General features: G+C 59.7%; 52 protein-coding genes, 2 tRNA genes, 3 rRNA genes and 1 riboswitch (2 of these 58 only partly in view). Of the genes, 24 read left to right on the top strand and 33 right to left on the bottom strand.

The annotated features are described in order from the left end of the window. The 3 genes in view from bluB to cobO are tightly spaced (each overlapping or abutting the next) and all read right to left on the bottom strand, a layout consistent with a single transcriptional unit that may run on beyond the window. Positions 1-333 carry the 5' portion of a 5,6-dimethylbenzimidazole synthase gene (bluB, locus tag CX511_RS06930; protein ID WP_045187373.1) on the bottom strand. It extends 315 nt beyond the left edge of the window, so 333 of the gene's 648 nt are visible here — the first part of the coding sequence; its start codon is at positions 331-333; its stop codon lies beyond the left edge, outside the window. Next, entirely contained in the window at positions 330-1625 is a 1296-nt protein-coding gene (locus CX511_RS06925; RefSeq protein ID WP_101292236.1) for a cobyrinic acid a,c-diamide synthase CobB, read from the bottom strand. Before CX511_RS06925 ends, bluB begins: the two co-directional genes overlap by 4 nt. Next, positions 1622-2233 (bottom strand): cob(I)yrinic acid a,c-diamide adenosyltransferase, encoded by a 612-nt coding sequence (gene cobO, locus CX511_RS06920; protein WP_045187377.1) that lies wholly within the window; start codon positions 2231-2233, stop codon positions 1622-1624. Before cobO ends, CX511_RS06925 begins: the two co-directional genes overlap by 4 nt. Before the next feature lie 166 nt (positions 2234-2399). Next, a riboswitch (cobalamin riboswitch) is annotated at positions 2400-2625 on the bottom strand. Between the two features lie 148 nt (positions 2626-2773). On the opposite strand from cobO, the gene CX511_RS06915 reads away from it, so the two are divergent. Further along, a complete protein-coding gene (locus CX511_RS06915; RefSeq protein ID WP_045187379.1) occupies positions 2774-3352 on the top strand; it encodes a hypothetical protein in 579 nt (192 codons plus the stop codon). 69 nt (positions 3353-3421) lie between these two features. Then, positions 3422-4738: a PQQ-dependent sugar dehydrogenase gene (locus CX511_RS06910; RefSeq protein ID WP_101292235.1), complete on the top strand. Its 1317-nt coding sequence runs from the start codon at positions 3422-3424 to the stop codon at positions 4736-4738. 22 nt (positions 4739-4760) lie between these two features. On the opposite strand, the gene CX511_RS06905 is transcribed toward CX511_RS06910, so the two are convergent. The 6 genes from CX511_RS06905 to CX511_RS06880 all read right to left on the bottom strand — a co-directional run bounded on the left by CX511_RS06905 (position 4761) and on the right by CX511_RS06880 (position 9847). Then, the gene (locus tag CX511_RS06905) at positions 4761-5408 is read right to left on the bottom strand and encodes an O-methyltransferase (protein WP_101292234.1); all 648 of its coding nucleotides are present in this window, start codon (positions 5406-5408) and stop codon (positions 4761-4763) included. A gap of 16 nt (positions 5409-5424) precedes the next feature. Further along, entirely contained in the window at positions 5425-5955 is a 531-nt protein-coding gene (locus tag CX511_RS06900) for a C40 family peptidase (protein WP_045187385.1), read from the bottom strand. Between the two features lie 133 nt (positions 5956-6088). Next, the gene (locus tag CX511_RS06895) at positions 6089-6721 is read right to left on the bottom strand and encodes a C40 family peptidase (RefSeq protein ID WP_045187387.1); all 633 of its coding nucleotides are present in this window, start codon (positions 6719-6721) and stop codon (positions 6089-6091) included. A 115-nt stretch (positions 6722-6836) separates the two neighbouring features. Then, a complete protein-coding gene (hda, locus tag CX511_RS06890) occupies positions 6837-7541 on the bottom strand; it encodes a DnaA regulatory inactivator Hda (protein WP_010220358.1) in 705 nt (234 codons plus the stop codon). Between the two features lie 157 nt (positions 7542-7698). Further along, positions 7699-8772: an AI-2E family transporter gene (locus CX511_RS06885; protein ID WP_045187389.1), complete on the bottom strand. Its 1074-nt coding sequence runs from the start codon at positions 8770-8772 to the stop codon at positions 7699-7701. A gap of 25 nt (positions 8773-8797) precedes the next feature. After that, on the bottom strand, positions 8798-9847 hold the full coding sequence (locus tag CX511_RS06880) for a DUF2066 domain-containing protein (RefSeq protein ID WP_045187390.1): 1050 nt from the start codon (positions 9845-9847) through the stop codon (positions 8798-8800). Positions 9848-10191: 344 nt separating this feature from the next. Between CX511_RS06880 and purM the strand changes: the two genes are divergently transcribed. The 4 genes from purM to CX511_RS06860 all read left to right on the top strand — a co-directional run bounded on the left by purM (position 10192) and on the right by CX511_RS06860 (position 12997). Next, on the top strand, positions 10192-11250 hold the full coding sequence (purM, locus tag CX511_RS06875; protein WP_101292233.1) for a phosphoribosylformylglycinamidine cyclo-ligase: 1059 nt from the start codon (positions 10192-10194) through the stop codon (positions 11248-11250). Then, positions 11250-11903: a phosphoribosylglycinamide formyltransferase gene (gene purN, locus CX511_RS06870; RefSeq protein WP_045187394.1), complete on the top strand. Its 654-nt coding sequence runs from the start codon at positions 11250-11252 to the stop codon at positions 11901-11903. The genes purM and purN overlap by 1 nt, the downstream gene beginning before the upstream one ends. Before the next feature lie 8 nt (positions 11904-11911). Continuing rightward, the gene (locus CX511_RS06865; RefSeq protein WP_045187396.1) at positions 11912-12622 is read left to right on the top strand and encodes a DUF3108 domain-containing protein; all 711 of its coding nucleotides are present in this window, start codon (positions 11912-11914) and stop codon (positions 12620-12622) included. 192 nt (positions 12623-12814) lie between these two features. Then, entirely contained in the window at positions 12815-12997 is a 183-nt protein-coding gene (locus tag CX511_RS06860; protein WP_045187398.1) for a hypothetical protein, read from the top strand. Between the two features lie 48 nt (positions 12998-13045). On the opposite strand, the gene CX511_RS06855 is transcribed toward CX511_RS06860, so the two are convergent. The 7 genes from CX511_RS06855 to CX511_RS06825 form a co-directional block, all read right to left on the bottom strand. Continuing rightward, complete coding sequence (locus tag CX511_RS06855) at positions 13046-13585, bottom strand: DUF2058 domain-containing protein (protein WP_045187399.1); 540 nt, start codon at positions 13583-13585, stop codon at positions 13046-13048. A gap of 25 nt (positions 13586-13610) precedes the next feature. After that, complete coding sequence (gene mazG / locus CX511_RS06850) at positions 13611-14441, bottom strand: nucleoside triphosphate pyrophosphohydrolase (protein ID WP_101292232.1); 831 nt, start codon at positions 14439-14441, stop codon at positions 13611-13613. A gap of 83 nt (positions 14442-14524) precedes the next feature. Continuing rightward, positions 14525-16765 (bottom strand): GTP diphosphokinase, encoded by a 2241-nt coding sequence (gene relA, locus CX511_RS06845; protein WP_045187403.1) that lies wholly within the window; start codon positions 16763-16765, stop codon positions 14525-14527. 99 nt (positions 16766-16864) lie between these two features. Further along, positions 16865-18223 carry a 23S rRNA (uracil(1939)-C(5))-methyltransferase RlmD gene (gene rlmD / locus CX511_RS06840; protein WP_101292231.1) on the bottom strand — a complete coding sequence of 453 codons (1359 nt, stop codon included), beginning with the start codon at positions 18221-18223 and terminating at the stop codon, positions 16865-16867. After that, a complete protein-coding gene (gene cysM / locus CX511_RS06835; RefSeq protein ID WP_177409677.1) occupies positions 18223-19125 on the bottom strand; it encodes a cysteine synthase CysM in 903 nt (300 codons plus the stop codon). Before cysM ends, rlmD begins: the two co-directional genes overlap by 1 nt. A gap of 134 nt (positions 19126-19259) precedes the next feature. Then, positions 19260-20624, bottom strand: a complete 1365-nt coding sequence (locus tag CX511_RS06830; RefSeq protein WP_220639106.1) for a sensor histidine kinase — start codon at positions 20622-20624, stop codon at positions 19260-19262. A gap of 1 nt (position 20625) precedes the next feature. Further along, positions 20626-21342, bottom strand: coding sequence for a response regulator transcription factor (locus CX511_RS06825; protein WP_045187410.1), 717 nt, complete (start codon positions 21340-21342; stop codon positions 20626-20628). Between the two features lie 217 nt (positions 21343-21559). Between CX511_RS06825 and CX511_RS06820 the strand changes: the two genes are divergently transcribed. The 4 genes from CX511_RS06820 to CX511_RS06805 all read left to right on the top strand — a co-directional run bounded on the left by CX511_RS06820 (position 21560) and on the right by CX511_RS06805 (position 26237). Beyond that, positions 21560-24313, top strand: coding sequence for a response regulator (locus tag CX511_RS06820; protein ID WP_045187483.1), 2754 nt, complete (start codon positions 21560-21562; stop codon positions 24311-24313). Positions 24314-24377: 64 nt separating this feature from the next. Next, on the top strand, positions 24378-25367 hold the full coding sequence (locus CX511_RS06815; protein ID WP_045187413.1) for a 2-hydroxyacid dehydrogenase: 990 nt from the start codon (positions 24378-24380) through the stop codon (positions 25365-25367). A gap of 31 nt (positions 25368-25398) precedes the next feature. Continuing rightward, on the top strand, positions 25399-25836 hold the full coding sequence (locus tag CX511_RS06810) for a hypothetical protein (protein WP_045187415.1): 438 nt from the start codon (positions 25399-25401) through the stop codon (positions 25834-25836). Continuing rightward, positions 25833-26237: an META domain-containing protein gene (locus CX511_RS06805; protein ID WP_373432775.1), complete on the top strand. Its 405-nt coding sequence runs from the start codon at positions 25833-25835 to the stop codon at positions 26235-26237. The genes CX511_RS06810 and CX511_RS06805 overlap by 4 nt, the downstream gene beginning before the upstream one ends. A 106-nt stretch (positions 26238-26343) precedes the next feature. On the opposite strand, the gene CX511_RS06800 is transcribed toward CX511_RS06805, so the two are convergent. Then, positions 26344-26808: a peroxiredoxin family protein gene (locus tag CX511_RS06800; protein ID WP_101292228.1), complete on the bottom strand. Its 465-nt coding sequence runs from the start codon at positions 26806-26808 to the stop codon at positions 26344-26346. 86 nt (positions 26809-26894) lie between these two features. Between CX511_RS06800 and arsC the strand changes: the two genes are divergently transcribed. The 3 genes from arsC to CX511_RS06785 are packed head-to-tail and all read left to right on the top strand — an operon-like array spanning position 26895 to position 28259. Then, positions 26895-27248 (top strand): arsenate reductase (glutaredoxin), encoded by a 354-nt coding sequence (arsC, locus tag CX511_RS06795; RefSeq protein WP_045187423.1) that lies wholly within the window; start codon positions 26895-26897, stop codon positions 27246-27248. Then, entirely contained in the window at positions 27245-27850 is a 606-nt protein-coding gene (wrbA, locus tag CX511_RS06790; RefSeq protein WP_045187425.1) for an NAD(P)H:quinone oxidoreductase, read from the top strand. Before arsC ends, wrbA begins: the two co-directional genes overlap by 4 nt. Next, positions 27843-28259 (top strand): DUF2069 domain-containing protein, encoded by a 417-nt coding sequence (locus tag CX511_RS06785; RefSeq protein ID WP_101292227.1) that lies wholly within the window; start codon positions 27843-27845, stop codon positions 28257-28259. Before wrbA ends, CX511_RS06785 begins: the two co-directional genes overlap by 8 nt. Positions 28260-28354: 95 nt before the next feature. Here the strand turns inward: CX511_RS06785 and CX511_RS06780 are convergent, their stop codons facing one another. Both CX511_RS06780 and ttcA read right to left on the bottom strand, forming a co-directional pair. Next, positions 28355-29026 carry a DNA-3-methyladenine glycosylase I gene (locus CX511_RS06780; RefSeq protein WP_045187429.1) on the bottom strand — a complete coding sequence of 224 codons (672 nt, stop codon included), beginning with the start codon at positions 29024-29026 and terminating at the stop codon, positions 28355-28357. A 5-nt stretch (positions 29027-29031) separates the two neighbouring features. Then, positions 29032-29856 (bottom strand): tRNA 2-thiocytidine(32) synthetase TtcA, encoded by an 825-nt coding sequence (gene ttcA, locus CX511_RS06775; protein WP_045187431.1) that lies wholly within the window; start codon positions 29854-29856, stop codon positions 29032-29034. Positions 29857-30127: 271 nt separating this feature from the next. On the opposite strand from ttcA, the gene CX511_RS06770 reads away from it, so the two are divergent. Next, the gene (locus CX511_RS06770; protein WP_045187434.1) at positions 30128-30727 is read left to right on the top strand and encodes a Yip1 family protein; all 600 of its coding nucleotides are present in this window, start codon (positions 30128-30130) and stop codon (positions 30725-30727) included. Positions 30728-30867: 140 nt separating this feature from the next. Next, positions 30868-31362: a SprT family zinc-dependent metalloprotease gene (locus tag CX511_RS06765; RefSeq protein WP_045187437.1), complete on the top strand. Its 495-nt coding sequence runs from the start codon at positions 30868-30870 to the stop codon at positions 31360-31362. A gap of 78 nt (positions 31363-31440) precedes the next feature. On the opposite strand, the gene CX511_RS06760 is transcribed toward CX511_RS06765, so the two are convergent. The 4 genes from CX511_RS06760 to CX511_RS06745 all read right to left on the bottom strand — a co-directional run bounded on the left by CX511_RS06760 (position 31441) and on the right by CX511_RS06745 (position 35793). Further along, positions 31441-32763, bottom strand: coding sequence for a dicarboxylate/amino acid:cation symporter (locus CX511_RS06760; RefSeq protein WP_045187439.1), 1323 nt, complete (start codon positions 32761-32763; stop codon positions 31441-31443). Positions 32764-33053: 290 nt separating this feature from the next. Continuing rightward, complete coding sequence (locus tag CX511_RS06755) at positions 33054-34400, bottom strand: ATP-binding protein (RefSeq protein ID WP_045187442.1); 1347 nt, start codon at positions 34398-34400, stop codon at positions 33054-33056. Then, positions 34397-35074: a response regulator gene (locus CX511_RS06750; protein WP_045187444.1), complete on the bottom strand. Its 678-nt coding sequence runs from the start codon at positions 35072-35074 to the stop codon at positions 34397-34399. Before CX511_RS06750 ends, CX511_RS06755 begins: the two co-directional genes overlap by 4 nt. Before the next feature lie 116 nt (positions 35075-35190). After that, positions 35191-35793 carry a putative outer membrane beta-barrel protein gene (locus CX511_RS06745; protein ID WP_045187446.1) on the bottom strand — a complete coding sequence of 201 codons (603 nt, stop codon included), beginning with the start codon at positions 35791-35793 and terminating at the stop codon, positions 35191-35193. Positions 35794-35935: 142 nt separating this feature from the next. On the opposite strand from CX511_RS06745, the gene CX511_RS06740 reads away from it, so the two are divergent. Together CX511_RS06740 and CX511_RS06735 are read left to right on the top strand one after the other, a co-directional pair. Next, positions 35936-36733: a dienelactone hydrolase family protein gene (locus tag CX511_RS06740; RefSeq protein ID WP_101292226.1), complete on the top strand. Its 798-nt coding sequence runs from the start codon at positions 35936-35938 to the stop codon at positions 36731-36733. A gap of 143 nt (positions 36734-36876) precedes the next feature. Beyond that, positions 36877-37578: a 4'-phosphopantetheinyl transferase family protein gene (locus CX511_RS06735; RefSeq protein ID WP_045187451.1), complete on the top strand. Its 702-nt coding sequence runs from the start codon at positions 36877-36879 to the stop codon at positions 37576-37578. Between the two features lie 3 nt (positions 37579-37581). Here the strand turns inward: CX511_RS06735 and fhuF are convergent, their stop codons facing one another. Genes fhuF through CX511_RS06720 form a run of 3 tightly spaced genes read right to left on the bottom strand, consistent with a single transcriptional unit; the run spans position 37582 to position 40444 of the window. Then, complete coding sequence (fhuF, locus tag CX511_RS06730; RefSeq protein ID WP_052675627.1) at positions 37582-38124, bottom strand: siderophore-iron reductase FhuF; 543 nt, start codon at positions 38122-38124, stop codon at positions 37582-37584. Further along, the gene (locus CX511_RS06725; RefSeq protein WP_045187455.1) at positions 38121-39722 is read right to left on the bottom strand and encodes an ATP-binding protein; all 1602 of its coding nucleotides are present in this window, start codon (positions 39720-39722) and stop codon (positions 38121-38123) included. Before CX511_RS06725 ends, fhuF begins: the two co-directional genes overlap by 4 nt. Next, the gene (locus CX511_RS06720) at positions 39719-40444 is read right to left on the bottom strand and encodes a response regulator (RefSeq protein ID WP_045187457.1); all 726 of its coding nucleotides are present in this window, start codon (positions 40442-40444) and stop codon (positions 39719-39721) included. Before CX511_RS06720 ends, CX511_RS06725 begins: the two co-directional genes overlap by 4 nt. A gap of 777 nt (positions 40445-41221) precedes the next feature. On the opposite strand from CX511_RS06720, the gene CX511_RS06715 reads away from it, so the two are divergent. Both CX511_RS06715 and CX511_RS06710 read left to right on the top strand, forming a co-directional pair. Then, positions 41222-44104 carry a ribonucleoside-diphosphate reductase subunit alpha gene (locus CX511_RS06715; RefSeq protein ID WP_045187460.1) on the top strand — a complete coding sequence of 961 codons (2883 nt, stop codon included), beginning with the start codon at positions 41222-41224 and terminating at the stop codon, positions 44102-44104. Positions 44105-44362: 258 nt separating this feature from the next. Continuing rightward, complete coding sequence (locus tag CX511_RS06710; RefSeq protein ID WP_045187463.1) at positions 44363-45610, top strand: ribonucleotide-diphosphate reductase subunit beta; 1248 nt, start codon at positions 44363-44365, stop codon at positions 45608-45610. 212 nt (positions 45611-45822) lie between these two features. On the opposite strand, the gene CX511_RS06705 is transcribed toward CX511_RS06710, so the two are convergent. Both CX511_RS06705 and CX511_RS06700 read right to left on the bottom strand, forming a co-directional pair. Further along, a complete protein-coding gene (locus tag CX511_RS06705; RefSeq protein WP_045187465.1) occupies positions 45823-46260 on the bottom strand; it encodes a bleomycin resistance protein in 438 nt (145 codons plus the stop codon). Positions 46261-46534: 274 nt separating this feature from the next. Further along, positions 46535-46987 (bottom strand): hypothetical protein, encoded by a 453-nt coding sequence (locus tag CX511_RS06700; RefSeq protein ID WP_101292225.1) that lies wholly within the window; start codon positions 46985-46987, stop codon positions 46535-46537. Positions 46988-47919: 932 nt separating this feature from the next. Between CX511_RS06700 and CX511_RS06695 the strand changes: the two genes are divergently transcribed. The 5 genes from CX511_RS06695 to CX511_RS06675 all read left to right on the top strand — a co-directional run bounded on the left by CX511_RS06695 (position 47920) and on the right by CX511_RS06675 (position 51999). Further along, on the top strand, positions 47920-48459 hold the full coding sequence (locus CX511_RS06695) for a BRO-N domain-containing protein (RefSeq protein ID WP_101292224.1): 540 nt from the start codon (positions 47920-47922) through the stop codon (positions 48457-48459). A 109-nt stretch (positions 48460-48568) separates the two neighbouring features. Further along, positions 48569-49171: an Xre family toxin-antitoxin system antitoxin gene (locus tag CX511_RS06690; protein WP_231353376.1), complete on the top strand. Its 603-nt coding sequence runs from the start codon at positions 48569-48571 to the stop codon at positions 49169-49171. Beyond that, positions 49171-49668 (top strand): RES family NAD+ phosphorylase, encoded by a 498-nt coding sequence (locus tag CX511_RS06685; RefSeq protein ID WP_045187473.1) that lies wholly within the window; start codon positions 49171-49173, stop codon positions 49666-49668. Before CX511_RS06690 ends, CX511_RS06685 begins: the two co-directional genes overlap by 1 nt. A 186-nt stretch (positions 49669-49854) precedes the next feature. After that, positions 49855-51588 carry a SulP family inorganic anion transporter gene (locus tag CX511_RS06680; protein ID WP_101292223.1) on the top strand — a complete coding sequence of 578 codons (1734 nt, stop codon included), beginning with the start codon at positions 49855-49857 and terminating at the stop codon, positions 51586-51588. A 96-nt stretch (positions 51589-51684) separates the two neighbouring features. Then, the gene (locus CX511_RS06675; protein WP_101292243.1) at positions 51685-51999 is read left to right on the top strand and encodes a hypothetical protein; all 315 of its coding nucleotides are present in this window, start codon (positions 51685-51687) and stop codon (positions 51997-51999) included. Positions 52000-52225: 226 nt separating this feature from the next. On the opposite strand, the gene rrf is transcribed toward CX511_RS06675, so the two are convergent. From rrf to CX511_RS06650, 5 genes are all read right to left on the bottom strand, one after another. Further along, positions 52226-52341 (bottom strand): 5S ribosomal RNA (gene rrf / locus CX511_RS06670). Positions 52342-52472: 131 nt separating this feature from the next. Further along, a 23S ribosomal RNA gene (locus CX511_RS06665) occupies positions 52473-55363 on the bottom strand. A 223-nt stretch (positions 55364-55586) separates the two neighbouring features. Next, positions 55587-55662, bottom strand: a tRNA-Ala gene (locus CX511_RS06660). Between the two features lie 10 nt (positions 55663-55672). Continuing rightward, positions 55673-55749 (bottom strand) — tRNA-Ile (locus CX511_RS06655). Positions 55750-55833: 84 nt separating this feature from the next. Further along, positions 55834-56086, bottom strand: a 16S ribosomal RNA gene (locus CX511_RS06650) (it continues 1284 nt past the right edge of the window). Together the 16S, 23S and 5S rRNA genes with 2 tRNA genes alongside form the textbook arrangement of a ribosomal RNA operon.

Here is a 56086-nt window from a genome sequence, read left to right as displayed (position 1 = left end):
CAAGGCCGCCACCAGCACTTCGGCACAGTCGCTGATGCCTTCAACCTTAAGTTTCATGAACTCATCAGAGCGCTCACCGAGCGCCTCTGCGGTGCGCACCCGCTCAGCTTCCACCAAGCCCTGGATGCGTTGACGCAGATCGCCATCGGTGATGCGGATAAAGCGCCACGGCTGCATCAGGCCGACACTGGGCCCCTGATGCGCCGCTTCCAGCAGACGCGCCAACTGTTCGGGCGCCACCTCACCCTTGACGAAGTGACGCATGTCGCGACGCTCGGCGATAGCCCGGTATACCGCCGCGCGTTCGGCGTCCGTGAAAGCCTGGTCGCTCATGGGGCTAACAGCGCCGCCGCCGCCTGGGGGTTGGAGGCAAAGTAGAAATGCACATAGGAGGCGGTCAGGCGCCCGCAACGATAGACCGCTTCAGCGCCACGTCCACCGTTGGGACTATGGCCACGGGCAATCGGCTCACGTGCAGTGGTGGTCAGCGAATGGTGGTAGGTGTGCCCGTGCAAGGTGCCCTCAGGCAGTTCCACGGCTTGCAAGGCCAAGGCTGCCAAACGTTTTTGCATCACGGCCTCACCTTCGAGCAAGCCCAGCAATTCGGCGCGCTCGCCGGCGACATCCGTCAGGGCTTCGAGCAAGTAGAGCATGCCGCCACATTCGGCGAGCAGGGGTTTGCCGACATGGTGATGAGCGCGGATAGCGCTGAGCATCGAGGTGTTAGCGGCCAGTGCCTGGTGATGCAGTTCCGGGTAGCCGCCCGGCAGGTACAAGCTGTCCGCTGGCGGCAAGGTACGGTCATGCAACGGCGAGAAAAACTTCAGCTCAGCACCCATGGCCTGCAACAAGTCGAGGTTGGCACCATAGGTGAAGGCGAAGGCTTCATCCCGAGCCACTGCGATCGTAACCCCACTAAGTAAAGGTTCGATGACCTCGACACACGGCGCAGCGAACGCTACGGGTGGCGGCAAGGACGACTCACAACTGGCCCCCAGGGCTGCCGCTGCGGCATCCAGGCGAACATCCAGGTCATTGAGTTCACTGGCCTGAACCAGTCCCAAGTGGCGACTCGGTAGCTCAATACCGGTTTCTCGCGACAGACCGCCGTACCAGCGCAGCCCTTGCGTCAGGCTGCCTTCGAGCAATTGGGCGTGACGCAGGGTACCGACGCGGTTCGCCAGTACCCCGGCAAACGGCAGGTCCGCTTGATAACGCGCCAGCCCCAAGGCCAGAGCACCGAACGTCTGAGCCATGGCGGTGCCGTCGATCACCGCCAGCACCGGCACATTAAAATGCCGGGCCAGATCGGCACTCGACGGTGTACCGTCGAACAACCCCATGACCCCTTCGATCAGGATCAGATCGGCTTCGCCCGCCGCTTCCCACAACAAACGTCGGCTTTCCTGCTCCCCCACCATCCACAGGTCGAGCTGGTACACCGGCGCACCACTGGCTCGTTCAAGGATCATCGGATCAAGAAAATCCGGGCCGCACTTGAACACCCGCACCTTACGCCCGAGGTTGCGGTGCAGCCGCGCCAGCGCCGCCGTCACCGTGGTCTTGCCCTGGCCCGAGGCCGGGGCGGCAATCAGCACCGCCGGGCAGTGGCGCGTGTCACTCATAGTTCAACGCCCTTCTGGGCGCGGATGCCAGCCTGGAAGGCATGTTTGATCATGCCCATCTCAGTGACGGTATCGGCCAGTTCGATCATTTCATCCTTGGCACCGCGACCGGTGACAATCACATGCTGCATCGGCGGACGCGCCTGCAGGTCGCTGAGCACCTGGTCCAGGTCGAGGTAGCCGTGCTTGAGGGCGATGTTCAGTTCATCAAGGACGACGAAGGTGATGCTGGGGTCCTGCAGCAACTGGCGCGATACCGCCCAGGCTGCTTCGGCAGCAGCGATGTCGCGCTGGCGGTCCTGGGTTTCCCAGGTGAAGCCCTCGCCCATCACGTGATAGCGCACCTGCTCGGGAAAGCGTCGGAAGAACAATTCTTCACCGGTGCTGTTACGGCCTTTGATGAACTGCACCACGCCACATTGCATGCCATGGCCCATGGCCCGGGCCAGCATGCCGAAAGCAGAGCTGCTCTTGCCTTTGCCGTTACCGCTGAGTACCAGCAACAAGCCGCATTCGCTCGGAGCGTTGGCAATGCGCTCGTCGATTATCGCCTTCTTGCGCTGCATACGAGCCAGGTGGCGCTGGTCACGCTCGGTGGATTCAGTCATCGCAGACTCCGCAAACCACTGTCAGCCGATCCCGCAACGAGCCTGACAACACAGGGCTGCACAGGATTCGAGATAAGGATATGGCTGCAGATCAATGGATAAGGCAGACGGAGAAACGCGCAGGACTGCGGCACGAGCCGAAAGAACCGCGCATCACCCTCCGTGATGCCGTTGGCTGTTACAGGCCGGTCTCCGGGCTTGTGAGCGGGGTCATGAACACCCAGGGTCGCGCGCCTTCCCGGGCCTGATCACCCAGTGGCCATGCGCGGCCTTGACTCACCTACCGTTGCGGGGGCAGCGCCGGACTCGCACGCGATTGACGTGCCCACCGGCTTCCCTGTTTCACCCTGCCAGGCCAAAGCCCACAGAGCACCTGAAACAAGTCGCGAAGGTTAGAGGGTTGCACCCGGAGCGTCAATGAAAGGCACTGCACTGGCCTGGATCAATGGCGCTTTTGTCATCTTGTGCCAGCCTGATAGCAGTGATATCAAATAGCCACAACTGGCTGTACTCGAATACAACGACAACGGAGAGAACGGCATGCAAGGACTGATCATCAACAACCCGCGCCTGGAATTTCTGCGCCCGGCCCTGGAGCGCTGGTTCGACTGCATCGACCGCCTCAACCAGACCCTGGGCGACAACGAAGCCGCTTATTGGCATGGCACCCAAGCCAACCTAAGCCTGCTCTCGGCGGCTGCCTGGCAAGCAGAACTGGTGACCCTGCAGCATCACCAGAGTAAGAAACAACGCGATGAAGGTGAGCGTGAAGGTCGCTGCGACCTGTACATCGCCAACCGCGAAGAAGCCGCCTACCTGCAAACCAGCCAGCGCTGGCCGCGAATCGCCCGCCTCGACCTGAACAATGCCCTGCAGGAAACCGTTTATGCCGCCCGCCAGGTCGCGGCCCCTAGTCAGCTCAAGGTGGCGGCGTTGTTCGCCAGCCCCTTCAAAGCCGGCCAGCATGCCAGCCCCGAAGAACTCCAGGATCTGGTCGACGACCTGCAAAAGCATACCGCCTGCGCGATTGCCTGGTACTTCCCTTATGCCTACCGCAAGTTGCATAACGAGGCCGGGCAGTATCACCCCGGGGTTGCCCTGCTGCTCAAGCAGGCCTGATGTCGAGGGAACCTCCCGCGCCTAGCTGCCTCTACTAGCATAGAGGCCAACTTCGCGAGGGACACCGACATGGGCAAGGCACCGACTGTACTGCTGCTGGCAATAAGTGCGGGACTGAGCGGCTGCGGCGAAAGTGCCCGCCTGCAAGTGAGCGATGGCTTTGGCCCGTCACCGCAACTGCCGGAACCGAACAAGACCTTGATCCCGACCGTCAACATCGCCCCCGCCGTCGGCTGGCCACAAGGCCGCACGCCGGTCGCGGCGCCTGGCACGCAGGTCGCCGCGTTCGCCGACGGCCTGGACCATCCGCGCTGGCTCTATGTGCTGCCCAATGGCGACGTACTGGTCGCCGAAACCAATGCGCCGCCCAAGCCTGAAGACGGCAAAGGCATTCGTGGCTGGGTCATGGGCAAGGTGATGAAACGTGCTGGTGCCGGGGTCCCCAGCCCTAATCGCATCAGCCTGTTGCGCGACAGTGATCACGACGGTGTGGCCGAAACCCGCACAACCTTTATCGAAAACCTCAATTCACCGTTTGGCATGACCCTGGTCGGCAATGACTTCTACGTAGCCGATACCGACCGCCTGCTGCGCTTTCGCTATGAACCCGGGGCCACCTCGATCACCACACCTGCGGCGGTGGTCGCCGAGTTGCCTGGCGGCCCGTTGAATCATCACTGGACCAAGAACGTCATTGCCAGCCGTGACGGCAAGAAGCTTTACGTCACCGTCGGCTCTAACAGCAATGTCGGCGAAAACGGCATGGACCAGGAAAAAGGCCGCGCCGCGATCTGGGAAGTCGACCCCGCCAGTGGCCAGCAGCGCCTGTTTGCCTCGGGCCTGCGCAACCCCAACGGTATGGCCTGGGAGCCGCATACCGGGCAACTGTGGACGGCGGTGAATGAGCGCGACGAGATCGGCAGTGATCTGGTGCCTGACTACATTACCTCGGTCAAGGACGGCGGCTTTTACGGCTGGCCCTACAGCTATTACGGCCAGCACGTCGATCAACGAGTCAGCCCGCAGGATCCGCAGTTGGTCGCCAAGGCCATTACCCCCGACTACGCGGTGGGACCGCATACTGCCTCGCTGGGTCTTACCTTTGCTGAGCCCGGCGTACTGCCGCCGCCGTTCGAGCTGGGTGCATTCATTGGCCAGCACGGCTCCTGGAACCGCAAGCCACACAGCGGCTACAAGGTCATTTTTGTGCCGTTCAGTACGGCGGGTAAACCGGCGGGCAAGCCGATCGACGTGCTCACCGGGTTTCTCACTGAAGAAGGCAAGGCCATGGGGCGCCCCGTCGGAGTGATCAATGATCAGCGCGGGGGGGTATTGGTGGCGGACGATGTCGGTAACACGATCTGGCGGGTGAGCAAGGCCAGGTAACGTATCGTGGCAACGTGACGCCTCAACGCTTACGACACAAGGTCAAACCATCCCCTATCGGCAACATCGACAGGTCCACCCGTGGGTCATCCTTGAGCCCCAGGTTCAATGCCTGGATCGCTCGGGTATCGTCACTGTCCGGCTGCTCCTGAAGCACCCGCCCGCTCCACAGGGTGTTATCGAACAGCACCAGCCCTCCCGTGCGCAGCAAGCGCAGGGCCTCTTCCAGGTAGTGTGGGTAGTTGGCCTTGTCGGCGTCGATGAAGATCAGGTCATAACGCGCTGCCGGCAACGTCGCCAGTGTCTGCAAGGCAGGCGCCAAACGCAGGTCGATACGCTGGGCCACGCCCGCCTCGTGCCAATAGCGCCAGGCAATGGCGTTGTAGCTACCTTCAAGGTCGCAGCACAACAATTGCCCCTGCTCCATGGCCTGGGCCATACACAGCGCGCTGTAGCCAGTGAATGTGCCAACTTCGATCACTCGCTGGGCGCCAATCAATCGCACCAACAACGCCAACAACTGTCCCTGCTCCGGCGCCACCTGCCAGCGCGCTTCGGGCAATACCTGGGTTTCGGCGCGCAAGCGGGCCAGCAACGGTGTCTCGCGAATCGACACCGACTGCAGGTAGTGGTAGAGAGCATCGTCGAGGTAGAGCGTTTGCGCCGTCATCGCCTACCTCGCAAAGTCAGGGATTACGCGCCAGGGCAGGCGGCAGGACGCGCTTGGCATTGAGGTAGGCTTTGTTCCAGTAGCTGTTGGACAGGTAGTCCAGACGCACGGTGCCGCCTGCCGAAGGGGCATGAACAAAGCGGCCTTCACCGACATAGATGCCGGCATGACTGACCTGCGAGCCACCGTTGGTAGCAAAGAACACCAGGTCACCCGACTGCAAGGCACCACGATCGATGCTGGGCGCACGGATACCGATCATTTCGCGGGTGGTACGTGGCAAGGCAACGCCGGCGGCGTCACGATAGACGTAACCGATCAAGCCGCTGCAATCAAAACCCGAGTCGGGTGTGTTGCCACCCCACTGATACGGCGTACCGACCAGGCCCAAGGCACGGAACAGCACATCTTCGGCAACGGGGGAGAAATACACTTGAGGTGCCATGACGGCTGGCTCGACCACCTTGGGCGGGGTCGGGGCATGGCTTGAGCAGGCACCGAGCAGTGCCAGCAGGGAAAATAGAGCGAAGCGCGCCTTCATCGCCATGGTCAGAACATCCTGTCTGAAGCCGTCCGGCGGTGGGCCGGAAATAGTTGAGAATTTAGATTAGACGCTTTCTGTAAATACGCACGGCGACGCGCTTTTCAGCAACGTCGCCGTGATACCGCCAGGCTTATGATCAGTTACGCGAGATGGTGGTTGCGGTAGGTGCCATGGCCAATGCGCGTTTAGCTTCGATAAAGGTCTTGCTCCAGTAGCGGTCACCGAGCTTGTCGATGCGCACACCACCACTGCGGCGGCTGCTGGAGTGGATGAACTGGTCATCCCCCAGGTAGATCCCGGCGTGGCTGACGCGACCGCGGCCATTGGTGCTGAAAAACAGCAAGTCACCTGGCTTGAGGTTATTGCGTGCAACCAGCGGCGCTTTAACGTTGATCATTTCGCGAGTGGAACGCGGCAGGTTCAGGCCAGCCTCTTCACGGAACAGGTAGCCGATGAAGCCGCTGCAATCAAAGCCGGTGTTCTCGGAGGTACCACCGAAACGGTAGCGGGTACCGATCAGCGACATACCACGTTCGAGAATGTTGTCAGCCAAGGCTGGCAGCTGGTAAGGCTTGCTGCTGGCGAAATTCTTCAGTTCTTCTTCGGCTGCCAGCTCTTCCTCAAACGTTGCAGCGAGGGAGGACTTGGTCGAAACCTGAGCGGTAACCGGCTGTTGAGCCTGCTGCTGCGAAACAGGGCTATGAGCCGCGCAGCCAAAAAGCAGGGTCACGAGTGCGAGGGGCACGAGGGGTGCGAAGCGCTTTAGCATGGGCACGACCGTGTCTGGAATTTAAAGAGGGTGAAACTATGCCTTCTATCGGGTCGATTTGCAAATTCAATCGAAAAAAATGTGACTTTTATGTGCCGAGGCTCTATTCCCTGCGTTACCAGCCCAAAGTTTCTTTCAAAAACGGGATGGTCAGCTTGCGCTGAGCCTGCAAAGAGGCCTGATCGAGGCGTTCGAGCAAGTCGAACAAGGCACTCATGCTGCGCGTGCCACGGGTGAGAATGAAATGCCCGACCTCGTCGGTCAGGTGCAGGCCACGGCGCGAGGCACGCAGCTGCAGGGCACGCAGCTTGTCTTCATCCGACAGTGCGCGCATCTGGAAAATCAGCGCCAGGGTCAGGCGCGATTTGAGGTCAGCCAGTTTGATCGGCAGTTCCCGCGGCGAACTGGAAGCCGCCAGCAACAAGCGTCGACCGCTGTCACGCAGGCGGTTGAATAGGTGGAACATGGCCTCTTCCCACTCCGGCTTGCCAGCAATGACATGCAGGTCGTCCAGGCACACCAGTTCGTACTGCTCCAGGTTATCCAGCAGTTCGACACCACGATCGAGCAGTTGCGCCAACGGCAGGTAGACAGCAGGTTCGCCCAACTGCTCGAAACGCAGGCAGGCCGCTTGCAGCAAATGAGTACGCCCGACGCCCTGCTTGCCCCAAAGGTAGATCAAGCTTTCGGTCCAGCCGGCGTCGGCTTCGCAGAGTCGCTCGACGTAGCCCAATGCGGCGGCGTTGGCACCCGGGTAGTAGTTGATGAAGGTGGCGTCGTCACGCAGACGCACACCCAAGGGCAACTGGATCGGTTTCATGCTGGCTGGGCAGTTCCGAAGAACCACAAGGGGCCTTTTGTGAAAAGTCTGCAAAGTTTATACCCGTGGCGCCGGTCGCACAATCGGCGTGGACCACAAGTAAAATCAAAGGCTTGCATCGGCACCTGAGAATCGATGCAGGCCTTTGGCTATTAAGCTAGAGATCCGGATCAATCTCCCCGCCATACATACCCGACTCTTTATAGAGATCGTGGACGTGACGCAACAGCACCATGATCACCGCGGCCACTGGTAGAGCCAGGAGAACACCGGTGAAACCGAACAACTCACCCCCGGCGAGAATGGCGAAAATCACCGCCACCGGGTGCAGACCAATACGGTCTCCGACCAGCAAGGGCGTCAGGACCATGCCTTCCAGGGCTTGGCCGACCATGAACACCGCGGCAATCGCCAGCAGCGGATAAGGATCACCGCCAAACTGGAACAGCCCGGCCACCATTGCGGCGCCAATACCGATAATGAAGCCCATGTACGGCACGATGGCTGCCAGCCCCGCGAGCAAGCCAATCAACAGACCCAGTTCAAGGCCGACCAGCATCAAGCCGGACGCATAGATCACCCCCAGCGCCAGCATCACCAGCAACTGGCCACGGACGAAAGCACCGAGCACTTCGTGGCACTCTCCCGCCAGCGCCACCAGCCGCTCCTCGCGTTGGCGTGGCAGCAGGCCGCGGATCTTGGCCATCATCAGGTCCCAGTCGCGCAACAGATAGAAGCTCACCACCGGGATCAGCACCAGGTTGGCCAACCAACCGAGCAGCGCCAGCCCCGACGCTGTAGCCCGCGACAGAATGACACCGACGATGTCGCTGGTCTGCCCCATGTGACCACTGATGGCCGCTTTGATCTTGTCGAACTTCCAGAAGCCTTCGGCCAGCCCAAGACGGGTCTGCACCCAGGGCAAGGCGCCATGCTGCAACCAGTCGAGCATTTGCGGTGCCAGCTCGTAGAGACGCACCAGCTGCTTGGCCAGCATCGGCACCAGCACCAGCAACAACAAGGTAAACAGCAGGGTAAACAAGGTGAACACCAACACCACGCCCCAGGTGCGGGACAGCCCGGCACGCTCCAGACGATCTACCAGGGGATCGGCCAGGTAGGCCAGGAGGATGCCCACTAGAAACGGTGAAAGAATCGGGTGCAGCCAGTACAGCAAGGCGGCGCACAGTAACGCTACGCCAAGCCACACCCAGCGACGCATATCAGTCATGAACGGCTCCAGGCCAGGTCAGGGATTACCAACGAAAACGCAGGCCATTGAAGGGGGTCGGCGCAGCGGCCTGGGTTGCCCCAGGATTCGCCGGGTCGGCAGCTGGCGGTGCAACTGGCGCTTCGGCGGGCAACTCCTGCAGCTTGGCCAGGCCCAACTGGGCACGCAACTGATCGCTGTTGCCGGTCACGTGATAGGTCAAGGTATCGCCTTGCACTTGATTCAAGCGCGCCCCATAAGGCTCCAGCACTCTGCCGAGCTCGGCATAGCGTGCCAGGTTCATGCCCTGAACCTGCACCTGCATGTCGCTGCTGGCGCCAGGACGGGTGACAAAACGGGGTGCCAGGCGGTTGCTGACCGCCAGCATCACGGCATCCGCCAGTGCAGCCTGGTCGGTGCCTTCAACTTTGCCCTGCTCACGCTGCTCACCCAGCCATAGACGCCAGGTGCCCTGCCACTTGCCCTCCGCTTCGCTGGCATGCACCGCCAGCAAGGCATCAGCACCATAACGCTCGGAAGCCTCACGCAGTGGCGCAGGGTCAGCCCCTTCCAGATTTTTTGCGGTGGCCACCAATTGCTCACTGAGGTCGGCCAGCGGCAGACGCAACGGCAAGCCACGGTGCTGAGCCGCGCGACGCAGGGCTTCGGCACTGCTTTGACCGTCGCCGATCAGGCTCGAGCCTTCAACGCTGTCGTTCAACCACCAGCCCAGAATCGAAGGCCGGTTGTTACCCCACAGTGCCAGGCCCGCCTGGCGCAAGGTGCGCTCGGTGCTGCCCGGATCGAAATCCACCAGCACGGTCTCGGGCGGCCCGGCCTCGAAGCCGAACTGGCTGATGATCTGTTGTGGATCCTTACGCAGCCCTGCCAGGGCTGGGCTTTGTGCCGCCTTGGGGTCGCCGGTCAGGCGCAGCACGAGGGTTTCAAGGGCTTTGCCTGTCGCCTGGGTGCGGGCTTCGGCGCCTTGGCCGTCGACCGGTTCACGGACCTGATAAAGGCCGGAGACAGTTTCGGCCTGAGCCGACAGACCAAACACGGCAAGACAGCCAACGGCCAGGTAATTACGCAAACGCATGGAGGATTCCTGTCCTGGTAATAAAGAAGCGATGTTTATCAAAGAATGTCGGTATGACCGCAGCAGTTGGCAAAACATTCGGCCTGCACGGTCAATTTCACCTCATCGCCTTGCTATACCTTATACAGCCTGCGCCCTGGCAACCAGTCAGACACGGTTAAAGGCTATTTTTTTCGCAGATCAGGACCCTGCCCGTCGGCCTGAGGATGGCCGCTACCGGGCAACCCTGATAAAATCGCGCGCCTTCGCAGACCGGCGACGGTCAGGCAGCCGGATTACCCTCCGCCTTGCCTGGCAGGTCACGGTCGATTCCCCTGAATCCCTCCCCCCTAAAGGCCTGGATCATGAGCAAGCAACCCTCCCTGAGCTACAAGGACGCCGGTGTAGACATCGACGCCGGTGAAGCATTGGTCGAACGCATCAAAGGCGTTGCCAAGCGCACGGCGCGCCCGGAAGTCATGGGCGGCCTGGGCGGTTTTGGCGCCCTCTGTGAAATCCCGGCCGGCTACAAACAACCAGTTCTGGTCTCTGGTACCGACGGTGTCGGCACCAAGCTGCGTCTGGCGCTGAACCTGAACAAGCACGACAGCATCGGCCAGGACCTGGTCGCCATGTGCGTCAACGACCTGGTGGTCTGTGGCGCCGAGCCCCTGTTCTTCCTCGACTACTACGCCACCGGCAAGCTCAACGTCGACGTGGCGGCCACCGTGGTCACCGGCATTGGCGCTGGCTGCGAACTGGCTGGCTGCTCCCTGGTCGGCGGTGAAACCGCTGAAATGCCGGGCATGTACGAAGGCGACGACTACGACCTGGCCGGTTTCTGCGTAGGCGTAGTGGAAAAAGCCGAGATCATCGACGGTTCCAAGGTTGCCACTGGCGACGCGCTGATCGCCCTGCCGTCTTCCGGCCCACACTCCAACGGTTACTCGCTGATCCGCAAGATCATCGAAGTCGCCGGTGCTGACATCGAAAACATCCAGCTCGACGGCGCGCCGCTGACCGAACTGCTGATGGCCCCGACCCGTATCTACGTCAAGCCGTTGCTCAAGCTGATCAAGGACACCGGCGCGGTCAAGGCCATGGCCCACATCACCGGTGGTGGCCTGCTCGACAACATCCCACGCGTTCTGCCAAAAGGCGCTCAGGCTGTTGTTGACGTCGCCAGCTGGCAGCGTCCAGTGGTATTTGACTGGCTGCAGGAACAAGGCAACGTCGACGAGCACGAAATGCACCGCGTCCTGAACTGCGGCGTCGGTATGGTCATCTGCGTAGCACAGGAGCACGTCGACATCGCCCTGAAGAACCTGCGCGACTCCGGCGAGCAGCCATGGGTCATCGGCCAGATCGGCGTTGCCGCCGAAGGCGCTGCCCAGGTCGAGCTGAAGAACGTCAAGGCGCACTGATGCCAAGCAAGTCTTGTGATGTTGTGGTGCTGTTGTCCGGCACCGGCAGTAACCTGCAAGCCTTGATCGACAGTTTCCGCACCGGCGACAGCCCGGTGCGGATCCGCGCGGTCATCTCCAACCGCGCCGATGCCTATGGCCTGCAACGCGCCCGCGATGCAGGCATCGACACGGCTGTGCTCGACCACAAGGCCTTCGACGGCCGCGAGGCGTTCGACACAGCACTGGTCGAGTTGATCGACGGCTATCAGCCACACCTGGTGGTACTGGCGGGTTTCATGCGCATTCTCAGTGCCGGCTTCGTGCGCCACTATCAAGGCCGCCTGCTCAACATCCACCCGTCCCTGTTGCCCAAGTACAAGGGCCTGCACACCCATCAGCGCGCTCTAGAGGCCGGTGATCGTGAGCACGGTTGCAGCGTGCATTTCGTCACCGAGGAACTCGATGGCGGCCCGCTGGTCGTACAGGCAGTAATACCGGTAGAGTTGGATGACACGCCAGAACGTTTGGCGCAAAGGGTTCACAGCCAGGAACACCAGATTTACCCGCTGGCAGTGCGCTGGTTCGCCGAAGGTCGTTTGCGCCTGGGTGAACACGGTGCTCTACTGGATGACCAGCCTCTGGCGGCCAGCGGCCACTTGATTCGACCCTAGGAGAAATTATGCGTCGCGCCCTGCTCTTCGCTCTTGCCGTGCTCGCACTGCCGCTTCAGGCAGCGGATCTCAAGCCTTTCTCGGCCAGCTACACCGCCGACTGGAAGCAGCTGCCCATGAGTGGCACCGCCGAGCGCAGCCTGGAAAAGAACGCCAACGGTACCTGGAGCCTGAACTTCAAGGCATCGATGATGATCGCCAGCCTGACCGAGCAAAGTACCCTGCGCCTGGACAAGGACACGCTGCTGCCACTGACCTACCACTTCGAACGTGGCGGTTTGGGCAAGGCCAAAAAAGTCGATCTCGACTTTGACTGGACCAGCAAGAAGATCACCGGCAGCGACCGTGGAGACCCGGTCAACCTGCCCCTCAACCGTGGCGTGCTGGACAAGTCCACCTACCAACTGGCCCTGCAGCATGATGTCGCGGCGGGTAAAAAAAGCGTGAGCTACCAGGTGGTGGATGGCGACGAAATCGACACCTATGACTTCCGCGTCCTGGGCAGCGAAAAAGTCACCACCAAGACCGGTCAGGTCGATGCCATCAAGGTCGAGCGTGTACGCGACCCGAGCCAGAGCAAACGCATCACCGAGCTGTGGTTCGCCAAGGATTGGGATTACCTGCTGGTACAACTGCGTCAGGTCGAAACTGACGGCAAGGAATACGTGATCGTGCTGCAAGACGGCTCGGTTGACGGCAAGTCGGTCAAGGGCAACTGATCGCCTGACTGCTGGTTACACCTGAAACCCCGCCCAGTGCGGGGTTTCTTTTTTTGTGAGAGCGGATTGACCCACTCCTACAGGCAGCATGAAAGATGTTTCATGGGCCAAGCATTTACTTAGCCAGCTAACAAATTCTATAAAAGAGACCTGCGACACGGTGCCGCAGTTAACTGAAAGTGGAGTTTGCAGATGACTGTCAAAGTAACTGAGCGCGACGAAAGCAAAATGACGTATGAAAGCCTGGCTTCAGGCCTGCGCATCTGGGATGTGCATCAGCAGGACGAACTGGTCGGTATGTTCCACCAGGAACATGAAGCCCACAATTACCGTATCGAACTGGAATTCCTCGAAGCCAGACAGCAACAGGAATAGCCTCCCCTCCAGAAAACACAAACCCCGCCGAAGCGGGGTTTGTCGTTGTTACCACATCAGATCATCAGGGATCACGTAGGCGGCGTAGGGATCATCAGCATCCGGCGCTTCAACCTGAGTATTGAGCAAGACAATCCGCTTGGGATCGCGCTCCTGGATCTTCAGTGCCGCTTCACGCGGGATCACTTCATAACCGCCGCCATGAGCAACGATGGCCAACGACCCACTGCTCAATTTGCTGCGCATCAGGGCGTTGACCGACAGGCGCTTGACCTTCTTGTCGTCGACGAAGTTGTAGTAGTCCTCAGTGGTCAGCTTGGGCAGGCGCGAGACCTCGATCAATTGCTTGACCTGGGCGGCACGGGCCTTCTGCTCGGCCTTTTCCTGCTGCTGGCGGTTGAGCTCCTGGTCGCGCTTGGCTTTTTCCGCCATGGCTTCCTTGGCCAGCCGCTGCTGGGTGTCGTCGACTTCGACTTGGCCTTTATGCTCCAGGCGCTTCTGTTTCTTCTGTTCTTTACTGACCTGCTTGACCTGCTTCTGGTTGACCAGACCGGCTTTGAGCAATTGGTCGCGAAGGGAAAGGCTCATCGTTCACTCACTTATGTGCGTCTACTCAGCCGCAGCTGGGCAGGTTCTTTTCCTGACGTTTGGCTTCGCCCCACAGCGCATCCATGTCTTCTAGGGTGCAATCTTCAATCGGACGACCGCTCTCGCGCAATGCCTGCTCGATAAAACGGAAACGTCGTTCAAATTTCTGGTTGGCGCTGCGCAGGGCGTTTTCCGGATCAACCTTAAGATGCCGGGCCAAATTGACGGTGGCAAATAGCAAATCGCCCAGCTCGTCGGCCAGCGCTGCGCTGTCATTGTCGGCCATGGCCTCAAGCACTTCGTCGAGCTCTTCGCGCACCTTGTCCAGCACGGGCAAGGCATCGGGCCAATCAAAGCCAACCTTGGCCGTGCGCTTTTGCAGCTTGGCGGCTCGAGACAGTGCTGGCAAGGCAGCCGGGACGTCATCGAGCAACGACAGTTGTTCGGGGATACCCTTCTCTGCCCGCTCCTGGGCTTTGATTTCTTCCCAGCGCTGCTTGACCTGAGCCTCGTCGAGCTTGGGCGCGTCCAACGGGGCATAGAGCTCACCGGTCGGGAACACGTGAGGATGGCGACGGATCAACTTGCGGGTGATGCTGTCGATGACCCCGGCAAACTCGAAGCGACCCTCTTCACGGGCCAGCTGGCTGTAGTAGACCACCTGGAACAGCAGATCGCCCAACTCACCCTGCAGGTGCTCGAAATCGCTGCGCTCGATGGCGTCGGCCACTTCATAGGCTTCTTCGAGGGTGTAGGGGATGATGCTTGCGTAGGTCTGCTTGAGGTCCCACGGGCAACCGTACTGCGGGTCACGCAGGCGGGCCATGAGGTGGAGCAGGTCGTCTAGGGTGTACATCGTGTGATCTCTGTGCATGTCATCACTGGCAATACCAGCCCCATCAAATTTCTGTGGGAGCCGGCATTGCCAGCAACGTGACCTCAAGGCGTTCGATTACGCCGCGTCTCGATGATATTCGGCAACTGCGAAATCCGCCCCAGCAACCGCCCAAGGGCGTCCAGGCCAGGAATCTCGATGGTCAACGACATCAGCGCGGTGTTGTCTTCCTTGTTCGAGCGAGTATTGACCGCCAGAACGTTGATGCGCTCGTTGAGCAGCACCTGGGAGACGTCACGCAGCAAACCCGGACGATCGTAGGCACGAATGATGATATCCACCGGGTAGGTTTGTACCGGCACCGGCCCCCAACTGACCTGGATGATCCGCTCTGGCTCACGGCCGGCCAGTTGCAGCACCGAAGCGCAATCCTGACGGTGAATGGTCACCCCGCGACCGACCGTGATGTAGCCGACGATCGCATCGCCCGGCAACGGCTGGCAGCAGCCGGCCATTTGCGTGAGCAGGTTGCCGACCCCTTGAATCTGGATATCGCCGCGCTTGCCCGGCTTGTAACCCGTGGCTTTGCGCGGTACCAACTCAACGTGCCCGCTGCGCTCCGGTTCGACCAGTTGCTGGGCGGCGTTGACCAGGTGCGCCAGGCGCAGGTCGCCAGCCCCCAGGGAGGCGAACATGTCCTCGGCAGCCTTGAGGTTGGCCTTTTCCGCCAGGCGTTCGAAGTCCACTTGGGGCAAGCCCAGGCGGTTGAGCTCACGTTCGAGCAGGGTCTTGCCGGCAGCGACGTTCTGATCGCGTGCCTGCAGCTTGAACCAGTGAACGATCTTGGCCCGCGCCCGTGAGGTGGTGACATAGCCCAGGTTCGAGTTCAGCCAGTCGCGGCTCGGATTGCCGTGCTTGCTGGTGATGATCTCGACCTGTTCGCCTGTCTGCAGGCTGTAGTTGAGCGGCACGATCCGCCCATTGATCTTCGCACCGCGGCAGTTGTGGCCGATCTCGGTATGCACCCGATAGGCGAAGTCCAGCGGCGTCGCGCCTTTGGGCAGGTCGATGGCGTGCCCGTCCGGAGTGAAGACATAGACCCGGTCCGGCTCGATATCAACGCGCAGCTGTTCAGCCAGGCCACCGATGTCACCCAGCTCTTCATGCCACTCCAGCACCTGACGCAACCAGGAGATTTTCTCTTCGTAGTGGTTGGAGCTGGATTTGACGTCAGTGCCCTTGTAACGCCAGTGCGCACAGACGCCAAGCTCGGCTTCTTCGTGCATGGCATGGGTACGGATCTGCACCTCAAGCACCTTGCCCTCGGGGCCGATCACCGCGGTGTGCAGGGAGCGGTAGCCGTTTTCCTTGGGGTTGGCGATGTAGTCGTCGAACTCTTTGGGGATGTGCCGCCAGAGTGTGTGGACGATCCCCAGCGCGGTGTAGCAGTCGCGCATTTCCGGGACCAGCACACGCACCGCACGCACGTCATAGATCTGGCTGAACTCCAGGCCTTTGCGCTGCATTTTGCGCCAGATCGAATAGATGTGTTTGGCCCGGCCACTGATGTCTGCCTTGACCCCGGTGGCCAGCAATTCGTTCTGCAGCTGGTTCATCACATCGCTGATGAAGCGTTCACGGTCCAGGCGCCGCTCATGCAGAAGCTTGGCGATCTGCTTGTACTGATCCGGCTCAAGGTAACGGAAGGACAGGTCTTCCAGTTCCCACTTGATGTGACCGATACCCAGGCGATGCGCCAGCGGTGCGTAAATGTCGAACACTTCGCGAGCAACGCGGTGACGCTTCTCGTCGTCGGCGCCTTTGACCGCACGGATCGCACAGGTTCGCTCGGCTAGCTTGATCAGCGCCACGCGCACGTCATCAACCATGGCCACGAGCATCTTACGCAGGTTTTCGACCTGCGCCTGAGAGCCCAGCACCAGCGACTGGCGGGGGCTGAGGCTGGCGCTGATGGCGGCCATGCGCAGCACACCGTCAATCAACTTGGAGACCACCGGGCCAAAGCGCTGGCCGACTTCAGCCAGGGTCACTTTGCCTTCGCGCACGGCGCGGTAGATCACCGCCGCCACCAGCGAATCCTGGTCGAGCTTGAGGTCGGCGAGGATTTCGGCGATTTCCAGGCCGGCCTGGAAACTGGAGGTGCCATCGGCCCAGGAATGCTTGGCCGGGTTACCCTTTTTCTCGATTTCCTGGGCGAACTCGCAAGCCTCTTTTAGGGCTTCGCGGTCCAGCGCCAGGTCGACGCTCACCACATGATCCAGCCATGCTTCGAGATTGATACTGCCGTCGGTGTTGACCGGCTGGTGCACTCTCACCTGTACCATCTTTGTTTACCTTTCCCTACAGCGCATTCGCGATGCGCTTGAAATCACTGGTGCTGCCCCTGCCGGACCCAAGGTGCAGCGCCCAACGCGCCAGTACCGCTAGCCCGCTTCGAATAACGCCATGGCTTCGACATGCGCCGTCTGAGGAAACATGTCGAGAATCCCGGCACATTTTAACCGGTAACCCTGCCTGACCAGCTCGAGCGTGTCACGGGCCAAGGTTGCCGGGTTGCACGATACATACACCAGACGTTTTGCTCCGAGGTCTGCAATTTTTCGCACCACCTCGTAAGCACCGTCTCGCGGTGGATCCAAGAGTACCGCAGAAAAGCCTCCAACGGCCCAGCCGGAGGCTGACAATGGCTGCGATAAATCGGCCTGAAAAAACTGCGTGTTATGCAAATTGTTGCTTCGAGCATTGGCCGCTGCTCGCTCGACCATTGCCTGTACACCTTCCACCGCGACGACTTCACGCGCCTGCCGGGCCAGCGGCAGAGCAAAATTGCCCAGGCCGCAGAACAGGTCAAGCACGCGTTCATCGGCTTGCGGGGCCAACCAGGCCAGTGCCTGCTCGATCATCGCCGTGTTGACCTCGGCGTTGACCTGAACGAAATCTCCCGGCCGGTACGCCAGCTCCAGGCCCCAGGGGGCCAGAGCAAATCCGAGGGTCTGACCCGCATCCACTGCATAAGGTTCACCCTCGCCTTGCAACCACAGCTGCACACCAGCTTCAGTGCAGAACGCCTGCAAGCGCGCCTGGTCGCCCTCCGCCAACGGCGCGGTGTGACGCAGCAACAACGCCAGCGCCGTGCCGCTGAACAACTCGACATGGCCCACCACCTGCGGCTTGCTCAAGCTCTGCAAGAGTAATGGCAGATGACGCATGATCGACTGCAAGGGTTGTACCAGTACGGGGCACTCTTCGATGGCGACGATGTCCTGGCTGGCTTCGGCGCGGAAACCGACTTCAAGTTGCTTGGCTTTGTTATCCCAACGCACCGCCACCCGGGCACGGCGCCGATAACCAAATTCCGGTCCAGTCAGCGGAGCAGCCCAGCGCTCAGGCACCACTCCGGCGACCCGTTGCAGCTGTTCGGCCAGCAGGCGCTGCTTGAGTGCCAACTGCTCAGCATGAGGCAGGTGTTGCAGGTTGCAGCCACCACAGCGGGCGTAATGTTTGCAAGGTGCCGCACGACGCTCTGGGCTAGCGCTGAAGACCCGTTCGAGGCGTGCTTCGACCACTTTGCCGTGGGCATTGAGCACCCGTGCTTCGACCTCTTCGCCTGCCAGCGCGCCACTGACAAACCAGGTACGCCCCTCAACAAAGGCGATACCACGCCCATCCCCCGCCAAGCGCTCAATGTGCAGGCGTTGTTTTTTGCCGGTAGGGATCTGCGGTGCACGGCTGCCGCCGGCCGGCTGAAAGCGCAGGCCGCTGTTGCGTTTACTTTTGGACATCAGTTCGCCGCGTCGAAAATGCCGGTCGACAGATAACGGTCGCCACGGTCACAAATGATTGCCACGATCACGGCGTTTTCCAGCTCGCGGGACAAGCGCAACATGGCCGCCACTGCACCACCCGAGGACACACCGCAGAAAATGCCCTCTTCGCGGGCCAAACGGCGGGTGGTCTCTTCGGCTTCATGCTGAGACATGTCGACCACGCGATCCACGCGATCCGATTGGTAAATCTTTGGCAGGTATTCCTCTGGCCAGCGACGAATGCCAGGGATCGCCGAGCCTTCCATCGGTTGCAAGCCAACAATCTGCACCGCAGGGTTTTGCTCCTTCAAGTACCGCGAGCAACCCATGATAGTGCCGGTGGTACCCATGGAGCTGACGAAATGGGTGATGGTGCCGTGCGTCTGCTGCCAGATCTCGGGGCCGGTGCTGGCATAGTGGGCTTCGGGATTGTCACCGTTGCCGAACTGGTCGAGCACCAGGCCACGGCCTTCGGCCTGCAGCCGGTCGGCCAGGTCGCGAGCGCCCTCCATGCCTTCTTCTTTGCTGACCAGGATCAGCTCGGCGCCATAGGCCGTCATGGCTGCCTTGCGTTCAGCACTGGAGTTGTCAGGCATGATCAGGATCATCTTGTAACCCTTGATCGCCGCCGCCATGGCCAAGGCGATTCCGGTGTTGCCCGACGTCGCTTCGATCAGGGTGTCGCCTGGCTTGATCTGGCCGCGCAATTCGGCGTGGCTGATCATCGACAACGCCGGCCGGTCTTTGACCGAACCCGCCGGGTTATTGCCTTCAAGCTTGAGCAGGAGAGTGTTGCTGGTCTCACCGCCCATGCGTTGCAGGCGGACCAAAGGCGTGTTGCCGACGCAATCGGCGATGGTTAGATACTGCAAGGTCATGGCGTAGTTCGCAATCCAGGCTGCGGGGGCGCCTATCATACCGGCAAACGAGCCTTGCCCATATCACGCAATGTGTGGGTGTTATAGCTGCAAGCTATAAGTAGCAAGCTGCAAGCGATGTCTGCTCTTGCAGCTTATGGCTTGTAGCTTAAAGCGCCAGTTGCCACCGGCAACTGCATATTCAGGCGCAAGCCCTGGCCAGTGTTTTGCGCCCACAAGCGCCCGCCTTGGCGGACGATGGCATTGCGCGCAATGCTCAAGCCCAGGCCAAAACCACCGTCCCCTGGACGCGAACCATCCAGCCGGGTAAACGGCGCAAAGATGCGCTCAAGGTCGGCTTCGGCAATACCGCCGCCCTGGTCCTCCAGCCACAACAGCCAGTGTTCGCCCTGGCGGCGCCCGCCCAAGCGGATCACGCCTGTGCCTGGCGAGTGCCGAATGGCATTGCGCAGAATGTTCTCCAGCGCCTGGGCCAGGCTATTGAGGTTGCCCTGCACCCAGCAGGCAGCGTCCAAGTCGCACTGCAATTGCGTCGACGGCCAGGTGCTTTCAAAGCAGGCATCCTCGGCGAGCATTTCCCACAGGGCCTGAACCTGGATCGGCTCCTTGCTTAACGGCGCCCGCTCAGTATCGAGCCAGGCCAGTTGCAAGGCATCCTCCACCAGCCGCTGCATGCAGTCGACTTCACGGCCCAGGCGTTCGCGCAACTGCGCAGCATCAGCGTCACCTTCGCAGGCCACACGCAGGCGGCTCAGGGGGGTACGCAGTTCATGCGACAGGTCGCGCAGCAATTGCTGCTGCAAGGCGACCGTGCCTTGCAGGCGCTCAGCCATGTCATCGAAGGCACGCCCCAGTTCGCCCAACTCGTCCTGGCGACTGGTGGTACTGCTGGCCACCCGCGCCGACAGCTGATCCGCACGCCAGGCATTGGCCTGCTCGCGCAACTGGATCAAGGGCATAATCAGCATGCGGTAGAGGCCTACACACAGCAGCAGCGTGAACACGCCAGGAATGACGCCATTGGTCATGAACTGCCAGAACAGACGGTACTGTCCGGGCATCAGGCGCTCTGGCAACTCGATCACCAACAGCCCCTGCTCTGGATGCTCCACAAACGGCACGCGCATCCATGGCAAACCGATCACCCGTCGGCTGACAGGCCAGTCGATGCCCCGCAGAAAGGTGACCTTGCGACTTTGCTCAGGTGTCAGGGGGGTGCTGCTCAACGACTGCAGGTCTTCACCCAGCACACTCATCCAGGTACTTTCCTTGCTGGCCATCTCAGCCAGCCAGGCATCGACACCGGCCCGCCCGCCCTGCTCCCAGGCCTTTTCGGCCTCGGCGGCATAACCGATCAAAGTAGCCCGCGCCTCTTTGGACAGGTAGGCGTTCTGGGTCTCCATGTGCCGACCCCAACTCCAGCTCAGGCCGATCATCAATAGGCAGAAACCCACCAACAGAATCGCCAGCTTCCAGAACAATGAGTGTCGATTGGGCACTTCAGTGAACCTCAGTGGCACTGAGCACGTAGCCCTTACCCCACACAGTGCGCACTTCACGCTCCTGGTAACCGATGCTCTTGAGCTTGCGCCGGATCTGACTGACATGCATGTCCAGGCTGCGGTCATGGCGAGCATACCCACGCTGCAGCACCTGCTGATAAAGGAAGGCTTTGCTGAGCACCTCTTCATGGCTGCGGTGCAAAATGTCGAGCAAGCGATACTCGCTCAAGGTCAGCCCCGCCCAGTGCTCGCCACAGCAGACATCACACAGTTGCTCGTCAAACTGCAGGGCGCCGCTGGCCACTGCAGGTGGCTCCTGGCGCCGACGCTCCAATGCCACCCGCCGCAGGATCGCTTCGATGCGCACCTGTAGTTCAGCCATACTGAACGGCTTGGGCAGGTAGTCATCGGCGCCGCGCTGAAAGCCACTGATGCGGTCAGCTTCGGCGCCTAGGGCAGACATCATGATCACCGGCGTCGAGCTGCTTTCGCGCAACTGTGCCAGCACATCCAGGCCGTTTAGCCCCGGCAGCAGGATATCCATCAAGACCACATCGAAACGCGACGCGCGAGCAACCTCCAAACCCTCACGACCATTCTTGCACCAGGTGACCTTGAAACCGCCACGCAGGAGGGCTTCGTGCAGGTGGGCGCCCAGGACGGGATCATCCTCGATGGCAAGTATGCTTGATTCGCTAATAGCTACGGGATTCATTGGCGGGTGCTAGCAATTCTCAGTTACGCGATTATTGAGTAATTGCTGTGTGCAGGCAACCTGCAAGTGCTGGTCGGTACACCTCCGGAGATTTCGCCTACGTTAAAAGTAGATACAAATGAGTGCATTGCGCGGGAAGGCGCGGTACTTTTCCGACTTGATCCGTCAGCTCGCACTGACGGCGACCTACAGCACTTGCCAGGCACAGGAGAGTTGCGTGCTGAATCGTTTGGGAATCCGCAGCCGAGTGTTGCTGCTGGCCTTAGTGCCTGCCGGGTTGATGGCACTGGTATTGGGCAGCTATTTCACCTGGCTGCAGCAGAACGAGCTGCAGACTCAACTGTTGCAACGCGGCAAGATGATTGCCGAACAGCTGGCGCCTTTGGTCGCCCCGGCGTTGGTGCGCCACGACCCGGCGCAACTGGAGCGCATCGCCGCCCAGGCCCTGGAACAGTCAGATGTACGTGCTGTGGCGTTTCTCGGCCCGGAGCGCAATAACCTGGCCCATGCCGGCCCGAGCATGCTCAATCAGGCACCTGCTGGCGGCGGTACTGAATTGCTCCAGCGCACCGGTCAAGACGCCACCCGTTACTTGCTACCGGTGTTCGGCCATCACCGTGACCTGGCGGGCGAACGCATCCTGGGCGAAGCCGATCGCCTGCTCGGCTGGGTAGAAATCGAGCTGTCCCACGACGGCACGCTGTTACGCGGTTACCGCAGCCTGTTCACCAGCCTGCTGCTGATTTTTTTCGGCATGCTTGCTACCGCCCTGCTGGCCCTGCGCATGACCCGCACGATCAATGGCCCGATCAGCCAGATCAAGCATGCTGTGACCCAACTCAAGGACGGTAACCTGGAAGAACGCCTGCCGGTAATGGGTAGCCATGAGATGGATGAGCTGGCCGCTGGCATCAATCGCATGGCCGAAACCCTGCAAGGCGCCCACGAAGAACTGCAGCACAGCATCGACCAGGCAACAGAAGACGTACGTCAGAACCTGGAGACCATTGAAATCCAGAACATTGAGCTGGATATGGCACGCAAGGAGGCGCTGGAGGCCAGCCGGATCAAGTCTGAGTTCCTGGCCAACATGAGCCATGAGATCCGTACGCCGCTCAATGGCATCCTCGGCTTTACGCACCTGTTGCAAAAAAGCGAGCTGACTCCGCGCCAGCTCGATTACCTGGGCACCATCGAAAAATCCGCCAGCAGTCTGCTGGGGATCATTAACGAGATTCTCGACTTCTCCAAGATCGAGGCCGGCAAGCTGGTGCTCGACAGCATTCCGTTCAACTTGCGTGACCTGATCCAGGACACCCTGACCATCCTCGCCCCTGCCGCTCACGCCAAACAGCTGGAGCTAATCAGCCTGGTCTATCGCGACACGCCCCTGTCGCTGGTAGGCGACCCGCTGCGCCTGAAGCAGATTCTCACCAACCTGGTGAGCAATGCCATCAAGTTCACCCGCGAAGGCACCATCGTCACCCGGGCCATGCTCGAAGAAGAGAACGACGACAGCGTGCAACTGCGCATCTGTGTCCAGGACACCGGCATCGGTCTGTCCAGCCAGGATGTACGGGCGCTGTTTCAGGCATTCAGCCAGGCTGACAACTCGCTGTCACGCCAACCCGGGGGCACCGGCCTGGGCCTGGTGATCTCCAAACGCCTGATCGAGCAGATGGGGGGCGAAATCGGTGTCGATAGCACCCCGGGCGAAGGCTCGCAGTTTTGGGTCAGTCTGCGTCTGCCCAGAGCCCGAGACGATGCCGAGGACCTGCCACTGCAATCGCTGGTGGAGCGGCGGGTAGCGATTGTCGACGCCCATGAGTTGGCTCGTCAGGCGTTGGAGCATCAACTGGAAGATTGCGGCCTGGGTGTTACCAGTTTCACCTCGATCGACCCGTTGCTGCATGCGGTCGCTGCGGCACGAATGGCGGGAGAGCCTTTCACCCTGGCGGTCATGGGGGTCAACCTCGATAGCGTCTCTCCTGAGCGTTTGGGCCAGTACATTCAGCAATTGCAGCGTCTGGACTGCCAGGCGCTGGTCCTGTGCCCAACCACGGAGCAGGCGCTCTACCATCCGTACCTGCCCAACGCACACAGCCAGTTACAAGCCAAACCTGCCTGCACACGCAAACTGCGCCGAGCCTTGCTGGAGCTGGTGCAGCCACGCCGCACTTTCAGTGAAACCAAAGTCGCCAGCGAACAACCGCTACCCAAAGTGCTTTGCGTCGACGACAACCCTGCCAACCTGTTGCTGGTGCAGACTTTGCTCGAAGACCTGGGCGCCGATGTACTGGCGGTCGACAGCGGCTATGCCGCTGTCCAGGCGGTGCAAGACGAGCACTTCGACCTGGTGCTGATGGACGTGCAGATGCCTGGCATGGACGGTCGCGAATGCACCGAGCAGATTCGCCAGTGGGAAAGCAGCCAAAACGGCCCGCCCTTGCCGATTGTCGCCCTCACCGCCCATGCCATGGCCAATGAAAAACGTGCCCTGCTGCATAGCGGCATGGACGACTACCTGACCAAGCCGATTAGCGAACGCCAACTGGCACAGGTGGTGCTCAAGTGGACCGGCCTGAGCCTGGGCGCACCCCACCAGGAGCGGGCGCTCGAACGCATCGCCGACAGCAGCGAACTGAAGGTCCTCGACCCGGAAGAAGGCTTGCGCCTGGCCGCGGGCAAACCGGACCTGGCCGCCGATATGCTGGCGATGTTGCTGGCGTCGCTTGAGGCCGATCGTGAAGCCATTCGCGCCGCCCGCGAAGCGGCCGACCGCAACGGCATGATCGAGCGGGTGCATCGCCTCAACGGCGCCTCACGTTACTGTGGGGTACCGCAGTTGCGCGCGGCCTGCCAGCGCAGTGAAACCCTGCTCAAACAGAATGACCCGCTAGCACTGCGCGCCCTGGATGAGCTGGACCGGGCCATTATCCGCCTCACCGCCCAGGCGCGCCTAAGTGCCTGACCTGAAGCAACGTGATCAACAGCCGGCGTGGTTAGACTCCCCGCAACCGACTCAGGAAGATCCCATGCGCGTACTGTTTTTCAGCAGCCAGACTTACGATCAGGACAGTTTTACCAGCGTCCTGGCACCCCACGGGCTAGAGCTGCACTTCCAGCCAGCACGCTTGAACGAGGACACCGCAGCGTTGGCTACCGGCCATGAAGTGGTCTGCCCGTTCATCAACGACGATTTGAGTGCGCCGGTGCTCGAGCGCCTGGCCGCTGGCGGCACGCGCCTGATCGCCCTGCGCTCGGCCGGTTACAACCATGTGGACCTCAGTACAGCAAAACGCCTGGGCCTGGCCGTGGTCAGGGTGCCGGCCTACTCGCCACATGCCGTGGCCGAACATGCCGTGGCCCTGATCCTGGCCCTTAACCGCCGCTTGCACCGTGCCTACAACCGCACTCGCGAAGGTAATTTCAGCCTGCATGGGCTGACCGGCTTCGACCTGCATGGGAAAACCGTCGGGGTGGTTGGCACCGGCCAGATCGGTGCCGCCTTTGCCCGCATCATGGCCGGTTTTGGCTGTCAGTTGCTGGCGTACGACCCCTACCCTAACCCCGAACTGCTGGCACTGGGTGCACGCTACCTGGAGCTGCCGGAGCTGTTGCGGCAGGCCCAGATCATCAGCCTGCACTGCCCGCTGACGGAACAGACGCGCCACCTCATCAACCCAAAAAGCCTGGCTGACTTGCAACCGGGTGCCATGTTGATCAACACCGGCCGCGGTGCGCTGATCGACACCCCAGCGTTGATCGAGGCCCTGAAGAACGGCCAGTTGGGTTACCTGGGCCTGGACGTCTACGAAGAAGAAGCCCAATTGTTTTTTGAAGACCGCTCCGATCTGCCACTGCAGGACGATGTGCTGGCGCGCTTGCTGACCTTCCCCAACGTCATCGTTACCGCCCACCAGGCGTTTCTCACCCGTGAGGCACTGGCGGCCATTGCTGCAACGACCGTGGACAACATTACCCGCTGGGCGGCAGGCAATCCGCAAAACTTGGTCGAGGGTTGATGCTAGGATACGCGGCAGATTTGGAGGACCCATGGTCGAACACGATTTCCGCTACAACCTGTTTAACCCGCAACACACCCTGATCGAATGCCGCGCCCTGGTGCCAGGTCGCTATCAAGTGACCGGCAATGGCGGCTCGATCCAGAAGAACGATGTTCTGCTGGTCACCCTCAAAGGCAGCAAGGACTTGTCCATGCGCCTGACCGTGGAAACCGTGCGCCACCTGATCAACCCGACCGGCCAATGGGTCGCGGTGGCCAGCGGCCCGGTGTTTGGCGAACTGGCGATCCACACCTGGGACGTCAATTGCGACAGCTGCCAGGCGAGCCTGAACTTCGAGTTCGCGGTCGATGCCAAGCTCGGCAAAAAAGCCCTGCAACCTGCTGCTAGCGCGCGTATTGCAGAGTTGGGCTGGGTCAGCCGTGGCGACAAGCACCTGTGCCCGAAATGCAAGGAGACGGCCCAGTGAAAACCCTGCTGCTCTGTGCCCTGACCGGCGCCGCTTTGCTGGGGTGCGCCGCCGAGCCGATGAAGCTGGAACAGGAACGCAGTTACCTGCTGGAATGGATCGGTGAACGGCCGTTGATGGACTACAGCCACCTGACCCTGACCTTGGCCTCCGACGGCCGCGCTTATGGCAATGGCGGCTGCAACCACTGGTTCGCGCCCTACCAGCTCGATGGCGACAAGCTGACCTTCGGCAAAGTCGGCAGTACCCGCAAGCTGTGTGCACCGGCCTTGATGGAACAGGAAAAACGTTTCCTTCAAGCCCTGGAAACCGTACAGCGCTGGGATATCTCACCGATCGAGCAGGTGCGCTTCTGGCCTGCCGAGGGCAAGCCGCTGCGCTTCTGGCCTGAGGAAGGCTGAAGCGTAGTGCAGGCTTCATCGCCGGCAAAGCCGACTCCCACAGAGGTTGCTGACAACCTTTAAATCCTGTGAGAGCCGGCCTTGCCGGCGATAAAAACGCCGCCGATCAAGCGCCCTTCAATGCCTTGATCTTCGCGTTCAAACCCTCAAGTGTTTGTTCGCCCATCAACTGCTCACGCACCTTGCCCTTGTCATCGATGATGTAAGTCACCGGCAATGCCTCGCTACGCGGCAGCTCATAACGCTCGGCCGGATCCTGAGCGAGAACGGTAAAGCCAATCCCCAGTGCGTCACTGGCCTTTTTCAATTCCTCGCCCTGCAAGCCGTCAAAGTTCACGCCGAGCACCTTCACCCCTTGCGCCTGCCATTGCTTGGCCGCAGCGTTGAGTTCAGGGATCTCGGTCCGGCATGGGCCACACCATTCCGCCCAGTAGTTGAGCACCAACCAGTGCCCGTCAATCTGCTCAGCTTTCACAGTCTGGCCATTCTGGTCCAGACCATAATCGGCACCGCAACCACCGAGCAGCAGGCTCGCGGTGATGGCCAGTGCTGCTGCCAAACGCCTTGTCATGGGTCAATCCTTCTCGAAGATTCAAGCAAAATGCGAAGTCGCTGCGGTTAGAATAGCCGCCACACCCTGCTGGATGCGACCCGAACATGACTGACCTGACCCTCTATCACAATCCGCGCTGCTCCAAATCCCGTGGCGCACTCGAACTGCTCGAAGCCCGTGGCCTGGCCCCAAACGTGGTCCGCTACCTGGAAACCCCGCCAGATGCCGTGACCCTCAAGGCCCTGCTCGGCAAGCTGGGCATCAGTGCGCGCCAGCTGTTGCGCAGCGGTGAGGATGAATACAAGGCGCTGAACCTGGCCGACGAGACCTTGAGTGAAGCCCAACTAATCGAGGCCATGGCCAAGCACCCGAAACTGATCGAGCGACCAATCCTGGTGGCCGGTGACAAAGCCGTGATCGGCCGCCCACCGGAGAAGGTTCTGGAGATCCTGCCGTGAGCGCGCCGTACATCCTGATCCTGTTCTACAGCCGCCACGGATCGACCAGCGAAATGGCCCGACAGATTGCTCGGGGGGTCGAGATGGCTGGCCTGGAAGCGCGCATCCGTACGGTGCCAGCGATTTCCACCGAGTGCGAAGCGGTCGCCCCGGACATCCCCCAGAGCGGCGCGTTGTACGCCACCCTGGACGATCTGCGCCACTGCTCGGGCCTGGCCCTGGGCAGCCCAACGCGCTTTGGCAACATGGCCGCACCGCTCAAGTACTTCATCGATGGCACCAGCAGCCTGTGGCTCAGCGGTGGCCTGGTCGGTAAACCAGCGGCTGTGTTCACCTCCACTGCCAGCCTGCATGGCGGCCAAGAATCGACCCTGCTGTCGATGCTGCTGCCGTTGATGCATCACGGCATGCTGATCATGGGCTTGCCGTACAGCGAGTCGGCCTTGCTGGAAACCCGTGGTGGCGGCACCCCCTACGGCGCCAGCCATCATGCCGGGGCGGACGGCAAGCGCGACCTCGACGCCGATGAAATTGCCCTGTGCCGCGCGCTGGGCCAACGTCTGGCGAGCACTGCCCAATTGCTGGAGAACGGCCGTGGCTAAAAAGCCCAAAGTGCTGCCCCCGATTGAATGGCTGACACCGCGCCTACGCCTGGCACGGGCGCTGAGCCTGGCGAGCTTTTTCGGCCTGATTGCCCTGCTGACAGTCAACAATCTGCTGTTTGCCGACCTGCATGGCGCGCGCACCGGTGTGATCCTGGCCGTCGAACTGGTGCCATTGGCGCTGTTGCTGCCTGGGATGCTGCTGGGCAACGCCCGCGCCCACGCCTGGACCTGCTTTGTGGTCAACCTGTACTTCATCAAAGGCGTTCTGGCCGCGTTTGATCCGGCACGGGCAGTGTTCGGTTGGCTGGAAGTGGCGATCAGCCTGGCGCTGTTTGTCAGTGCCCTGCTGTATGTACGCTGGCGCTTTCAGTATGACCGGCGGCTGGCTGGGGAAGGTTCGAACTAAGCAGCGAGGCTATCGCCGGCAAGGCCGGCTCCCACAGAGGTCTACTGAAGACCTCTGTGGGAGCCGGCCTTGCCGATGACAGCAACCACACCGAGTCAATGATTGACGGTATGCGCCAGCATCACCGATAGCTGACACAGCGGCCTGCCACTCTCGACCTGCCACTGGTTGAACGCCGCTTGCACCAACGCCAGGTCACGCTGACTGGTCGGTGGCTTGTCGATGATGTCCTGAGCGATCAGCGCCGCGGCCATATCGTTGGTGGGGATGAAGGTGTCCTTGCCGACCATGCGCAGGAAGCGCGGTGCCGACAGCCCGCCCAGCTGGTTGCCATGCTTGGCCAGGTATTTCCACAATCCGACAATATCGGTTACCGGCCAATCAGCAATGAAGGCGCCGAAACTGCCCTGCTGCTTTTCGACATCCAACATCATCTGCGCATTGCGCGGCACGCTCTTTAGCTTGCCCAGGTGGCGGATGATCCGCGTGTCCTGCATCAACCGCTCCAGGTGCTCGGCGCCCATCAGCACAACCTTTTCCGGATCGAAGCCAAAAAACACCTGCTCGAAGGCGGGCCACTTGGCATCCACCAGGCTGTGCTTGAGCCCTGCGCGAAATACACGCAAGGCCAGGGTCGAGAGGTAGCGGTCGGCACTGAGGGCACGCAGCTGCTCAGCGGTCTTTGCCTGGGGCAGGTGCGCCTCCAGAGCTGCCGCGGAGCCGAAGCGGTTCAGGCAGTACTCATGCAGCCATTGATAATCACGCATGCCGGTCAGATGTTCAGCACATCGAGAAAGCGCGGCGTTGCCGTTTCGTCGATCTTGAGGTTGACGAAGTCGAACAGGTTGCGGTCGGCCAGTTGTGACGGCACGACGTTCTGCAGGCCGCGGAAAATGCTCTCGGTACGCCCTGGGGTCTTGCGCTCCCACTCCACCAGCATGTCCTTGACCACCTGACGCTGCAGGTTTTCCTGCGAGCCGCAGAGGTTGCACGGAATGATCGGGAACTCTCGCATGTCCGAGTAGGCCTGGATGTCTTTCTCGCTGCAGTAGGCCAGCGGGCGGATCACCACGTTGCGACCGTCATCGGCGCGCAACTTCGGCGGCATGGCCTTGAGGGTGCCGTTGAAGAACATGTTGAGGAAGAACGTCTCGACGATGTCGTCGCGGTGGTGCCCCAGGGCCATTTTGGTCGCGCCGATTTCATCAGCGAAGGTGTACAGCGTGCCGCGACGCAGGCGCGAACACAGCGAGCAGGTGGTCTTGCCTTCCGGCACCAGCTCTTTGACCACCGAGTAGGTGTCTTTCTCAACGATGTGATACTCGACGCCCAGGGCCTTGAGGTAAGCCGGCAGCACGTGCTCAGGAAAACCGGGTTGCTTCTGGTCCATGTTCACCGCGACGATCTCGAACTTGATCGGCGCCACTTTCTGCAGGTGCAGCAGAACATCGAGCATGGTGTAGCTGTCTTTGCCGCCTGACAGGCAGACCATGACCTTGTCACCGTCTTCGATCATGTTGAAGTCGGTGATGGCTTCGCCGGCGAGACGACGCAGGCGTTTTTGCAGTTTGTTCTGGTTGACCGAAAGGGTGCCCATAGCGCTTGAAATCCGCGAGGTGTGACAAAAGCGGCATATTTTACGCACAAACGGCGGGCAGGCGTAGGCCCATCCGATAAAGACTGCAAGGTGATTAAGCACGCCCCTGACAGCGCGATTTGCTCTAAAAAGCGGGTTTTAAGCGGCGAACTCCTTCCTATACTGCGACATAAGGCCACAGCAATGCTGACCTCGATTCTCTGGCCCTTAGCACTTGGGGTCGCAAGCGCTCCACTGGGGGGCGATGGCAACAACGGAAGGAGTGACTGGCATGATCCATCACGTTCTGGGGCTGTTTACCCATCCTGACCAAGAATGGAAGGAGATCCGTGGCGAGGAAGAAAGCATCAGCCATATGTACCTGACCCACACCCTGATACTGGCGGCCATCCCCGCGGTATCGGCATTTATCGGCACCACCCAGGTTGGCTGGGTCATTGGCGATCGCGCCCCGGTCATGTTGACCCAGGAAAGCGCGCTCTGGATGACTATCATGTCGTACCTGGCCATGCTGGCTGGGGTGGCGGTGATGGGCGCGTTCATTCACTGGATGGCCCGTACCTACGACGCCAATCCGAGCATGGCCCGCTGCATCGCATTTGCCACCTACACCGCAACGCCGCTGTTCGTCGGCGGCCTGGCGGCGCTATACCCCCACCTGTGGCTGGGGATGATCGTCGGCACGGCAGCCGTGTGCTACACGGTGTATCTGCTCTATGTCGGCCTACCGACCTTCATGAACATTCCTTCGGATGAAGGCTTCCTGTTCTCGAGTTCGGTACTGGCGGTCGGCCTGGTGGTGCTGGTCGCCATCATGGCCTTCACCGTGATCGTTTGGGGACTAGGCGTGGGGCCTGTCTATACCAACTAGAATCATCTAATTAGAAAACAGCAACATAGGCGCTGTAACCATCGGGCCACCGCAAGGTGGCCTGATGCTGTGCCCTGACAGGTGGCTCGGCAGCAACCCTGCGGTTGCGGCATAATTGTCGGCTAGGAGTGTTCCCCGATATGCCCGAACTGCTCAAATCCCGCGTCGAAACCTGTTACCAGCAAGCCGAAACCTTTTTCAAACGCCCCTTCCCTCGCCCTGAAGTCAGCTTCAAGCTGCGCGGCCAGAAGGCCGGTGTCGCCCACCTGCATGAAAACCTGCTGCGCTTCAACCTGCAGCTGTACCGCGAAAACAGCGACGATTTCCTCAAGCAGACCGTGGCCCATGAAGTCGCCCACCTGGTCGCTCACCAACTGTTTGGTGACACCATCCAGCCCCATGGTGAGGAATGGCAACTGATCATGCGCGGCGTTTATGAACTGCCGCCAAACCGCTGCCATAACTACCAGGTCAAGCGTCGTACGGTGACCCGCTACATCTATCGTTGCCCGTGCGCGGGCAGCGACTTCCCGTTCTCGGCCCAGCGCCACAGCCTGGTACGCCAAGGGCGGCGCTATTTGTGTCGGCGTTGTCGGCATACCCTGGTGTACAGCGGCGAGACGCGGGTGGAGTGAGGCTTGCCCCGCAATGCAGCCCAACAGGTACAAAAAAGCCCATCCGAAGATGGGCTTTTGCATTACACAACGGGGCTGTTAGCGGGCTGCGCCTTCAGCCACGCCCAGGTCATCGACCGGACGGGTATCCACCAGCGGCGAACCACCGGAAGCCAGCTCAGCCTGCAGCTTGTCTTCATCCAGTTCATTGACCCACTTGGCCACCACCACGGTCGCTACAGCGTTACCGATCAGGTTGGTCAGGGCACGGGCTTCGGACATGAAGCGGTCAATACCGAGGATCAGCGCCAGACCGGCAACCGGCAGGTGGCCAACGGCAGACAGGGTTGCGGCCAGGACGATGAAGCCCGAACCGGTAACGCCAGCAGCACCCTTGGACGCCACCAGCAGCACCAGCAGCAAGGTGATCTGGTGGGTGATGTCCATGGTGGTGTCGGTGGCCTGGGCGATGAACACCGCAGCCATGGTCAGGTAGATCGAGGTGCCGTCGAGGTTAAACGAGTAACCGGTCGGGATCACCAGGCCAACCACGGATTTCTTCGCGCCCAGGCGCTCCATCTTGGCCAGCATGCGTGGCAGGGCCGACTCCGAAGACGAAGTTCCCAGAACAATCATCAGCTCTTCACGGATGTAGCGGATCAGCTTGAGCACGCTGAAACCGTGAGCGCGGGCGATACCACCGAGCACCACGACAACGAACAGCACGCAGGTGACATAGAAGCAGGCCATCAGGTAGCCCAACTGCACCAGCGAACCCACGCCGTACTGGCCGATGGTGAAGGCCATGGCACCGAAGGCACCGATCGGCGCCAGCTTCATGATCATGTTGATGATGTTGAACATGACATGGGCGAAACGGTCGATCAGGTCCAGCAGCGGCTTGCCGTAGGCACCCAGACGATGCAGGGCGAAACCGAAGATCACCGAGAACATCAGCACTTGCAAGATGTCGCCGTTGGCGAACGCGCCGACCACGGTGTTAGGGATGATATTGAGCAAGAAGCCGACCGTGGTCTGCTGCGCGCCGGCGGCGGCATAGGCGGCCACGCTGCTGGCGTTCAGGGTGCTGACGTCGATGTGCATGCCGGCGCCAGGCTTGACCACGTTGACCACGACCAGGCCGATGATCAGCGCGATAGTCGAGACAATTTCGAAGTAGAGCAGCGCGTAGCCACCGGTCTTGCCCACCGACTTCATGCTTTGCATGCCAGCGATGCCGCTGACCACGGTGCAGAAGATGATCGGGGCAATGACCATTTTGATCAGTTTGACGAACCCGTCACCCAGCGGTTTCAGGGCAACGCCGGTTTCGGGGTAGTAGTGGCCCAGCAGGATACCGATGGTGATCGCTACTAACACCTGGATATACAGCGATTTGTACAGTGGCTGACGCGTCGTCATGGCTAATTCCTCAAGTGTACCGCCCCGATCCTTCCCAGGACGCGCGGGGTACCTAAAGCGCGAACCCTCCTGCACTGGAGGGATTTGTTGTGTCGAGCTGCCTGGCAGAACTCTGTCTGATCCATAGCAAGCCCGATGCCAAAATGCGCTTTATCGGTGCAAGCCCCGTGTTTACGGGGGGTTGACTGCACAAGGAAGTTGCAGGAGTGCTGAACGGCTTGGCGGATTTCCGCCCGGCTCCTTTGCTGAAAGGTTTCGAGTGGCGAAAAACCGCCCAAGGCAACGGCGGGTCAGTCGAGACTAAAGCGAATGCGAAATGCCGCCCCGCCCAACGGTGAATCATCCAAGGTGAGGCTGGCGTCATAGCTTTCGATGATGTCCTTGACCACTGCCAGCCCGATGCCCTGCCCTGGGTTCTGCCGGTCCAGGCGTTCGCCACGTTGCAGAATGCGTTCGCGCTGGTCAGGTGGTACCCCAGGACCATCATCCTCAACGCAGAGCTCTACCGTGGCAGGCCCACTGCGCAGGCTGATGTGGATTTGGCTCAGGCACAGGCGGTAGGCGTTTTCCAAAAGGTTGCCGAGCAATTCGAGCAACGCGCCTTGCTCCATGGGTACGACAGCATGCTCAGGGATATCGAGGCTGACCTTGACCTGCTTGTCGCGGTATACCTTGGCCAGGGTGCTGCACAGGCTTTCGAGCAACGGCCGCAAGGCCACCTGGTGACGCACCAGGCCACTCTTGCGCAGGCTGGCCCGCTGCAACTGGTAGTCGATCTGCTGGCTCATGCGTTCGATCTGGCTTTGCAGTATCCGCGCCTGCTCCCGGTCTTCACGGCGCTGCCCCAGGCTTTCACTGACCCCTTGCAGCACAGTCAACGGGGTTTTCAGGCTGTGGGCCAGATCACCCAGCGAATCACGGTAGCGCTGCCGCTGCTCGCGCTCGCTGTGCAGCAATCGGTTCAGCGAGCCGGTCAGGCGCAGTAGTTCACGGGGGTGCTCGGCACTGAGGCCGTCACGGGCACCGGACTCGACATCATCCAGCTCGTGACTCAGTTGGCGCAGCGAACGCAAGCCCCAGGTCAGCCCGGCCCAGAGCAATACCAGCAACGCCAGCAAGGCTGCACCGAAGCCCAGGTACAGGCGCTCGCGCAGACCGTTGAGGGTCTGTTGGTACTCACGCACCGGTTGCAGGGCGACGATGCTGTAGGCAGCGCTCTTGCCGCCGAGCAACTTGACCTCGACGTCGTAGACAAAAAACTCTTCGCCATCGTCCTGGCGGATTCGCGCGAACTCATTGCCACGCCCGTCATAACGCGGGGTGTAGTTGATGTTTTCATCGTTGCTGGCCCGCGAGCGCCAGACCAGGTTGCCCTGACGATCATAGATATAGCCGAGCAAGCGGCTGTCGGGCAGGTTGAATTTCTCGTCCGGCAGCAACACCGGCATGCGCAACTGATTGTTCTCGATGCGGGCGGCGGAAATCAGCGTGGTAACGTCCGAAGCCAAGCGCTTTTCGATCGACTCCTGCAAGGCCAGGCTGAAGGCCTTTTGCAAGGCTGGCAGCAAGCCGAGCATGAACAACAGGGCCAACAGCGCCGCCGCGAGCATCAAACGCAGACGTAGCGAACGGATCATCGGCAGCGCTCGGTAAACAGGTACCCCAGCCCGCGCACGGTATCGATGGGCTTGAAGCCGTTATTGCCTTCAAGCTTGCGCCGCAGACGGCCGACCAGCACCTCTATCACATTCGGATCGCGCTCGTCGTCGTCAGGGTAAAGCTGCTCCATCAAGCGGTCCTTGGCCACCACCTGTTGGTGATGACGCATCAGGTACTCAAGGATGCGGTATTCATAGGCGGTCAGCGCCAGCGGCTGATCGTCGAGGGTCGCCTGTTTGCGGTTCAGGTCCAAGAGCAACGGGCCAGCGGCAATGGTTGACTGGACGAAACCACTGGAGCGGCGCAACAAGGCATTGAGGCGGGCCTCCAGCTCTTCGAACTGAAACGGCTTGACCACATAGTCATCGGCACCGGCCGCCAGGCCTTCGACCTTGTCCTGCCAGTTGCCTCGTGCAGTGAGGATCAGAATCGGAAAACTCTTGCCTTGGGAGCGTAACTGCCGGATCAGGTCCAAGCCGCTCATGCCGGGCAAGCCCAGGTCGATCACAGCCAGGTCATGATTGAACTGCTCGGCCTGATACAAGGCCTCTTCGGCGTTGGGCACCGCTTCAACCACGTGCCCGCTCTCGCTCAAGCGGCTGTGCAAGTGATGACGCAACAGTGCTTCATCCTCAACCACCAGCAGTTTCATAGTTTCCTCCCTAACCAGGCCGGGGATCATTGCTCCGGCGAAATACCCTTGCCCTGCAGAATAACAGCGAACCGGCCATGCACCTGCAGGCCGGTTCGAACAGACTCATGTACGGGTCAGAATGCGTAGTTGGCCGACAGGTAAGTTTGTGCACTGCTGTCCAGGCGCAGGGTGCCAACTTTTGAACCGCCATGTTCGGACAGTTCGGTGCTGGCATTGCTGCGCAGGTAACGGTAGCCCAGTTCCACCGAGGCATTGTCGGTCACTTGCTGCAGCAAGCCGGCTTGCAGGCCAATGGCATAACCAGTGTCGGTGTCACGGCTGTAACCGGACGATTCCTGGCTGAGCTTGGTCAGGCCGGCACTGGCACCGCCAAACAGCTTGGTGCTGGTGCCCAACGGGTAGAACAGGTCATAGCTGCCCAACAGGTTCTCCTGACGCATCTTGATACCGCTGTGGTCGTTGGAAACGTTGTCATAGGTGACGTAGAAGCGGCGTTCGTCGTTCATCTGGCCGACACGCACGCCCCAGGTATCGTCTTTACTGATGATGCCGTTGGTGTTCAGGTGATCGGTATTACTGCTGAGCAGGCCGGACTTTTTGATCTTGTCGCTGGTCTGACCGTAAGTGACACCGGCGAAGGTGGTGTCGGCGGCCTGAACGGCAGCACTGGCGCCGAAAAAGGCCACGGCGAGGAACAAGGTATTGAGCGCTTTCATAGTGTTTACTCCTGGCAAGGTGCCGGTTAGGTGTTGAAGCTAGAGTAAGGAAAGCGTCCTGAACCGCTGCTGAACCCTGACTGAACCTGGGCTGAACACGCTGTATTGGCTGACCCCTTGATGTGCACACAGGAGTACCTCCATGCACCGCCTGCTCATTACCGCTTTGCTGATCGGCGCCAGCAGCCTGTCTCAGGCTGCCGTACAAACCCGTGAGATTCCCTACCAGGACAAAGATGGCAATCGCCTGGTCGGCTACTACGCCTACGACGATGCCGCCGAGGGCAAACGCCCAGGAGTCGTGGTGGTGCATGAATGGTGGGGGCTCAATGACTACGCCAAGCGGCGCGCCCGCGACCTGGCCGGTCTCGGCTATAGCGCCCTGGCCATCGATATGTACGGTGACGGCAAAAATACCGAGCACCCGACCGATGCCATGGCCTTCATGCAAACGGCCCTGAACAATCCGGCCGCAAGCGCTGAGCGCTTTGATGCCGGCGTCGAGTTGTTGAAGATCCAGCCTCAGACCGACCCTGAGCGAATCGCAGCAATTGGCTACTGCTTTGGCGGCAAGGTGGTGCTCGACGCCGCCCGCCGTGGTGAGCCACTGGCGGGGGTTGCCAGTTTCCATGGTGCCTTGGTCACCAACAGCCCGGCCACGCCAGGCAGCGTCAAGGCCAGGATACTGGTCGAGCATGGCGCCAATGACAGCATGGTGACGCCGGAGCAGGTGGCCAAATTCAAGGAAGAAATGAACGCAGCAGGCGCGAGCTATGAATTCGTCACCCTTCAGGGCGCCAAGCATGGTTTCACCAACCCGGATGCCGACCGCCTGAGCCATGGCGAACATGGCGGGCCGGATATTGGCTACAACAAAGCGGCGGATGAAAGCTCGTGGGCGGACCTGCAGGCGTTTTTCAAAAAGATCTTCAAGTCATAGCTCGTAGCCGCTGCCGCCAGGCTGCGATCGGCTGCGAAGCAGTCGTCATCCAATCACCGAATGGCGGCCGTTTCACGCCCGATCGCAGCCTGGCGGCAGCGGCTACAGTTGCCGACACCGGCAGCACTGGACACAATACCGGAATGAACCGACTCCCCACCTGCTGCGCCCCCTTGCTGCACCATTGGCCCCTGCCCCGCCCGGTCCCCGGTGCGGTGCTGGTCAGCTGCGCGTTCGACCCGGCGCAACTGGCCAGTGACGATTTCGCTCGCGCCGGTATTGAACAGACACCCAACCTGCAACGTTCGGTCGCCAAGCGTCAGGCCGAGTACCTCGCCGGGCGGGTGTGTGCCCGTTCAGCCTTGCAGCGCCTGGATGGTCGCGAGTACGTCCCTGCCACCCACGAGGACCGTTCGCCGATCTGGCCGACGGGTATCAGCGGTTCGATCACCCATGGTAAAGGCTGGGCTGCGGCGGTCGTGGCGCGCGACAGCGACTGCCTGGGCATCGGCCTGGATCAGGAAACCCTGCTCAGCCATGAGCGTGCCGAGCGCCTGGCCGGGGAGATCCTCACCGACGCCGAGCTGCAACGCATGAACAAGGGGCAAACCGCCCTGACCGTGACCTTGACCTTTTCCCTCAAGGAAAGCCTGTTCAAGGCCCTCTACCCCATCGTCCAGCAGCGCTTTTACTTCGAACACGCCGAAGTGCTGGAATGGTCTGCCGATGGCCAGGCACGCCTGCGCCTGCTTACCGACCTGTCGCCGCAGTGGCATAGCGGGCGGGAACTGCTCGGGCAGTTCTGCCTGCAGGATGATCAACTGCTGACCCTGGTCAGCGTCTGAACCTCAAGCGAGCAACGGACAGTGTTCGCAGTGCCCCACCCACTGCACCTTATAGCTAAGGCAACAGGTTCGGCGCCGGCGCTGCCCCGATTCATCCAGGCTGACCGCCGCATACAAGGGGCTGTCAGGTGAGCTGAGCAAGTGCCCCAGGCCGCAGTCGTTACCTTCAGCGCGCTGCAATGCTTGATCCAGACAATCTCCAGCATTACCCCAGAGCACCGCTGACGCCACCGGTCCCAAGGCCGCCAGACGCAACACCAACGGTTGCAGGTGCTGCTCCAGGATCGCCGCAAGCCCTGCGCAGTGTTCACCATGTTCACTCAGAGCAAGTGGCAGGCCGCGACCATCGAGGGTCAGTTCGGTGACTGCAAATTCCGTCAGCGATGCACCGCCAAGCAGCGACTGCCAGATCAACGCAAAATAGTATTTGGACCATTGTGAGACCAACACCGGACGCTGCGATGGCATTAGCTCAGGGCCGTACAGCTCAAGCAATAAGGCCTCGAAGCGTGCTGGCTCCAGCAGGTACTGTAGCGAAACACTCATGGCGAATCCTGGTGACGCGGCCAGCTCAGGCTGAAACGCGCTCCACCCAGGCGCTCGCTGTGGCCGACGGAAGCCCGTCCTTTATGCCAATAGATGATACGCCGCACAATCGACAAGCCCAGGCCGTGACCACCGGAAGCGCGGGTACGGCTGTCATCGAGCCGGGTGAAGGGCGTAAAGATACGGTCCCAGACACTTTCCGGTACGCCTGGCCCGTCGTCTTCAACATCGATCCGGCAACGCTGCACACCGAGCTGATAGCTGAGGCTGACCTGTGATTCGGCATGGCGCATGGCGTTACTGACCAGATTCTGTAAGGCCCGATGCAGGTAACGCGGCTCGGCTTCAACCCACGCGCCTTGTTCATCGCCCTGGCACGGCCCGCGCACGACCCTGACGTCACTGCGCAGCGGCGCCAGCTCAGCGATCACTTGCTCAAGCAAGGCATCGAGGTCGACCCGCTGAAAATGCAGGGCCGGTGCACCCTGCTCAAGACGGGCATAGGTGAGCATTTCGTCGACCAGCTTATCCAGCTCCTGGATATCGCCATCCATGCCACTCAAATACTTTTCCCGCGCCTGTTCGTCCCGCGCGCTGGCAATCATTTCCAGGCCGAAGCGCAGGCGCGCCACCGGCGTGCGCAACTCATGGGACACGGCGCGGACCAGTTCCCTCTGAATGCTCAGTGAACGCTGCAAGTGTTCAGCCATGCGGTTGAAGGCTGCGGCCAGGCGTCCGACCGAGTCGGCATCATCGCCGGCCACGCGGGTGTCCAGGCTGCCTTGGGCAATGCGTGTGGCGGCGCTTTCCAGGTCAGACAGACGCCGTTCCAACTGACGCACCAGTAAATAGACGATCAGGCCGATCAGGCACAGGCCGAGCACGGCAATCAACGCCAGCAGCTGCGGCGGATAGGGATTCATCTGGTACAGCGGCCCGATCTCCAGCACCCAGGGAGTGCCGACCATTCCGGAGACGACCCGGATCGAGTCGCCATCCTTGCCCAAGGCCATTACCGTGTCACCTTCATCGACACGCCGACGCTGGTCCTCATCCATGTCGGTCTGTTCCAGGCGCCGCAGGCTCAGGTCAAAGCCAAAGCCCTTGTTTTGCTTGAGCTCCGCCAGGCGCCTGGGCTGCTCACCAATGGGGTAGCGCACCAGCTCATCGACCAACAGGTAAATAGTTGCCCGCGCCAGTTGCTCGCTGATCTGCTCGACCACGCCGACCAGCAACAGATCCTCAGTGCCGATCTGGCGCATGACCTTGGCCGCATGCGGGCCGGTCTTTTCCACCAGTACCTGACCGCGCTGCAACTGGCTGCGTTGACTACCTTCGATACCTGCAGCGGCAAAGCTTTGCAGCTCCAGCGGAATGCCCAGCAAACGCTCCCAGATCAACAGGGTGCGCTTGCGCTCCACCTCGTCCTGCGGCACCAGATTGTCAGCCATCAGGGTGAAGGTGCCATGAGCGAGGCGTTCGCGGTACTGGCTGGCGCGCACTTCATTGAGCAAGTGCATACTGAGCACACCAAGCACCGCCACCAGCACCAGGGCGGCAAGCATGCCGCCGTAGATCCGCAGGAAAATCGAGTTCATCGCACCTGGCCCATGGCCTCGGCCGCTTCACGCACGAACAGATAGCCTTTGCTGCGGATGGTCTTGATCATCCGCGGGTGCTCGGGGTCATCGCCTATTTTCGGGCGGATTCTGGAGATACGCACATCAATGGAGCGGTCCTGGCCGTCATAGCCCACGCCGCGCAGTGAGGTGAAGATTTCCTCACGGGACAGGATGCGCCCAGCGTTGCTGACCAACAGCCAGAGCAAATCGAATTCAGCGCTGGTCAGTTCGATACCGTTGTCCTGCAACCAGGCCTCGCGCAGGATGTTGTCGACCCGCAACGGTCCGAACTGCACGCACTGCGGCGGCGCGCTTTCCGCAACCGGCTCGCTGCGGCGCAGCAAGGCATTGATCCGTGCCAGCAGCAGGCGCGGGCGCACCGGTTTGCACACATAGTCGTCAGCGCCGATATCCAGGCCCTGAACCTGGTCAAGGTCATCGCTGCGTGCCGTGAGCATGAGGATCGGCCCGGCAAACTGCTGGCGCACCTTGCGGCAGATGCTCAGGCCATCTTCGCCAGGCAGCATCAGGTCGAGGATCACCAAGTCCGGTTGTTCGGCAATGATCCGTGCTGCCGCCTTGGCCCCGTCCCCCTCAACCTCGACAGCAAAGCCGTTGGCCTGCAGGTACTCACGGGTCAGGTCGGCCAGACGCTGGTCATCCTCGACGATCAACACCTGACTGCGCTGCTGCTCCACGGCTCACCTCGACGGCTTGTTGTTATAAAGAGTGCCCTGGCGAATGCTTCACCAAAAGGCAACATCGGCCCCGGATACTACGTCGGGTACCGACGCCTGCCAACCGTCACCTCCAGCGGCAATGAGCCACGTTGTGGTTTGCTCGGAAGGCCGGTGAATTTGTGGTAGGGTGCGCGCCCTAAAATTTCCATCGGGATAACCTCGGCGGATGAAAAAAGGGTGACAGACGGTCATCTGCCGCTAAGACGCGGCCTACAAGGCGTTAGGCAAAATCACTCACAAAATACGCACAAGTTATCCACAGCCGACGACCTTGCAATACCCCCGAGACCGCATTATCTTGTATCCCTATCGAAACAAAACACTACATCTTGGGGTTTGAAGCAAATCCCAAGCACAAGTCAAGCAAAGAACTCAAGCCCTGATGCAGTGCTTTTTTGCTTGAACTTTAGAAGATTTCAGCAGCCAAACCGCTCCTGCGGTGGCCACCGTTGCAAGCCCTTGGAGGGTGTTGTTTCGGGTACGGGTGTTGCAAGCCATAGGCGCACCTGACAGCAACAGTTTTGAGTCGTGGATTCAGAACCTTTGACTTCGGCCAGGGAGCGGCAGGTTATTGCCCCTTATTCCTGATCTGTCCCGAAGTGAGTATGCCCGACCTGTTCGGCATGCCGGAGCGTCGCGTTCCCGTGTGCCATCAGGGTCGGTTGTTGAGCTTTCGGACGGAACGGTTGGCGCCCACAAGGCGCCTACACAAACTTAGAGAACGTGGAGACACCCATGCAAACCGACACAACTCGCGAGAACCCGCAGGCCAAGGTGCCGCAGGCCGCCGATTCGAATCAGGATCTGGCCGCTACCGCCCCTGGCCAACTGCGTGTGATCAAGCGCAATGGCACTGTCGTCGCCTACACCGACGACAAGATCACCGTGGCCATCACCAAGGCGTTCCTCGCAGTTGAAGGCGGCACCGCTGCTGCTTCGTCGCGTATCCATGACACCGTTGCCCGCCTGACCGAACAGGTCACCGCGACCTTCAAGCGTCGCATGCCCTCGGGCGGCACCATCCACATCGAAGAAATCCAGGATCAGGTTGAACTGGCCCTGATGCGTGCTGGCGAGCAGAAAGTTGCCCGTGACTACGTGATCTACCGTGACCAGCGTGCCAAAGAGCGTGCAACCCGTGTTCACGCTGAAGACTCGTCCGTACAGCCGCACCCAAGCATTCGCATCACCTTGGCCGACGGCAGCCTCGCGCCGCTGGACATGAACCGCCTGAACACCATCATCACCGAGGCCTGCGAAGGCCTGGCCGAAGTTGATGGCGAGCTGATCCAGCGCGAAACCCTGAAGAACCTCTACGACGGCGTGGCCCTGACCGACGTCAACACCGCCCTGGTGATGACCGCCCGTACCCTGGTTGAGCGTGAGCCGAACTACTCGTTCGTGACTGCCCGCCTGCTGATGGACACCCTGCGTGCCGAAGGCCTGGGCTTCCTCGGTGTGGCCGACAGCGCCACTCACCACGAAATGGCCGAACTGTACGCCAAGGCCCTGCCGGCCTACGTTGCCAAGGGCGTCGAGTTCGAACTGCTCAACCCTGCCCTGGCCGACTTCGACCTGGAGAAGCTGGGCAAGGCGATCAACCACGAGCGTGACCAGCAGTTCACCTACCTGGGCCTGCAGACCCTGTATGACCGTTACTTCATCCACAAGGATGGCGTGCGCTTCGAACTGCCGCAGGTGTTCTTCATGCGCGTGGCCATGGGCCTGGCGCTGGAAGAGAAAAACAAAGAAGCCCGTGCGATCGAGTTCTACAACCTGTTGTCGTCGTTCGACTACATGGCTTCGACCCCGACCCTGTTCAACGCCGGTACCCTGCGTCCACAGCTGTCGAGCTGCTACCTGACCACCGTGCCGGACGACCTGTCGGGCATCTACCACGCGATCCACGACAACGCCATGCTGTCGAAATTCGCCGGTGGCCTGGGCAACGACTGGACCCCTGTGCGTGCACTGGGCTCCTACATCAAGGGCACCAACGGTAAATCCCAGGGCGTCGTGCCGTTCCTGAAAGTGGTCAACGACACCGCCGTAGCCGTTAACCAGGGTGGCAAGCGTAAAGGCGCCGTGTGTGCCTACCTGGAAACCTGGCACCTGGACATCGAAGAATTCATCGAGCTGCGCAAGAACACCGGTGATGACCGTCGTCGTACCCACGACATGAACACCGCCAACTGGATCCCTGACCTGTTCATGAAGCGCGTCTTCGATGACGGCAAGTGGACCCTGTTCTCGCCGAACGAAGTACCGGATCTGCACGACCTGACCGGCAAGGCCTTCGAAGAGCGCTACGAGTACTACGAAGCCCTGACCGAGTACAACAAGATCAAGGTGTTCAAGACCATCCAGGCCAAAGACCTGTGGCGCAAGATGCTCTCGATGCTGTTCGAAACCGGCCACCCATGGTTGACCTTCAAGGATCCGTGCAACCTGCGCAGCCCGCAGCAGCACGTCGGCGTGGTCCACAGCTCGAACCTGTGCACCGAGATCACCCTGAACACCAACAAGGACGAGATCGCGGTCTGCAACCTGGGCTCGATCAACCTGCCGAACCACATCGTCGATGGCAAGCTGGACACCGCCAAGCTGCAACGCACTGTGAACACCGCCGTGCGCATGCTCGACAACGTGATCGACATCAACTACTACTCGGTGCCGCAAGCGCGTAACTCGAACCTCAAGCACCGCCCGGTCGGTCTGGGCATCATGGGCTTCCAGGACGCACTGTACCTGCAGCACATTGCTTACGGTTCCGACGCTGCCGTCGAGTTCGCCGACAAGTCGATGGAAGCGGTCAGCTACTTCGCCATCCAGGCCTCCTGTGACCTGGCCGACGAGCGTGGCGCCTACGAGACCTTCCAGGGCTCGCTGTGGTCCAAAGGCATCCTGCCGCTGGATTCGCAACAGATCCTGATCGAAGCCCGTGGCCAGAAGTACATCGACGTCGACCTGAACGAAACCCTGGACTGGGCACCGGTGCGTGCTCGCGTACAAAAAGGTATTCGTAACTCGAACATCATGGCCATCGCGCCGACCGCGACCATCGCCAACATCACTGGCGTATCGCAGTCCATCGAGCCGACCTACCAGAACCTGTACGTGAAATCGAACCTCTCGGGCGAATTCACCGTGATCAACCCGTACCTGGTTCGCGACCTCAAGGCCCGCGGCCTGTGGGACTCGGTCATGATCAACGACCTGAAGTACTACGACGGTTCGGTACAGCAGATCGAGCGCATCCCACAGGAACTCAAAGACCTGTACGCTACTGCGTTCGAAGTGGAAACCAAGTGGATCGTTGACGCCGCCAGCCGCCGTCAGAAGTGGATCGACCAGGCCCAGTCGCTGAACCTGTACATCGCTGGCGCTTCGGGCAAGAAACTCGACGTGACCTACCGCATGGCCTGGTACCGTGGTCTGAAAACCACCTACTACCTCCGTGCCCTGGCCGCGACCAGCACCGAGAAGTCGACCATCAACACCGGCAAGCTCAACGCCGTTTCCAGCGGTGGCGACAGCGCCCCGGTCCAGGCAGCAGGCCCTGCGCCAGTGCCTAAGGCTTGCGCGATCGACGAGCCGGATTGCGAAGCCTGCCAGTAAGAGGCTGAACGCGCCGTTCATTCATGGGCGGCGCTGCAGTCTCTGTGGGCGCTGGCCTTGCCAGCGATGGGCGGCACCGCCGCCCTGCCCCACGCAATCGAATAACAGGTCCAAGGCATTTTTGCCCACGACCTACCGAGGAGCCCCGCTCCCGGAAGCATTCCAAGTTTTTGCGTGCACAGCAGTACCTAACCGCAAGCACCGCAACCCAAGATCCACCGGCCATACTGAATATGGCCCTCAAGCAGGAGACCCACCATGCTGAGCTGGGACGAATTCGACAAAGACGAAGGCGAAGAAGCTGCCAAAGGCGCTACCGCCACTCAAGCCGCTGCCGCTGGCATCGACAAGCTTGATAACGCTGGCGGTGTTGCCGCCCTGGAAGCCCGCGCTGTAACCGCCGATGACTCGGAAGCGGTCAAGCGTGCCAAGGCTGCCCTGGACCAACTCGACATCGCCGAAGGCCTGGCTGAGCTGGAAGGCTCTGCTGCCCGTGTTGCGGTTGACGAAAAGCGCATGATCAACTGCCGCGCCGACCTAAACCAGCTGGTGCCATTCAAGTATGACTGGGCCTGGCAGAAGTACCTGGACGGTTGCGCCAACCACTGGATGCCGCAAGAGGTCAACATGACCGCGGACATCGCCCTGTGGAAGAACCCGGAAGGCCTGACCGATGACGAGCGTCGCATCGTCATGCGTAACCTGGGCTTCTTCTCCACTGCCGACTCCCTGGTTGCCAACAACCTGGCTCTGGCCGTGTACCGCCTGATCACCAACCCGGAGTGCCGCCAGTACATCCTGCGCCAGGCCTTCGAAGAGGCGATCCACACCCACGCCTACCAGTACTGCATCGAATCGCTGGGCATGGATGAAGGCGAGATCTTCAACATGTACCACGAGATCCCGTCGGTCGCGAAAAAAGCCGCTTGGGGCCTGAGCTACACCCGCGCGATCTCCGATCCGGAATTCAACACCGGCACCGTCGAGACCGACAAAGAGCTGCTGCGCAACCTGATCGCTTACTACTGCGTTCTGGAAGGCATCTTCTTCTACTGTGGCTTCACCCAGATCCTGTCCATGGGTCGCCGCAACAAGATGACTGGTGTTGCCGAGCAGTTCCAGTACATCCTGCGTGACGAGTCCATGCACCTGAACTTCGGTATCGACGTGATCAACCAGATCAAGATCGAAAACCCACACCTGTGGGACGCCGAAATGAAGGAAGAAGCCTCGCAGATGATCCTGCAGGGCACCCAGCTGGAAATCGAATACGCCCGTGACACCATGCCACGCGGCGTACTGGGCATGAACGCCGCGATGATGGAGGACTACCTCAAGTTCATCGCCAACCGTCGCCTGTCGCAGATCGGTTTGAAGGAAGAGTACCCAGGTACCACTAACCCGTTCCCATGGATGAGCGAGATCATGGACTTGAAGAAAGAGAAGAACTTCTTTGAGACTCGGGTTATTGAGTATCAGACAGGTGGGGCGTTGAGCTGGGATTGATTTTCCGCTCGGGTTCTAAGTAAAAAGGCTGCCGCAAGGCGGCCTTTTTTGTGGGTGTTGGATTTGGAAATCAGGTGCTTGGGGTGGCGAAAGACTTCTTCCGTTTCTGGTCTATCGGCAGCTATCAACCCGGAATAGCCTTCACGGAGGGCAGCAATCGGCCAGAAGCGGTCGTTGAAATGCTCAGAGTCGCGCTATGCAACATCACTTGTTCAGGCTATCGCTTGATGCTCGACTGCTCTGAAACCTAAGCTCTGAGTGAACCGCAACAGATAGCCATCTGGATCAAGCACCAAAAAATTAAGCTCTCCGTGCAGGCGCTCTTTATCTCGGTACCAGCACTCTTCAATGGGTCTGCGCAATTCAATACCAGCGTCTTCGATGGCCCTAGCCAAAGCTTTGGTATCAGAGCACTGAATCGAAAGATTCATCCCTCGGCCATAGGGTGATAATAGAGGGCCAACACGCCATGGAGACTCTTCCAAGTCATCCTGCTCCAGCATCAATTGGCTCCCTTGAAAGGACAGGAAAGTGAATCTGTCTTCAGGCCTTTCGTATTCAATTTGGAAGCCCAGAATCAGGCAGTAAAAATCTAAGCTTCGTTTTAAGTCAGAGACAATCATCTCTGGAACTAACGTGTTCATCTTCATAAATGGACTCCTTGTCGTTGATAACACCCCTCAAGCAGTGGGATGGCTGCCCATCTCTGCTCCGCACTGTTTGTACCACGATATCTACTTTTGGTCGCAATTCCGCGACCGACCGTTTTGGGTCGATAGTGGTCATCCATGACCGGCACCTTCCGACCCATTGCTGCCCTTCATGAAGGGCAACAATGGGTCGATTCTGTCGAAAATTCGGATTTTCAGCTCACCTGAACTCAGGCATGACTCCCACGCGTAGCGTGAGAACGATCAACCTCAATCAAAACTGCTTTGATGCACTGGCGATGCGCTGGTACTTACGCAGCTGCCGATTCATGCTGCGGATATCCAGAAAAAATATCTCTCCGCTGCGCCAGAGCAGCATCCACGCGGTGACGGTAACGACTCCCACGGGGATGGTGCCTTCAATGCCCAGAGCCGTGCCTGCCAGCACCAAGGCTAGTGCCAAGCCCAAGAGTGTCAGCGCTAACAGCCGTTGGGTGCGAATATCCCCTCTGAGTTGCTCGCTCTTTTCCGTAAAGGTGTTGCTGATGGCTTGCTGAAGGCGTTCTCGCTCATCTTCCGGGCAGCGAATCTGCAGGCTCAGCTCGGGGTGGTACCAGGCGCTATCTGACAGGTAGTCCACCAGCTCGGGGCTTAGCTTGGGGTTGTCCGGCGAGGCAAACGGATTGAGGTAATCGTGGGTGATCGTCAGATCTATTTTTTTAGTCATAACGAACCTTTACCTGGTTGAGTTGTGGACGGAGACTTTAGTGTTCGAGGTAAAGTTAGTCGCAAGACAGCTGCTCTGTCTGATCGGCAGTCGCAGTCGCTGTTGCAGGAGCGGATTTATCCGCGATGCATTGGCGGAATGTGCGCCGCGACCGTCTCCATCAACGCTGATTATTATCACGCTCTGCAGGGGGGACATCAGGCAGCGGGCGGCGCATGCACGGATAAGGGCTAAAGGCACCTATTGGCCGAAAGCAGTCGCTCTGGACTGGCCACTTCTGGCCCAGAGAGTGTAAAAACGCTTTCGTATCTTGAATGCGTCAACCAAGCGTTCCTCAGCGATGCGATTGCCCAAGCGTTTGTCGCGATCAGCACCACTGACGTTCCAAAGCGGCTATGGAGCCGGTTTAGCGCCTTCTGGAGCAGAGAAAAACCGAGGCGTTACGCCGCCATCGCCTTCAGCAAGCCTGCTGTACCGATGAGTTTCATAACCCGCTTCATATTGTAGGCCGGCACATTCAGACTCATCGACAAGGGAAATCAGCGTTGGTCGCAACTTAGCATCTCTCAAATTCAGAAATGGCCTACACCACAACAATTGACCCGGCTTTCTAACCCCCTTACCGTGCTGTTTGGCGCCTAAGAAACGCCCGTACAGCGGCTAGTCCGCTCCCGACAGATGCGACATTCTTGTGCCTGTGGTTTACTGCTGCGCGCAAAAATCACTGTGTAATGTCGGGAGTGGGCTAATACAAGACCTGAAAGGGGAATACGTCCGGCCCTCTGTACGGGGTTTCTTAGCTCCCGACACCCAGCCCTCAGAAGCTGATATCGCACAGAGGTAATGGAAATGCCTACCGACGCCCCCGCTCGCAGGCCTTTCGCAGACGCGGCTCGCCTGATCATTGTTCACCGCTCCATCGGAGGTCAGCCATGACTGATCTCTATGAACCGATGCTGTTCACCCGCCACAACCGCCCTCTCCACGCCCTCTGGCTCGAATCCCAGGCCTGGTTCTGTGCCCACGAACTCGGCCGGCTGACAGGCCGTTTCTACGATGGTCACTGCATCCGCAAACTCGACCCGGACCAACATCGCAGCGTGCAGCTGCTGCGCTACGGCCAATACCAGGCGACCACCATGGTCAGCGAGTCCGGGGCCTATACCCTGCTCGCCCACCATCACATTCCGGAAAACCGCCACCTGCGGCATTGGCTGACCCATGAGGTGGTGGCGGTGTTGCGTGATGGTCGGGAGTCGGAGATGGCGGATCTACCACGACTGGGGCAAATGTGCTGGCCAGGTGGCCATACGGCGAGTCTGTTGTACTGGCAGAGTGAGCCGTGGGTGCGCTTGCGGGATGTGCCCGTGGTGATGGCGGCGGAAGTGCCTATGGTGTCGTCAGTGAAGCGCAAGCTGAGTTGGCGGGAGTGTGCGCAGCGGGCATTGCGGCTGCATGGGACGGACGATTGAGTGGGTGCTTCCTCAGCCGTTTCGGCCACACAATGACGTAAATCTTTTCTCACGACTCTGCCAACTGGCAGTACACTCAATGCCATCTGTCTAGAGTGGAGCGCCGATCATGTCTGCTACTGCGGAAAACACAGACGCCAGGAAATCGCCGAAAAAGCCTGGCAAAGCGAAAGCTAGCGATGCCGGATCCGTGATCACTACGAGCACTAAAGCGGCAGCCCATCGGTTGAACGAATCGCCAGCGAAAAGAAGCTACGGTACTGCCCGTGTGTCAGTGTCGACCTCTACCGGTATGCCGATTATCGATCTACTGCTGCCCAACACCGACACCGACGACCGTATGGAGGTGTTCAAGGCCACACAGAGCGGATTTACGCTCAGCTCCGTCATCCTGCTGGTCGAGTCCGTTGAAACCTTCAAGCGCCACAACGTGCTGGCGAAGATCGTCGGCCTGTCGGAACGTACCCTCGCCCGCCGGATGAAGAATAAAGATGAAGCCCTGAGCCCTGAGCAAAGTGCCAGGGCGTTGTATTACGCAGAGGTACTGGAGAAAGCGCAGGAGGTGTTTGGCACCCGGGCGCTTGCCGAAGCGTGGATGATCCGGCCGGCGCTCGGGCTGGATGGTGAGTCGCCCATCGATCTGCTGTCCAATCCGGTCGGCTATGAGCTGGTCACTGACTTCTTGAATCGACTGGACTACGGGGTCTACTGATGGTGACCGATCCTCTGGCTCAGGACCTTCATTTCTGGCGCCTCGACCATTCCAGGCACGCGCCTACATGGAACAGTGGTATTGGCGCAGAAGCGTGTGGCGGGCGCTGGAATCCCAAGGGGTTTCAGGTGGTCTATGCAAGCCTTGATGCTGCTACGGCCATTCTGGAAGTGGCGGTGCATAAAGGCTTCCAGACGCTAGACTGCGTTGCACACACGCTGACAGCAGCACGGGTGAAGGACACCTCCAAGGTGCACAAAGTCGAGCGAAAGGATGTGCCCAACCTGAACTGGCTGCGGCCGGGGACGCCCAGTCGCAGCCAGCAAGCCTTTGGCGCCAAGCTGTTGGAACAGCATCCCTTTGTGCTGATTCCTTCCTGCGTGTCGCCCTATAGCTGGAATCTGCTGATGAACCCGCTGCTGGCTGCAGACCTCTACGAGGTTGTGCTGCAGGAGCGGTTTGCATTGGATGGACGGCTCAATCCCCCGCTGCAATAAATTTAAAACCAGGGTAGAAGCCAGCGCTGTCGAGTTCGTCATCCCTCGGCCGTCATTCAGGGGTGACAACATGAATGGGATGCAGTTGATCTGAAGCAGCCAAGTTTTTCGGCGCAACCAAGATAGTAAGCCATCCTTAAAAAACTCCTCCCAAGGAGTCCTATCAGCGTCATTGGATGGCACTGCATGAACGAAAGCTCACCCTCCCCGTTTACCACTCAGGGCGGCTGGCGACGCTGGTTGCCTGGCTTGCAGACTCTGCGCGCCTATCAGATGGGCGATCTGCCCAAAGACCTGCTCGCCGGCCTGGTGCTGACCACCATGCTGGTGCCGGTAGGCATCGCCTATGCCGAAGCGTCAGGCGTGCCGGGTATCTATGGGTTATACGCGAGCATTGTGCCGCTGCTGGCCTATGCGCTGTTCGGACCTAGCCGAATTCTGGTACTTGGCCCCGACTCGGCGCTGGCGGCTATCATTCTGGCGGTGGTGCTGCCGTTGTCCGGCGGCGATCCCCTGCGTGCCATTGCCCTGGCCAGCGCCATGGCGTTGGTGTCCGGGTTGGTGTGTATTGGTGCTGGCCTGCTGCGCCTGGGCTTTATCACTGAGTTACTGTCCAAGCCCATTCGCTACGGCTACATGAACGGTATTGCCTTCACGGTACTGATTAGCCAGACACCCAAGCTGTTCGGTATTTCCGTGGAGAGCAGCGGACCGCTGCGTGATGTCCTGGGCCTCGGTCAGGCACTTGTGGCCGGTCAGGGCAACTGGGCAGGCTTTGCCGTAGGTGCCGGAACTCTCGCGCTGATCCTTGTCCTCGCGCGCTACAAGCGCGTACCCGGCATCCTTATCGCCGTGGTCGCCGCAACGCTGGTAGTGGGCTCTCTAGGCCTCGATGCCAGTCACGATGTGAAAGTACTGGGCTCGATGCCACAAGGGTTACCCGCCTTCGCTGTACCGTGGCTACAGGCCGGGGACTTGATCACCGTATTGATCGGTGGCTTCGCCGTTGCCCTGGTGTCGTTCGCCGACACCAGCGTGCTGTCGCGCACCTATGCGGCCAAGACCCGTACACCGGTGGACCCGAATCAGGAAATGGTCGGTCTGGGGGTCGCCAACCTGGCAACAGGACTGTTCCAGGGCTTTCCCATCAGTAGTAGCTCGTCGCGCACACCCGTTGCCGAAGCGGCCGGATCGCGCACGCAACTTACCGGCGTGTTCGGCGCTATCGGTGTGGCGCTGTTGCTGCTGTTTGCGCCCAACCTATTGCAACACCTGCCTAACAGCGCCCTCGCCGCTGTGGTGATCGCGGCCGCCATCGGCCTGTTCGAGATCAAGGACCTGAAGCGGATCTACCGTATCCAGCGTTGGGAGTGCTGGCTGTCAATAACCTGCTTTGTCGGGGTGGTTGTGCTCGGTGCGGTCCCTGGCATTGGCCTGGCGGTTGTCATCGCCGTGATCGAGTTTCTCTGGGATGGCTGGCGTCCGCATTACACGGTGCTCGGCCGTGTGGACGGGGTCCGTGGCTATCACGATATTTCCCGCTACCCCAGGGCGCGTCTGGTGCCTGGGCTGGTGCTGTTTCGCTGGGATGCACCGCTGTTCTTTGCCAATGCCGAGCTGTTTCAGAAGTGTGTGCTGGAGGCCATCGCTAACGCTCCGAGCGAGGTGCGTCGGGTTGTGGTGGCCGCAGAGCCGGTTACCAGTGTGGACGTCACCTCGGCGGACATGCTGGTGGAGTTGGAACAGTCACTGCGTGCGGCAAACATTGAGCTGCGCTTCGCCGAAATGAAAGACCCAGTCAAGGACAAGCTCCAGCGCCTGGAGGTGTTGAAGCATATTGGCAGCGATATCTTTCAGCCAACGGTCGGGGCTGCCGTGGATGCCTATCTTGAAGAGCATGATGTGGACTGGACGCCTTAGTGGCAGCAGGCGATGAAGGTTAGCGCCGCATCCTGCGCCAACCTGTGCGAAAATACCGCGCTTTTGTTCATATGTGTGGAGATGTACGGTTTGGTAATGCATTACTCAACGAGCGGCGACGCAGTCGCTTGCGGTCGCACTGGCAACAACCTTAGCCTCACTGCTGACGCCGACAAGATCGATTGCAAATCCTGTCAGCGGTCCCTGGTCAAAGCGGAAGCGGTGCCAGCCAAGAAGGCCACCCCTTCCCTGGCCGAACTGCGCAAGCAGCGCCTGGCGAGCCAAGCGCCTCAAGCGAGCCAGGTGCAAGCCACCACGTTCTGCTTCAAGGCCAACTGGCGTGTACGCCTGGCCGCCCAGCCTGATCGCTGCCGCCTGCCACGTGGTGTAGCACCACAAGCTTTCGTTTAAGCGTACGCAAGCCTAAGACCACCCTACGGGGTGGTTTTTTTTGCCCGCTGATTGGTGCGGGCAGGACTGTGGGATCCGCTCTTGGCGGCGAGGATACCGCTGAGGTGTCAGCGATTGCGCAGTGGCGGTATCGCCGGTAAGGCCGGCTCCCAGGCAACGGCCAGGGCCAGCGCCGGAAAAGACAAAACCCCTACCTGCGTACGCAGATAGGGGTTTCGGAATTTAATCTTGACGATGACCTACTCTCACATGGGGAAACCCCACACTACCATCGGCGATGCATCGTTTCACTGCTGAGTTCGGGATGGGATCAGGTGGTTCCAATGCTCTATGGTCGTCAAGAAATTCTGTTGCCAGAAGGTCTTGTTAGACACTCCAGCGAATTGGGTATGTGACAATTTGTGGTTTTACGAACTTTCGGTTCATTTCGTCTTCACCACCACAATCTGCGTTGCAGATTGCTTGGGTGTTATATGGTCAAGCCTCACGGGCAATTAGTATTGGTTAGCTCAACGCCTCACAGCGCTTACACACCCAACCTATCAACGTCGTAGTCTTCGACGGCCCTTCAGGGAGCTCAAGGCTCCAGTGAGATCTCATCTTGAGGCAAGTTTCCCGCTTAGATGCTTTCAGCGGTTATCTCTTCCGAACATAGCTACCCGGCAATGCCACTGGCGTGACAACCGGAACACCAGAGGTTCGTCCACTCCGGTCCTCTCGTACTAGGAGCAGCCCCTCTCAAATCTCAAACGTCCACGGCAGATAGGGACCGAACTGTCTCACGACGTTCTAAACCCAGCTCGCGTACCACTTTAAATGGCGAACAGCCATACCCTTGGGACCGGCTTCAGCCCCAGGATGTGATGAGCCGACATCGAGGTGCCAAACACCGCCGTCGATATGAACTCTTGGGCGGTATCAGCCTGTTATCCCCGGAGTACCTTTTATCCGTTGAGCGATGGCCCTTCCATACAGAACCACCGGATCACTAAGACCTACTTTCGTACCTGCTCGACGTGTCTGTCTCGCAGTCAAGCGCGCTTTTGCCTTTATACTCTACGACCGATTTCCGACCGGTCTGAGCGCACCTTCGTACTCCTCCGTTACTCTTTAGGAGGAGACCGCCCCAGTCAAACTACCCACCATACACTGTCCTCGATCCGGATAACGGACCTGAGTTAGAACCTCAAAGTTGCCAGGGTGGTATTTCAAGGATGGCTCCACGCGAACTGGCGTCCACGCTTCAAAGCCTCCCACCTATCCTACACAAGCAAATTCAAAGTCCAGTGCAAAGCTATAGTAAAGGTTCACGGGGTCTTTCCGTCTAGCCGCGGATACACTGCATCTTCACAGCGATTTCAATTTCACTGAGTCTCGGGTGGAGACAGCGCCGCCATCGTTACGCCATTCGTGCAGGTCGGAACTTACCCGACAAGGAATTTCGCTACCTTAGGACCGTTATAGTTACGGCCGCCGTTTACCGGGGCTTCGATCAAGAGCTTCGCGTTAGCTAACCCCATCAATTAACCTTCCGGCACCGGGCAGGCGTCACACCCTATACGTCCACTTTCGTGTTTGCAGAGTGCTGTGTTTTTAATAAACAGTCGCAGCGGCCTGGTATCTTCGACCGGCATGAGCTTACGGAGCAAGTCCTTCACCCTCACCGGCGCACCTTCTCCCGAAGTTACGGTGCCATTTTGCCTAGTTCCTTCACCCGAGTTCTCTCAAGCGCCTTGGTATTCTCTACCCAACCACCTGTGTCGGTTTGGGGTACGGTTCCTAGTTATCTGAAGCTTAGAAGCTTTTCTTGGAAGCATGGCATCAACCACTTCGTCGCCTAAAGGCAACTCGTCATCAGCTCTCGGCCTTAAGATCCCGGATTTACCTAAGATCTCAGCCTACCACCTTAAACTTGGACAACCAACGCCAAGCTGGCCTAGCCTTCTCCGTCCCTCCATCGCAATAACTAGAAGTACAGGAATATTAACCTGTTTTCCATCGACTACGCTTTTCAGCCTCGCCTTAGGGACCGACTAACCCTGCGTCGATTAACGTTGCGCAGGAAACCTTGGTCTTTCGGCGTGGGAGTTTTTCACTCCCATTGTCGTTACTCATGTCAGCATTCGCACTTCTGATACCTCCAGCAAGCTTCTCAACTCACCTTCACAGGCTTACAGAACGCTCCTCTACCGCATCACCTAAGTGATACCCGTAGCTTCGGTGCATGGTTTGAGCCCCGTTACATCTTCCGCGCAGGCCGACTCGACTAGTGAGCTATTACGCTTTCTTTAAAGGGTGGCTGCTTCTAAGCCAACCTCCTAGCTGTCTAAGCCTTCCCACATCGTTTCCCACTTAACCATGACTTTGGGACCTTAGCTGACGGTCTGGGTTGTTTCCCTTTTCACGACGGACGTTAGCACCCGCCGTGTGTCTCCCATGCTCGGCACTTGTAGGTATTCGGAGTTTGCATCGGTTTGGTAAGTCGGGATGACCCCCTAGCCGAAACAGTGCTCTACCCCCTACAGTGATACATGAGGCGCTACCTAAATAGCTTTCGAGGAGAACCAGCTATCTCCGAGCTTGATTAGCCTTTCACTCCGATCCACAGGTCATCCGCTAACTTTTCAACGGTAGTCGGTTCGGTCCTCCAGTCAGTGTTACCTAACCTTCAACCTGCCCATGGATAGATCGCCCGGTTTCGGGTCTATACCCAGCGACTAAACGCCCTATTAAGACTCGCTTTCGCTACGCCTCCCCTATTCGGTTAAGCTCGCCACTGAATATAAGTCGCTGACCCATTATACAAAAGGTACGCAGTCACCTAACAAAGTAGGCTCCCACTGCTTGTACGCATACGGTTTCAGGATCTATTTCACTCCCCTCTCCGGGGTTCTTTTCGCCTTTCCCTCACGGTACTGGTTCACTATCGGTCAGTCAGTAGTATTTAGCCTTGGAGGATGGTCCCCCCATATTCAGACAAAGTTTCTCGTGCTCCGTCCTACTCGATTTCATGACTAAGAGATTTTCGCGTACAGGGCTATCACCCACTATGGCCGCACTTTCCAGAGCGTTCCGCTAATCTCAAAGCCACTTAAGGGCTAGTCCCCGTTCGCTCGCCACTACTAAGGGAATCTCGGTTGATTTCTTTTCCTCAGGGTACTTAGATGTTTCAGTTCCCCTGGTTCGCCTCTTGCACCTATGTATTCAGTACAAGATACTCAGCTTATGCTGAGTGGGTTCCCCCATTCAGAGATCTCCGGATCAAAGTCTGTTTGCCGACTCCCCGAAGCTTATCGCAGGCTACCACGTCTTTCATCGCCTCTGACTGCCAAGGCATCCACCGTATGCGCTTCTTCACTTGACCATATAACCCCAAGCAATCTGGTTATACTGTGAAGACGACATTCGCCGAAAATTCATGAAAACTCACAAATTTTACCTTAGCCTGAACAAACACCAGTGAAAGTGCTGTCCAGTCTATCTTTCTATCACATACCCAAATTTTTAAAGAACGATTCTGAAAAAGTTCAGAAATCAATATTCGATGCGAATATTCATTTCTAAGCTTTGACATGGTAACAAGGGGGTGGTGGAGCCAAGCGGGATCGAACCGCTGACCTCCTGCGTGCAAGGCAGGCGCTCTCCCAGCTGAGCTATGGCCCCAACAAGAAACTGGTGGGTCTGGGCAGATTCGAACTGCCGACCTCACCCTTATCAGGGGTGCGCTCTAACCAACTGAGCTACAGACCCAGTTAAGAGCTGTTACCGATATCGTCTTCTTCAATGAATCAAGCAATTCGTGTGGGAGCTTATGAAACAGCTGATGTCGTCGATTAAGGAGGTGATCCAGCCGCAGGTTCCCCTACGGCTACCTTGTTACGACTTCACCCCAGTCATGAATCACACCGTGGTAACCGTCCTCCCGAAGGTTAGACTAGCTACTTCTGGTGCAACCCACTCCCATGGTGTGACGGGCGGTGTGTACAAGGCCCGGGAACGTATTCACCGCGACATTCTGATTCGCGATTACTAGCGATTCCGACTTCACGCAGTCGAGTTGCAGACTGCGATCCGGACTACGATCGGT

Source organism: Pseudomonas sp. S06B 330 (assembly GCF_002845275.2).
Lineage (GTDB): Bacteria > Pseudomonadota > Gammaproteobacteria > Pseudomonadales > Pseudomonadaceae > Aquipseudomonas.
This window is presented reverse-complemented; position numbering and strand designations above follow the sequence as displayed.

What these genes read in the sequence shown, in the direction of transcription:
- CX511_RS06700 (WP_101292225.1), bottom strand. Translation starts at nt 46,987, where the DNA reads ATGACTAAAAAAATAGATCTGACGATCACCCACGATTACCTCAATCCG.
- CX511_RS06705 (WP_045187465.1), bottom strand. Translation starts at nt 46,260, where the DNA reads ATGAAGATGAACACGTTAGTTCCAGAGATGATTGTCTCTGACTTAAAA.
- rlmD (WP_101292231.1), bottom strand. Translation starts at nt 18,223, where the DNA reads ATGTCCAAAAGTAAACGCAACAGCGGCCTGCGCTTTCAGCCGGCCGGC.
- CX511_RS06690 (WP_231353376.1), top strand. Translation starts at nt 48,569, where the DNA reads ATGTCTGCTACTGCGGAAAACACAGACGCCAGGAAATCGCCGAAAAAG.
- CX511_RS06900 (WP_045187385.1), bottom strand. Translation starts at nt 5,955, where the DNA reads ATGGCGATGAAGGCGCGCTTCGCTCTATTTTCCCTGCTGGCACTGCTC.
- CX511_RS06825 (WP_045187410.1), bottom strand. Translation starts at nt 21,342, where the DNA reads ATGAATCCCGTAGCTATTAGCGAATCAAGCATACTTGCCATCGAGGAT.
- CX511_RS06815 (WP_045187413.1), top strand. Translation starts at nt 24,378, where the DNA reads ATGCGCGTACTGTTTTTCAGCAGCCAGACTTACGATCAGGACAGTTTT.
- CX511_RS06780 (WP_045187429.1), bottom strand. Translation starts at nt 29,026, where the DNA reads ATGCGTGATTATCAATGGCTGCATGAGTACTGCCTGAACCGCTTCGGC.
- CX511_RS06755 (WP_045187442.1), bottom strand. Translation starts at nt 34,400, where the DNA reads ATGATCCGTTCGCTACGTCTGCGTTTGATGCTCGCGGCGGCGCTGTTG.
- CX511_RS06770 (WP_045187434.1), top strand. Translation starts at nt 30,128, where the DNA reads ATGATCCATCACGTTCTGGGGCTGTTTACCCATCCTGACCAAGAATGG.
- fhuF (WP_052675627.1), bottom strand. Translation starts at nt 38,124, where the DNA reads ATGAGTGTTTCGCTACAGTACCTGCTGGAGCCAGCACGCTTCGAGGCC.
- cobO (WP_045187377.1), bottom strand. Translation starts at nt 2,233, where the DNA reads ATGACTGAATCCACCGAGCGTGACCAGCGCCACCTGGCTCGTATGCAG.
- ttcA (WP_045187431.1), bottom strand. Translation starts at nt 29,856, where the DNA reads ATGGGCACCCTTTCGGTCAACCAGAACAAACTGCAAAAACGCCTGCGT.
- CX511_RS06865 (WP_045187396.1), top strand. Translation starts at nt 11,912, where the DNA reads ATGCGTCGCGCCCTGCTCTTCGCTCTTGCCGTGCTCGCACTGCCGCTT.
- CX511_RS06895 (WP_045187387.1), bottom strand. Translation starts at nt 6,721, where the DNA reads ATGCTAAAGCGCTTCGCACCCCTCGTGCCCCTCGCACTCGTGACCCTG.
- CX511_RS06695 (WP_101292224.1), top strand. Translation starts at nt 47,920, where the DNA reads ATGACTGATCTCTATGAACCGATGCTGTTCACCCGCCACAACCGCCCT.
- hda (WP_010220358.1), bottom strand. Translation starts at nt 7,541, where the DNA reads ATGAAACCGATCCAGTTGCCCTTGGGTGTGCGTCTGCGTGACGACGCC.
- CX511_RS06725 (WP_045187455.1), bottom strand. Translation starts at nt 39,722, where the DNA reads ATGAACTCGATTTTCCTGCGGATCTACGGCGGCATGCTTGCCGCCCTG.
- CX511_RS06765 (WP_045187437.1), top strand. Translation starts at nt 30,868, where the DNA reads ATGCCCGAACTGCTCAAATCCCGCGTCGAAACCTGTTACCAGCAAGCC.
- CX511_RS06675 (WP_101292243.1), top strand. Translation starts at nt 51,685, where the DNA reads ATGCATTACTCAACGAGCGGCGACGCAGTCGCTTGCGGTCGCACTGGC.
- CX511_RS06910 (WP_101292235.1), top strand. Translation starts at nt 3,422, where the DNA reads ATGGGCAAGGCACCGACTGTACTGCTGCTGGCAATAAGTGCGGGACTG.
- CX511_RS06745 (WP_045187446.1), bottom strand. Translation starts at nt 35,793, where the DNA reads ATGAAAGCGCTCAATACCTTGTTCCTCGCCGTGGCCTTTTTCGGCGCC.
- mazG (WP_101292232.1), bottom strand. Translation starts at nt 14,441, where the DNA reads ATGTACACCCTAGACGACCTGCTCCACCTCATGGCCCGCCTGCGTGAC.
- CX511_RS06710 (WP_045187463.1), top strand. Translation starts at nt 44,363, where the DNA reads ATGCTGAGCTGGGACGAATTCGACAAAGACGAAGGCGAAGAAGCTGCC.
- CX511_RS06750 (WP_045187444.1), bottom strand. Translation starts at nt 35,074, where the DNA reads ATGAAACTGCTGGTGGTTGAGGATGAAGCACTGTTGCGTCATCACTTG.
- CX511_RS06760 (WP_045187439.1), bottom strand. Translation starts at nt 32,763, where the DNA reads ATGACGACGCGTCAGCCACTGTACAAATCGCTGTATATCCAGGTGTTA.
- CX511_RS06905 (WP_101292234.1), bottom strand. Translation starts at nt 5,408, where the DNA reads ATGACGGCGCAAACGCTCTACCTCGACGATGCTCTCTACCACTACCTG.
- CX511_RS06715 (WP_045187460.1), top strand. Translation starts at nt 41,222, where the DNA reads ATGCAAACCGACACAACTCGCGAGAACCCGCAGGCCAAGGTGCCGCAG.
- CX511_RS06915 (WP_045187379.1), top strand. Translation starts at nt 2,774, where the DNA reads ATGCAAGGACTGATCATCAACAACCCGCGCCTGGAATTTCTGCGCCCG.
- CX511_RS06885 (WP_045187389.1), bottom strand. Translation starts at nt 8,772, where the DNA reads ATGACTGATATGCGTCGCTGGGTGTGGCTTGGCGTAGCGTTACTGTGC.
- CX511_RS06800 (WP_101292228.1), bottom strand. Translation starts at nt 26,808, where the DNA reads ATGACAAGGCGTTTGGCAGCAGCACTGGCCATCACCGCGAGCCTGCTG.
- CX511_RS06680 (WP_101292223.1), top strand. Translation starts at nt 49,855, where the DNA reads ATGAACGAAAGCTCACCCTCCCCGTTTACCACTCAGGGCGGCTGGCGA.
- CX511_RS06880 (WP_045187390.1), bottom strand. Translation starts at nt 9,847, where the DNA reads ATGCGTTTGCGTAATTACCTGGCCGTTGGCTGTCTTGCCGTGTTTGGT.
- purM (WP_101292233.1), top strand. Translation starts at nt 10,192, where the DNA reads ATGAGCAAGCAACCCTCCCTGAGCTACAAGGACGCCGGTGTAGACATC.
- CX511_RS06735 (WP_045187451.1), top strand. Translation starts at nt 36,877, where the DNA reads ATGAACCGACTCCCCACCTGCTGCGCCCCCTTGCTGCACCATTGGCCC.
- CX511_RS06860 (WP_045187398.1), top strand. Translation starts at nt 12,815, where the DNA reads ATGACTGTCAAAGTAACTGAGCGCGACGAAAGCAAAATGACGTATGAA.
- CX511_RS06740 (WP_101292226.1), top strand. Translation starts at nt 35,936, where the DNA reads ATGCACCGCCTGCTCATTACCGCTTTGCTGATCGGCGCCAGCAGCCTG.
- CX511_RS06810 (WP_045187415.1), top strand. Translation starts at nt 25,399, where the DNA reads ATGGTCGAACACGATTTCCGCTACAACCTGTTTAACCCGCAACACACC.
- arsC (WP_045187423.1), top strand. Translation starts at nt 26,895, where the DNA reads ATGACTGACCTGACCCTCTATCACAATCCGCGCTGCTCCAAATCCCGT.
- CX511_RS06685 (WP_045187473.1), top strand. Translation starts at nt 49,171, where the DNA reads ATGGTGACCGATCCTCTGGCTCAGGACCTTCATTTCTGGCGCCTCGAC.
- purN (WP_045187394.1), top strand. Translation starts at nt 11,250, where the DNA reads ATGCCAAGCAAGTCTTGTGATGTTGTGGTGCTGTTGTCCGGCACCGGC.
- relA (WP_045187403.1), bottom strand. Translation starts at nt 16,765, where the DNA reads ATGGTACAGGTGAGAGTGCACCAGCCGGTCAACACCGACGGCAGTATC.
- cysM (WP_177409677.1), bottom strand. Translation starts at nt 19,125, where the DNA reads ATGACCTTGCAGTATCTAACCATCGCCGATTGCGTCGGCAACACGCCT.
- CX511_RS06925 (WP_101292236.1), bottom strand. Translation starts at nt 1,625, where the DNA reads ATGAGTGACACGCGCCACTGCCCGGCGGTGCTGATTGCCGCCCCGGCC.
- CX511_RS06855 (WP_045187399.1), bottom strand. Translation starts at nt 13,585, where the DNA reads ATGAGCCTTTCCCTTCGCGACCAATTGCTCAAAGCCGGTCTGGTCAAC.